Here is a 48,599-nt window from a genome sequence, read left to right as displayed (position 1 = left end):
CCCATCGATTCGCTCGACTTGCATGTATTAGGCACRCCGCCAGCGTTCGTCCTGAGCCAGGATCAAACTCTCCGAAGAAATGTTTGACTTGCTCATTTTGCTTTTTTGATAGTGTGTGCTCACTTAAAAATTAACGTTGGCGCTTTGTTTTGTTCAGTTTTCAAAGAGCAATTTGTTGTCGTTTCTCTCAGAAGCGACTCCTATAATGTAACACATTGTGTCACGTTTCGTCAACAACTTTTTTTAAAAAGTTTTCAACAGCTTGTTGAGCTGTTTAAGTTGTTGTCTTAGCGACAAGAAATAATATACCATGTACAAATAATGTTTGCAATATGTTTTTCAAAACTTTTTTTCGAAAAAGGTGTTTTTTTCATTCTCCTTCTATATATTCCTTTCTAGAATAACTCTTTTTCGAATGCGCCAAGCCCCCCTACCTCAAAAACACAGTCCGCCGCTTCAGCTGAATTAACTCGCATATTTCCCCTTAATCCCAAATAGACATATAAAGATATCTTCTTTCTTTGAGGTGAAGCAATGAATCTATCATTAATCGCACTACTCATTTCTTACAGCATGGCTCTTTACTTATTTAGCACTGCTTATTATGAAGCCATAAAGTTCAGTAGGGAAAAAGGGAAAGTGAATGGTACAACGTTTTTGTTTAGCTTTACATTTGCCTTGATCTTCACTCGGATTACCTATTTGTTTTATCCCTATTAAATAAAAGCAGTAAGTCGGATTCGACTTACTGCTTTTATATGGAGACTGCTTCTTTTTTCTGCACCTTACTATTCTGTTCATCCTTTAGGAATATCATCAAGCCGGCCAATATGATGGTACCTCCTAGGATTTGCGTCCAGAGTATGGGTTCACCAAGAATGAAGTAAGCTAGAATTGTCGCTCCAATCGGTTCCAGTAAGATTCCCATAGAGATTGTTGAAGTACTTAACCACTTCAATGACCAGTTGAATAATGAATGCCCTAATAGAGTCGGGAAAATAGCAAGCAAAACGAAATAAATCCAGTCGACAGTAGGATATGGTCCCAGCGGCTCTCCCTTAAGGACAACGTAGAAAAACAATGTAAATGCACTAATTGCATACACGACAAAAGTGTATGTTATAGAAGAGATACGCTTTCTAACATTTTGACCAAATAGTAAATAACCAGTTACTAACGCACATGCAACAAGGGAAAGAATGTCTCCCCAAAGCGCCATACCGCTGATTCTAAAATCTCCCCAGCTGATGACAAGACTGCCGGCTATCGCGATGATCCCGCTTAATATTGCCTTCATTGAAAATCGTTCTTTAAAAAACAAGTAAGCCCCGGCAAACGCAAATAACGGCTGAAGGGTGACAAGCACAGTTGAACTCGCAACCGACGTGTAATTGAGCGATTCAAACCATAATATAAAATGAAAAGCTAGGAACACACCTGCCGCAATCGAACACAACCAGTCCTTTTTCTCAATGAATTTAAGTTCATGGCGGTATTTTATTATGAAAACCGGCAACATAAGTAGAACAGTAAATAATAAACGATAAAAGGCTATAACACCTGATGGAGCAGATGCTAATTTAACAAGTATGGCCGAAAATGAAACGGATGCCACACCTATCGCCAATGCAAAATAGGGATTTATTTTAGGTATTTGCATTCTTGTTCCTCTTTTCATGTTGAATTACCTATCATTGTACTCTATTTTACTATGGTAAAATTATTAGAGTGAGTTATTTGAAAAAACGGGTATATTGCACCAATCATATAATTCTCGATACTCTTTCGGAAGTGGTGAACATTATGGAATGGACATTCGATCCTCAATCAGAACTGCAAATACTTATTAAGCTGGGGATCTCAGCTCTCCTTGGATTAATTATCGGGCTAGAGCGAGAAATGAAACGAAAACCCGTTGGATTAAAAACAAGCTTGGTTATTTCCATCGTCAGCTGTTTATTAACGATTGTTTCCATGGAGTCAGCTTATAAATTCCCCGGAAGTGACGATGTAAATATCACAATGGATCCCTTACGTCTTGCCGCACAGATTGTTTCTGGCGTCGGCTTTATCGGGGCCGGCGTTATTCTCCGCCGTGACAATAACAGCATCTCCGGTTTAACCACCGCTGCCATCATTTGGGGAGCAGCCGGAATTGGGATTGCTGTCGGAGCTGGATTCTTTCTCGAAGCAATTGCCGGAGTCATTCTATTAATCATCAGTGTCGAATTGGTACCCGTAGTCGTCACCTGGCTTGGCCCGATGAAATTACGGCAAAAAGAAATCTTTCTGCAGCTAGTGGTAAAAGATAAAGATGACATCGCTTTAGTTCTCAAAAAAATCAAAGACGAAAAGATTTTCATCAAAAACCTAAGAATCAAAGATGTTGCAGAAGACCATCACCTCTTAACACTTAAAGTTTTGGTCGATCATAAAGTTAGAACCTCAGAAGTTTATTACACCGTCTCCAACCTTAAAGAAATTGCACGGGTAGAAATCGAGAATGCTTAAGTGAAAAAAAACCGTTTGATACCCTCAAACGGTTTTTTCTTACTATTTTGCAAATTTCTCAATTTTATTATTGACTTTTCCTGAAATTTCGATAAAATAATTATTGTACCCTAACCCGGGGCATTAGCTCAGCTGGGAGAGCGCTACGCTGGCAGCGTAGAGGTCAGCGGTTCGATCCCGCTATGCTCCATACTTGGAAACCCTTGTGTATCAAGGGTTTTTTTCTTTTTATATACCACTGTTCCCCTAATATTTTCTTCGAAAATGTCCGTCTGGTCACAATCTGGTCACACACGCAATTATTTAATAATTTCATCTAATTTACGAGCCACTTCTTCTTGCATTGATGGAAGAACGTGTGAATAGGTATCAAGTGTAACTTTTTTGTTACTGTGTCCTAATCTTTCTGAGATGACTTTGACATGAACACCATTGGAAAGAAGCAAGGTAGCATGTGTATGTCTTAAATCATGGAAGCGGATTTCAGGAACATCAGCCATTTTGATCATCCTTTTAAAAGTCCTTCTAATATTTACAGGATTAAGCGGTGTACCATGCTGAGTACAAGCAACTAAATCAAAGTCTTGATAAATAGGGCCTAGGCTTAGCTTTTCTTTCGAAACAGTTAATTTACGAGTTATAAGGACCTTTATAGACGACAGGGATAAATTTATTGTCCGTAGACTAGACTTGGTTTTAGCTCCGCTTAAAAATGTCTTACCGTCATGACTAAGAGTCTGTTTAATATTTAACAATCCTTTTTCCAAATTAATATCCTTCCAAGGCAATCCAAGTATTTCACCTTGTCGCATACCAGTTGTTAATGCAAGGTAAAATACAATATAAACAGGATCCTCTTTTGCTACTTTTAGAAATCTATTTACTTCCTCTTCATCCCATACATTCATTTCTTTCTTATTTGCCTTGGCAATTTATTTTTCGAACAAGAAATGTATTGAATAAAATCGTCACCAAAGTCAATTTTTATAATCATAAGCGTTTAACTCCTTAAAATCGTTTTGAAATTAAGGCTATTATAGCATTCCTTATTAAACTAACCTGCCCCTTTAGTTCCATAAGAAAGTGTTGCGTAGCAACCCTATTGTTAAACTCAAGCACCCGTTAATTGAAGAAGAAAATGGCAAAAGAGAGCTCATTTTTATGGTACAAATAAAATAATGAATAACATAAATACTGCCAAACCAAGAAACATTGAAATGAGCTTAATCCACCATTTTTCTTTAGTTATCGTAAATAGCGTAAATATCATTATCATAAAAACCCATTTTGAAACCTTTTCATTTATGTTCAATGAATCAGGCAAGAAAATAATGGTTATGTAAAGCATTAAAAATTAATTGTGACACGCACTCCACATGTCCAGAGTGTATGTCGCAACACATGGGTGCTGATGGGTTTATGTAGAGAAGGGGAAACGGCTTCTTGCAATAACGGTTAGGATGGAGTTTCGATTGGTTACGGCCAACACCAGCAATTTATCTTTCATTAGAAAGAATCAGCCACTTTGATAAGTGGGGAAGTTCAAATAATAAATCCACATTTTAAGTGAAATGTTTTCTAACTCCATCCTTTAACCATTTCGCTGTCAATGTTTCTGCATTTAATATCTCTTCTGGTGTGCCTTCAAATATAATATGTCCGCCTTGTTTTCCTCCTCCTGGACCCAATTCTATTACCCAGTCACTCGCCGCTATAAATTCTAGATTGTGTTCGATGATTATAACAGAATTACCTCTGTTTACAAGTTTTTGAAACACATCTAAGAGTTTTCCATTATCTTTTGTGTGTAGTCCTAAGGATGGCTCGTCTAATAAGTATATTTGTCCTTCTTTTTGTAAGTGGCTTGCAAGTTTTAGACGTTGGATTTCTCCTCCGCTTAGAGAACTTGTTGTCTGTCCTAGAGTTAGATACCCTAACCCTACGTCTTTTAGTGTATTCACTCTTTTTATGATCTTTGGCATTTTAAAATAGATAATAGCCTCGTCTATAGTTAAATCTAAAATCTCTTCCATATTTTTATCTTGATATCGATATGACAGTGCTTCGTCTGAATATCTCGTACCACCACATGCTTCACACGGGATTGTCACTGGATCTGCAAATGCTACGTCTGGCGTTAGGACTCCTTTTCCTTTGCAGCTAGGACATGCTCCTAATGAGTTAAAGCTGAACAAACCTGCTGGTTGTCCTGTTTCTTTTGAAAATATTGAGCGAATATCATCCATTATTCCCATATATGTAGCTAGTGTCGAACGGTTCGAAATTCCTATACTACCTTGCCCTACCATTATGGTTTCGGGATAACTTTCTGTGAATGCTCCAAACATTAAAGAGCTTTTACCTGAACCAGATACTCCACATATAGAGACTAAGACATTTTTAGGAATATTTACGCTTATATTTTTTAAGTTATTGTTACTTGCTCTTTTTATTGTAAAATAACTTTCTATATCCCTTGGATTTTTGTTGATTTTTAGACTGTGGTTTAGGGTTGTTGCGGTTGGAGAGGTTTTTAGTCCTTCTAATTTTCCTTGATAGACAACTTCTCCTCCATTTACACCTGCTCCTGGTCCCATCTCTATTATTTCATCCGCTACTTTTATTACTGATAGATCGTGTTCGATTACAATTACGGTATTATGTTGGGCTTTTAGATTTTTCATCATTTGTATTAACATATCCACTTCTTCTGGATGGAGTCCTGCACTTGGTTCGTCGAAAATGTATGTGATATTGTTTAGGCTGCTCCCTAAATGACGAGCGATTTTTACCCTTTGAGCTTCGCCACCGGACAAGGTACCCATTTTTCTTGATAGACTCAAATATCCTAATCCCATTTCAACTAGTTGTATGATATGTGGGATTGCTTGTTGTGCGATAGATTCTCCCATAGGATCTTTTATGTTTGTTAGTTCTTCCAGTAGTTCTGTAAGCTCAAATTGATCGTATTCTGCGATATTTAAACCATTTATTCTACATTCCAATACCTTTGGGTTTAGGCCTGAACCTTGGCAGGTTGGGCATAATGAATGTGTTGATACTGCTAAGACGTCATCTTGGGTTACTTCTTTTAGCTTTGAGATATCTCTATTGATATAAAGGCGAGTAAATCTGGGCAATAACCCATCCCACTCATGTTTTTGAGGTCCGTGTTTTGTGTGAAACGGCGCATAGACTCTTTCACCTTCTCGAGGACCATATAATAGCAGGTGGAGCTCTTCTTCTGAGTAGTCCTTTATCGGTTTATCCGGATCGAATAATCCGCAGGTCATCATCCATCGGCCTTGCCAACCTGAAGGAGATAATGGCTTAAATTTCACTGCATAATCTCGAAGTGACTCATTGTAATCGATAATCTTATTTAGGTCTGGCGCAATTACCTCCCCAAATCCACCACATTCTGGACATCTGCCAAAAGAACTTTGGCTCGAAAATTCGTTGGCAGAACCAATTGATGGCTTTCCTATTCTTGAAAACAAAACTCTAATCAATGGATTTATATCCATATAGGTGCCTACTGTTGAGCGGGAATTGCTCCCTGTAGGTCTTTGTTCTACTACTACAACCGGGCTTAAGTTTTGCATAAGATCAGCATGGGGCCTTTCGTACCTTGGCATTTGATATCTGACATAGTGAGGATAATTCAAAGTCATTTGTCTTCTGCTTTCTGTTGCTAATGTATCAAAAACAACGGAGCTCTTTCCTGAGCCTGAAAGACCAGTAAATACGATAATTTTTTCTTTGGGTATGTTTAAATCTACATTTTTTAAATTATTTTCTTTAAGCCCTCTTAAAATGATTTCATCTTTTATTTCTGGCATTTTATCACCCTTTCTGATTTTATCTACTTTGCTTCTTTCAGTTCGCTACAAGTCTAGCCAACCCTCAGGAGGAATACCTTTCAAATTCTCTCGCCTTTCTGGCTAGATAAATAAGAAAATGAGATAATTGCACCAAATAAAATAATTTTTATTGCTTTCGAAACTCTTTTTGATTTTGTTCTTTCTGCAGCTACTCTATAATGATTTCTAGAATTTTTCTATCAATTCATCCATGTAGAACTCCTCGTGAGATATAAATAATCTTTGTTTCGCAATTATCTACAACTATGCATTAATACATTTTGCTAAATCGTTCAACTATACCGGCAAAACTCAACCTCATCACTCGATAATAAAAACATTCATTTCTTTTTCCTAAGACTTAAAACACAAGAAACTGCCTTGTTTATAATCCGCTGAAAAACTTGATTTAAAATGGTCATTTTCGCTTTAATTGATTTCATCCAATTAAAATTTAGCAACGGCTCCCGCACCAATTAAACCGATATTCATAGTTGGCCTCCTTTATTAAAGTAGTAAGTACTAGGAAACATGCAAATGGTCTTCAAAATGGTGATAAAGGACAATATAAAGCGTATACAAAAACAACCCAGTTTCCTATGTCTAGTTCCACCACTCTAACTTTCATACTGCCTTTATGGCATGATATTTRATTAATATTCTAGTTTACACTTTATCACATAAAATTGTTCTAAATTTCACCTGTATTTGTACTATTCTAAATCTTTTCTCCCCTATTCAATATTACTTTTGAAATATTACAAACTCAACTGGATTGCTTTTCTCTACTATGTTCAATTAAAATAAACTCTTCCGAAATCACCCCACTCCACCTCGCATTCAACCGTTTCAGTTAAAATAAAGTTTTTCTACGGAATCCCCATTTCGGACGATTTTTGATTCAAAAATGACCGTTTTTTCCCGCTTTTTCCGCTTTTCACTACATTTTTTTCACCTTTTTTCGAGTGTTAAAATAGAAATCTCTCAGAGTTGGATGAGGGCAAAAAACCAGAAATCCAGGATTATCAAAGGGTGAAAGAGGGAAAAACCCGGAATTCGGAAATTTTTTTCACGAAATCCGAGTCTGAATAGGAGGGGTTTATTTTAATATAAATTGTGTCACACACTCTACATGACTCGACTGTGGAAACATTCTGTCTTATACCGTCCCTTCAGCATTTTAATGTTTGTCGGAGGTAATAGGGAGTGTCCGTTCAACTATTACTCCTCCAGAAAAATACTCTCTTGCTGATAAATCTAAGGGATACAATTAATAATAACTTTTCTTACTATTTAGCATACCATCACACCTCACAATCCTATTGATGTTATCCCTACACCTGACGAACCATAATCCTCCGTTAACTTATTGATGCAACCATTTCTCAGCTTGCTCCTAATATAAATATCAGTTTATATCCCTTCGTATTTCGTGAGGGTTTCCCCCTCGTGATCCCCTTTCCGTTTCCATCCGCCCCGCTTCTTCAAAACACTTTCGTCCTTTATCGCTTCGCTTTCGATTTGGCAAAGACTACTCTAGTAAGGCTACTAGGGTAGTTAACTTATTAGACTTACCGTTTTTTCTTTATACCAATTATTTGCGAAACTATGCGTATATTTTTGTGAAAGATGGACGAGACTGCTAGTACAATAAATACTAGGTGGTACGCGAAATGTTTAGATTCGGGAAGGGAAAGCGTCGGAGTAAGGTCGGCAAATTAATAGATAAGCACGGGTATACACAAGAGGAGTTTGTAAGCGCGTCTGGAATCTCACGCAATACGATTAGCAGAGTTTGCAGTGATCCTAAGTATGTGCCTTCAGCTGGAGTATTAAAGAAAATTATGAAGGCGATTCGGAGTATAGATGCTGGCGCAAAGTCAGACGAATATTTTGATATTTAAGGTTGCCCTGATTATTCGATGTTTAAACGCAAAAAAAGCCCCGACTCAAACGAACGGTTCCACTTAAGGTCGTGGCTTTGATACGTTACATGAAAGCAGATATTTCTTTGTATTGTTTGCTAATTTTCCGTTTCATTGTGTCCTTCCAAAATCCCATTTAAACAACTTCATTTAGCTGCCTCAAAATTGAGTAGAACAAACCCTGCAGGTCAAATTATGTTGATCTTCAGGTTATAGCAGCAGTAGCAGGGGATTGCGAGCCCGTGCTTGGAAGTTAAAATACCCCTTAAGTCGGCACGAAACCGGCATAAGGGGTATTTTACTTTTTGCGAATTTGAAAGAATTGAAAGAATTGCTCTTAATACTGAAATAAGCGGGACTCTATTATTTCAGTATTTAAGGTTTGATAACTGTTCGAAATGATCCGAAGGCGGCTGTGCTTTCGTAGTCACTCTCGCTAACTTCATAAGGTTTTGGTAAAGCAATAACCTGAAAATTCGAGTTAACTTTTACCTGAGGAAGTTTATATTCAAAAACTTTTCTTTCACCAGGATTAACAACTACATTTCCTACTAATTGTTCATTCTCTAAAGGAATCTGTTGCCAATTATTTAAAGCAATGATATTGTAGTTTTCCTTTTTTTCAACAATGTTACCAACAGATATAAAAACATTTTCACCACTTCTTGCTGTGGGTAGAATATTTAGTTCCTCTTTTTGTTTACTAATAAAAATGGTATCGTTGGGTCCTTCTTTAATCGTTTCATCAGGAATAAAATCAGCTGTTTTTGGTTTGGCTCCGTTGCTCTTAACCTTAAAACGCAAAGGTAAAAATTCCTGCAAAGTATGCATCTTTGATATATCTAATTTATCTAGTAAATAATTTGGTTTTTTAAATATAAGATAATCTATCTCTCTTGTATTATTGTTAGTGGAAATACTCGTATTAAACTCAATTCTTTTATTTGGCTTAGCGTTAAAAGTATAAACACTGTATCGCTTTCCTTCAACTGTGAAGGGTGTTTGTTTAAAGTTTTCAAGGACTATTAATGCATACTCTCTTTCCACTTCGATAAAATTAGAGAGCGAGAGGGTATACTCGAGCTTATTCTCTTTTGGTTCTAGAATACTTCCATTATCTATTACTTTGTCATCCGCATTTAACAACCCGTAGGATATGGTATTGGAACCTTCCTCAAATCCTGGTTGTATTCCTTTTGTGTTTTCGCCTGACATTTTATTGTAAAAGATCCAACCTGAAATTCCAATGAATAAAATGACCGTGACTATCAATAGCTTTTTTTTCATATAATCATTGCTCCTAGAATAAAGTTAAGACTAACAATAGTTAGCCTTAACTTTTTCTTATATTTAAAATTTATCCTTAGTTTCATGTACGACAGTTTTATAACTCTTCTTTACATAAGTATGATTTCCAAAAGCAGTAGCTGGAATACTAGTAGATTTATCAGTATAGGTAGCTCCAGCATATGTTGACTTTGTCTGCGAATCTGTTTTTTGTCCTCGCAACCCGCCCTTACTATTATATACCCTAACTTTAGCAGAGATATGATCTTCTTTTACAGCTGCTGATGAAGTAGCTGTTGCGCTAGGAGAACCAAAAATTGGATTACTAGCCTTTACCTTGGAAGTACACTTGATTTTTTTTCCGGATGTTTCTGCTGTGATACCTGCAGTTAGACTGCTAACTTCAGAAAAACTTGATATGTTAGTAACAGTTGTTTCTGATCTACTTCAGCTGCAATAGCACTATTCCCAATTGATACTAGCAAAAATTGTACCTACAACACATAATTTCTTAAGCATGAATACTCTTTCATCTCCTCTAAATTAAATACCAAATTTTAACACAATTAAAACCATACCATATTTTTCTATTATATTCCATTGTTGTAAAATTTTCCTTAGATTGTTTTATTAGAATACTAGTACTATCACCTTTATGGTTTCGGAGAAAGTAAAATGCCCTTTATCCCGATAAGCCGGCATAAAGGGCATTCGTATTCTAATATGATTTTCTTAATTTGAAAGAATTGTTCTTGTTCCTAAGAATGACGAATTCATTTACTGAATTTTAAATACAGAATGACACCTTCCAGCCCCAAAACGTCATGCCTTCGAACAAAATAATCAGCATTATTCGGTGGAGACAAATGCGTGAGATGACATTTAGCACTTCAGAACCTTTATCTCTACTACATCATGATTACTTATTAATCTAATATGTAAAATCCCCCACTTCTATAGTAGAAGTGGGGATTTTTTTGCTATAGTTATCTATTGATTACATATGTGAAAGGAAAAGAGTCGTTTCAATCTTATTCTTCGCCGCATCTAATGCTTTGACAATTCATATATAGTGACTTCTTTTTGAGTTTATTCACATACTTCCTACTATTATAGACATACACGGTTGCACCTTCTTCAAGCGGGGCTTGATGGATTAGGGACAAGGGGGTATGTAATCCGCCACATCTATTTTCGACTAACCATTTTCTTTATCCTTCGAACAACAGGTGACACAATGACTTTATGTGCTTTTGTGAAGGCTAGTCCAATAAACCCTGTTATTACCAGAGCCATTATCAAGCCGATTATCAATCCAGATGTTTCTCTAAGTTCTTCAAATACCGCACCCATTCCTTATCCCTCCCCGCCTTACCGATGTCACTTATTTTTACAGCCCTCGCCATTAACTTCCGATCATGTAACAGAAGATGTACTCGGTTGGACCTATAGTAAGGTTCATTATATCGCATTGGATTATTATGGTCGAGCTACCACTTTTAAACGCATTCGCAAAGGTTTCATCTTTCACAGGGCTATTTTCTCCTAAGCACCTTTCTTCTAGCTTTTCTTTATAAGATAAATTATAAACCTTCCGTTCTATCCATTAAGATTAGGAGAAAATTGAGTACCTCCCCCTTCTTTGTCCCTAACCGACAAACAAAAGACAGAATTATTGTATTTTTAGAACATTGCGCAAATTGTCGAAAAACCATAAGATTATCTTGTGATTACAACTTCTTAGGGGGTGTGTTTTTTAAATGGAAGCGATTACAAGAGACTTTTTCTTATTTTTATCTAAAAATAACTTACTTAATAATATTGCAAAGAAAAGCGGCGGTAGTTTTGCAGCTGGAAAAATTATAGGGGGAACTGATTTCCAAAGTTCCATTAAATTCATTAAACAGCTTAATAATAGTGGCCTGTCGGTTACAGTCGACCATCTTGGGGAATTCGTTGATTCTAAGGAAGTGACCCAGGAAAGGACAGCAGAATGCATCGAAACCATTGAAATGATCAGCAGAGAAAAACTGGATTCACAGGTATCTCTCAAAATGACTTCTCTGGGTCTTGATATCGATCATAATCTGGTCATCGAGAACATGACAAGAATTCTTGATACAGCAGAAAAACACAATGTCATGGTCACGATTGACATGGAAGATGAGGTTCGCTGTCAGGCAACAATCGATATATTTAGGCAGTTCAAAGAAAAATACAACTGCATAAGTACTGTTTTACAAGCTTATTTATACCGCACAGAGAAAGATTTGGAAGACCTTGCCGAGTATAAGCCATTCTTGCGTCTCGTAAAGGGTGCCTACAAGGAATCTGCCGAGGTGGCTTTTCCCGAAAAGAATGATGTAGATGAAAACTATAAAAAGTTGATTAAGCAAAGTCTTCTTAACGGTAATTATACGGCCATTGCCTCACATGATGACCAAATCATCGAATATACAAAAGCGCTGGCTAAAAAGCATAACATTCCAAATACACAATTCGAATTTCAAATGCTTTATGGCATGAGAAACAAAACACAATACGAGTTGGTCAAGCAAGGTTACAAAATGCGCGTCTATGTACCATATGGTCTGGATTGGTATGGATACTTCATGAGAAGGCTTGCGGAAAGGCCGTCTAATATTGCCTTTGCCTTCAAAGGGATGGTCAGAAGCTAAATATACATTCAACATTCTAATTGCTACAAAAATTCTATAAAAAGGTGTGATTATTAATGATTTCATATAAACACGAACCATTTGTTGATTTTACAAACGAGGAAAACAAAAAAGCATATCAGGAAGCACTTCAAACTGTTGAGGGCTACTTAGGGCAAGACTACCCTCTTTATATCGGGGCAGAGAAAGTAACGACTGATGAGAAAATCGTTTCATATAACCCTGCAGACAAACAAGAGGTCATCGGCCAAGTATCGAAAGCTAACAGGGATCTTGCTGAAAAAGCTATGCAGGAAGCTGCAACAGCTTTTGAAAGCTGGAAAAAAGTGAAACCGGAAATCCGCGCTGACGTTTTGTTCAAAGCTGCTGCCATCATTCGCAGACGCAAGCATGAATTCTCTGCGTTATTGACAAAAGAAGCGGGAAAACCTTGGAATGAGGCTGATGCGGATACAGCGGAAGCGATCGATTTCCTTGAATTCTATGCCCGTCAAATGCTGACGCTTAAAGATGGTGTGCCTGTTCAAAGCCGTCCGGGAGAATTTAACCGCTATGATTACATTCCATTAGGAGTAGGCATCATCATTTCTCCTTGGAACTTCCCATTTGCAATCATGGCAGGTACAGCTGTTGCCGCTATCGTCACTGGTAACACAATCCTGTTAAAACCAGCTTCGACTACTCCTATTGTTGCTGCGAAATTCGTTGAAGTAATGCATGAAGCCGGCCTTCCGTCAGGTGTGTTGAATTTCGTTCCAGGAAGCGGAGCCGAAGTGGGCGACTACCTGGTTGATCATCCTAAAACACGTTTCATTTCCTTCACAGGTTCACGCGATGTAGGTCTGCGCATTTACAAACGTGCGTCAGAAGTGAACGAAGGCCAAATTTGGCTGAAGCGTGTCATCGCTGAAATGGGCGGAAAAGATACGATCGTCGTTGACAAAGAGGCAGATCTTGAATTGGCCGCTCAATCGATCGTGAAATCTGCATTTGGCTTCTCTGGACAAAAATGTTCTGCTTGCTCCCGTGCTGTCATCGTAGAAGATGTATACGATCAAGTTTTAGATCGCGCTGTTGAATTAACAAAACAACTTACTGTTGGTAATCCTGTAGAAAATCATTTCATGGGACCAGTTATCGATCAGGCGGCATTCGATAAAATCATGAGCTATATTGAAATCGGTAAAGAAGAAGGACGCGTTCTAACTGGCGGAGAAGGAGATAGCTCAAAAGGTTACTTCGTTCAACCGACCATCGTCGCTGATGTCGATCCGCAAGCCCGTTTGATGCAAGAAGAAATCTTCGGCCCAGTCGTCGCCTTTACAAAAGCGAAAGACTTTAACGAAGCTCTTGAAATTGCCAATAACACAGAATACGGTTTGACTGGGGCTGTCATTACGACAAATCGCCTGAACATGGAAAAAGCACGTGAAGAATTCCATGTGGGGAACTTGTATTTCAACCGCGGCTGTACTGGTGCAATCGTAGGTTATCAGCCATTCGGCGGGTTCAACATGTCAGGAACCGATTCCAAGGCAGGCGGACCGGACTACTTGCAACTTCATATGCAAGCCAAAACAACATCAGAAACGTTCTGATAATGATCCTTTAAAAGCAAATGAAGTAGAAATGAATAACCTCTTTAGTTAAGTATCTTCTATACTAAGATACACAATCAAAAAGAGGTTAAATGGAGGAAGTGACAAATAGGTTGCTTCCTCTTTTAAAACAAAAAATTATATATTTCATCCTGAAGGGAGTCTTCATATGATAGATTACTCATTAATAATTTCCATTAGCATTTATATGGCGGGCATGCTTTTCATTGGGTATTTCGCTTACAAAAGGACGTCCAATTTAAATGATTACATGCTTGGCGACCGGGGTCTTGGTCCGGCTGTTACTGCATTAAGCGCCGGTGCTGCAGATATGAGCGGTTGGCTTTTAATGGGGATGCCAGGTGCCATGTTTGCAACAGGACTCAGTTCCATCTGGATTGTAATCGGCCTGACACTAGGTGCCTATGCGAACTGGCTGTATGTTGCACCAAGATTGAGAACGTATACAGAAGTAGCCAATAACTCCATTACGATCCCTGCTTTCCTGGAAAATCGTTTTGGTGAGGGCTCACGGATCTTAAGGCTCATTTCCGCTTTGGTTATCCTGATATTCTTTACCTTTTACGTTTCCTCCGGAATGGTATCTGGCGGAGTCTTATTCCAAAGTACATTTGGCCTAGATTACCATACAGGTCTATGGATCTTAACAGGTGTTGTCGTGGCCTATACTTTATTCGGCGGATTCCTGGCAGTAAGCTGGACAGACTTTGTTCAGGGAATCATCATGGTCGTTGCCTTGGTTCTTGTACCGATCGTTACCCTTTTCCATGTTGGCGGTTTCGGTCCTTCCATAGATACGGCACGTTCCATTGATCCAGCCTTATTGAATATTTTTACAGGGACGAGCTTTTTAGGAATCATCTCATTATTTGCATGGGGACTGGGTTACTTCGGACAGCCGCATATCATTGTCCGCTTTATGGCGATCAGTTCTGTTAAGGAAATCAAGAAAGCCCGTAATATCGGGATGAGCTGGATGATTTTCTCCAGTGTCGGTGCCATGCTGACTGGATTCATCGGTATCACGTATTTTTCTCAGAACGGTCTCAAGTTAGATGATCCTGAAACGATTTTTATAGAGTTAGGGGAAATACTTTTCCACCCACTTATCACTGGTTTCTTGATTTCCGCAATACTGGCAGCCGTCATGAGCACGATTTCTTCGCAGTTGTTGGTTACAGCTAGCTCTTTAACCGAGGATATATACAAAACCTTCTTCCGTCGTTCCGCTTCAGATAAAGAGCTTGTCTTCCTAGGCAGACTTTCTGTACTGATCATATCGATCATCGCGCTTATTCTCTCTTGGGAGAAAAATGACACGATTCTTGGACTTGTAGGGTATGCTTGGGCTGGATTCGGTTCTTCATTCGGTCCATTGGTCTTACTAAGCCTATGCTGGAAACGCATGACAAGATGGGGCGCATTAGCAGGGATGGTCGTTGGTGCCGGGACTGTGATTTTCTGGTCGATGGCAGGATTATCCGATACGCTTTATGAAATGATCCCTGGTTTTGGCGCAAGCTTGATTGCCATTATCGTGGTAAGTCTTCTTACAGCCAAGCCATCAAAAGAAGTAGAAGAGCAATTCGAGGAATTCGAAAGAACTTTAAAACAATAATAAATCACCTAAAAGGAACGGTCTATGAAATTTTTTTCATAGACCGTTCCTTCTTTGTGCCCCTATACACATCATCCGTTTAAAAGTATTATTAAACTTAGTTGTCATATACTTCAAAAAATAACAGGGGGCCATATATGTCATTAGAAAAAATCCTGACTCTCACAAACATCAACGATATAACGGATATGGTCAGCACTTATTTAAAAAAACCAGTCGTCATCGAAAATGACCAATTTTTATTGCTGGCATATAGTTCATATTATATCGAACACTTCGACCAAGCCAATCAGCAAACCATCTTCACTAAGCATTGGCCGATTCCAATCTTGGAAAAATTCATGGATGAGGGCATTGTCGAACAGCTTAAAACGGTGGAGCATCCATTTAGAGTGAAACAAATCGAGGAAATCGGTTTAAATCAAAGAGTTGTTGTAAGCGCTGTCCACAAAGGGCAGGTCTTCGGATTCATTTGGGTCCAAGAGACGGAAGTGATGCCTGATTCCGATTTGGAATTTTTACATGAGGTTTCCCATCATATCGGCAAGCTCCTCTATCAGAAAAAACAGATAAACATGAAAAAAGATGAAGAAAAAAATGAGTTTTACCAAAAGGTCATCGACGAAGTCTATCAAACGGAAAACCAAATAAAATGGGAAGCAGCCAATATGAGTCTTCTTATTCCGGAAACATTCCTTGTAAATGTCTTTACCATCGCTCAATCCGATGCGGAACATTTCGATGAATTAACGGATACAGTCAGTCTATTCGCAAATGCATTGAATCATTTTTCCCATGTATTCACAAACCAATTGAAGATCATCGTCTTAATTGGTAGCAACGGAAAAGGGAAAGAGCTGCTTTCTGATAGCGCCACTGATTTAACGAACACGGTTCTTTCCCAATTCAATGGCCAAAAGGTGTTCTCAGGAATCGGAAATGAGTATTCTTCGATTCTTCAATTAAGAAAATCCTATCTAGAAGCCCTGGAAGTGATCAATGCAGCCAAGTTCATCGGTAAACCTGAACAGCTTCCTTTTCAATATAGCAAACTTGGGATTTTCCGTTACCTCGAAATGATCTCTAATCATCATGGTAAAACGAATTATATCAATATGGATTTACAGATTCTGCAAAAGAAGGACCAGGAAAGCCAAACAAAGCTCCTTCAAACAATGGAAATATTTCTGTTGAATAATTGCCGGATCAAACCGACAGCTGAACAGCTATACATTCATACCAACACGTTAAAATACAGAATGAACCAAATAGCCGATCTCACTTCAATCGATTTTGATGACTTTCATTCACGGATACAGCTATACGTCGACTTACAACTATTAAAGCAGAAAAAATAGGAAATGCTTCTTTTGCAGGCCAGACTTTTAAACTCTCTTATGAATCCTTTAAATCAGCTAAGAAATATGAAACTCGGCAACGGTTCGATCCAGCTATACTTCATACTTTAAAGCCCTTGTGTAGCAAGGGTTTTTTCTTTTTGTTCGCCACTCCATTTTGATGTCCTGCTGGTCAGGTTTAAACTACACCTTATTGGTCCAGAAGCATCATGAAAATTCTATTTATTATCACGGTAAATCCATAGAACCAAGCTAGTTTAACGTTTTTAAGGGACAAAAGTAATCCTACTGGAACCAAGAAAATAACTGCTTCCAGTAGCAAATGAATTTGTGCGGATAGTTGTATGCTGGCCTTAGGGGAACCAAATGCCCCCCAAAGGATCGCTATACCAATTGGGATAACAATGCTAAAAAAAACTTTCATGATTCTGGTATTTCCTACTTTGAAACCCCAATAACCGTATACAGCAAGTGCAAAAATTTCTAATAAAAATCGAACGGATAAGTTTACCATTTGCAAGACAGAAAGAAAACTCATTTTAACCTTACACCAGCTCATATTTATCTTTATTTATAACTATAGAATGGATTCCCTCAATATAAGTATTCAGCAGTATAGAAAAACTCTTATCGATATCAATCGGCATCCCAAACCCACCCATTTTTTCAATTGAAGTAAATCCATGTAAAATGCTCCTTAATCCTCTCACCAAGTGAATTGCCATTTCTTCCTTCAAATTATAGGCTTGTAGTACTTGGACAACAAGCTCTACAACTGATTGCTGTGCTTGTTGTAACTCCTTGTCTTCAGAATTTGGAAAACGGGTGGTAGCATCATAAAGTCCTGGATGAATTCTAGCAAATTCAACATATGCCTCACTAAGTGCCCTGATTGCATCATCACCGGAGCGTCCCACTGCTGCTTGAAGCATGTATTCATAAAGTTTTTTAACTCCATTTACTGCTAGTTTCTGTTTTAATCCATTTAGGCCGTCTAAATGGTTATATAACGAAGGGGGGCGTATTTGTAATTCTTCAGCCAACTTGCCTAACGAAAGATGATCAAGGCCGTTTTCATCAACTAGTTCTGTAGCTTTTTGTAAAATGATAGACAAATCTAACCTTATACGTTGAGACATCAATTTTTACCTCCTATTTTCATGATTGAAGTTTTAATTCTGCTTCAACTATTGCTTTGTCAATAGAATTCCCAGGGTGTTCTAGCATCTTCCCATGACCAACAGCAAGTAAACTCGGTTTATAACTTCTTAATTTCTTTGCACTTTCAAGAGCGATAAGTTTATTCCAAGTGGCAAAGGCCGGGAACGGAAATAAAGGTTTAATCATTCCAGACACCGCAGTTCCACCTCTAGTTTGTAAGGCATCCCCCACAATTAAACTATGATTCCGGGTGTCAAGAAGAGATATAGAACCAGGGGTATGTCCTGGTGAAAAAATAACTTCCAATGAACCAATACGGTCGCCCTCTTTGAGTAATAAGTCTGGTTGAGTTTGAATATTTTTAGGGACTCCTCCGCGGATTGGAGAGTTTGTTTCATTTTGTAGGAGGGTAGAATCACCAGCCAGTAATAACGCATCCCTAAAAGAAATACTCACTTGTAAATCAGGGATTAACGCTTTAAGCCCGTCTAGTGCACCAACATGATCATCATGTGCGTGGGTAACTATTAATCTTGTTATCGGTTTTCCAATAATCCGCGCCGCATTTATTATACTTTTTGTACTGTAGGGTAAGGCTGCATCTATTAGTGTAAGACTATTCTCTTCCTCTACAAAATAACAGTTCACAGGAAATACACGTGGCATAAAAGATAGTTGATATACTGTACCAACCTTAGTCATTTTCATCTTTAATCAAACTCCCCCCCAAAACTAATATAATTAATATTATAACTAATATGATTAGTTTTTCAATAATATTCCATGTTTAAAGTCTTTAAATTATATGAAAATAAGCAATCTTTATTAAGTTAAATACGAATCATCGTAAAAAAACCCTTCTAAGTAAACAATAACGCTCTTTCTTGAGCATGTTTACTTAAAAGGGGTGCGATTTCGTTCTGCTAAAAATGAGGGTTTTTCGATTTTTTTACTAGACTCACCTTAAACAGAAACTTTATGCGTTCCTGTACGAACGAATTCTATGATTTCATCTTTTGATAGTTTGCTAAGGCCTAAATTATCAATTGTCCTTCCAGTTTGCGGGATTCCTCCAACAAGAATTTCGCCTAACGTGATCATCGAATCCATCACTGGTGTTTCTAGTCCAATATGATCGGCTATTGAAGCGAATGTTCGTAAACCAAAAGGAATATCTTCAGATAAATAACGCGATTGCAAAGAAGTTGGCCCTTTAATCGGTGTCAAACTGCGGCTTCCGTTTAACACTTCCCAAGTTGTTCCTTTTGGACCATACCCTGATGTATGAAGAAGTTCAGCAATTGTCATCAATTCCAAATCAAACCACTTCCCAATTTCTAATCTTTCCTGATCCAATTGTTCCATCACACGAATAACAGATGGGGTCATCCCTTCTTCATAAATATAAAATTCGCCATTTGAGCGCTCAATGCGACCCGCATTTAAAATCGTTCCAGGCGGATGATCGATTGGGTTCATACTGCTCAATCCAGCCTCAAGTACATTGCTCACAGGGGTGATAGATAAAATATCATCAAGCAAAGCCGTTGCCCATTCAGTACGAACGGAAGGAAACACGCCGATTTGCACGTTAATTTTCACATTAACTCTTACTTTTCCAGGACCCTCTAGTCTTGTCGCATATGGAAGGGTATCTGATTCAGCTAGCACAACATCTTCATTTACACCTAAATCTCTCCATATCCTTGCAAATTCTAAAGAACCAATCGTTCCTGGCAGAAGAACAACTAATTGATCTGATTTCACTTTATCAGCTAATAGATTCGCATAGTCTTTATGTGCAAAAGCCGGGACAGCAACAAGGATAATCTCAGCACCGTTTAATGCTTGGTCTATGTCATTTGTGACCATAGCTATTTCAGCTGTTCCATTTAATATCTCGCCAATACATTCAATACGTTTCGTTTCAAAAACATCCTTCATTGCAAGACTGAATTTCTCCATTTCAAATAGTCGAACTTCATGTCCAGCCAAACTTAAATCAGCCGCTAATGTATGACCTCCATTACCTCCACCTAAAACAGCTACAGATCTTTTCATAACTTTTCCTCCTTCATATCTTTTCGTCTATTTTCCATATCTTCATATTCTATTGAATGAGTAAAAATGACACTGTTCTCTCCGCACAAAATGTCAGTGATTTCTACGGATACTTTCGTCAGATTTTTCCGTTGATATTTCATAAACTAATTTTTCAGTCTTTTTTATTTCTTAATGACATCATCTATATAATGTTTTGTACATACAATACCTGTCATAAGGGTAACTACGATTAATAATGATGGAATGAAATAAAGTAGAAAACTATACAACATCATTTTCAAGCATCTCCTTATCCACCTTAATTGCAGAACTTCCTGCATCATTGTTTTTCGTTAATGAATGGGCGATAAAAAAGGTAATGATATTCGCGATAAATCCCGGAACAACCCCAGATAAACCAAAAGGTTCATGTAAGGCAAATGTCCAAATTAAGGTGATAATCGCCCCCACAACGATTGAGGATAAACCCACTGTTGCATTACGAAAGTTCCACATGATTCCCATCACCAATGGGAATACAACGGTCGGAGCCCAAAGGTAATAAGAATATTCCAAGGCCGCGATTATACTTGGAACATTTAGAGCAAAAATTAAAGAGGCGATACCAACGATTACTGTCAGTATTCTTCCCAACAATAATTCTTGCTTGTCCGAAGTTTTTTTTCTATTAAGAAAAGGATAGATATCTCGCATAAAAGAAACGGTCGTTGAATTTAAAAAGGAGCTGGCTGTGGACATAATGACGGCTAATAATGCAGCAACTGCTAATCCTGTCACACCAACTGGCAAAAGTTCTTTTACAATGGTTGGTAAAGCATTGTCTGTTTGAATCCCAGGGAATAACACATAGGCGACTAAGCCTAATGAAGCTGTGATGAAGAAGAATCCAAAAGAAAAGAATCCGGCAATTATATACCCTTTTCTAGCTGTTTCAGGATCTTTAGACGAAAAAATCCGTTGTGTATAAGGCGGAATCAACGCTTCTCCTAAGAGAAATGTGACGAATAATCCAATAAACGTAGTTATTTCCCAATTACCCAACAAGGTGAAATGAAAATCCGGAACTTTTGCAATTAACGTATCCGTACCGCCCACAGCAAACAATCCAATGATAAGCGAAAGAGGCAATATGACACCGAGCAGTACAAATTGAAGAACATCTGTTTGAATAACGGCCATAACTCCTCCAAAGGACGTATAGAGAATGACCGCACCCATCCCGATTAGAATCCCTACAAGCGGAGGTATATCCAAGATTACTTTAAGCATAGTTCCTAACGCTAATGCTTGTCCCCCTATAATCCCCGTACATAATCCCACTGAGAGAATTCCAGTTACTAATTTCGCTTTTTTCCCGTAGTGTCTTTCCATAATATCTCCAACGGTTTGTGCTCCTTTATAAGCTTTTAACCGCGGGGCAATAAAATAACCAATCAATACACTAGCAATCCCATATGCACAAAATGCAAACATAAAGACATACCCATCTTTATAAACATTTCCCGCCATTCCAGTTGAGGCTCCTCCTCCTAATACGGAAGCCGCCAAACTAGCAAAAAGAATGGAAATTGTAACTTTCTCTCCTGCAACATTATAGTCTTTTACTGTTCGTATGCGTTTACTTGTTTGATATCCAATAACCGCGATGAACGCAAAATAACCTACAACAAAGATCCAATCTAAGTTCTCCATACCCCTTCACCCCTTTTCAAACTAATAACCTAAAACAGTTTCTCCCTCTCTAATTTGAATTATATTGGTTTAGGGTCATTCAAAGCATCGTAATCCCCGCCTAATTATTCATTTATATAAAAGAAGTAGTTTGTGCTAACAGCACAATGCTAATTTCCCTTGTTTTCTGGTTCGAGTATCTGCATTAGTTTCACCGCAATATAAAGTTCCAGGGACTCCCTAAAATTTCGTAAATTCTTTCCTGTAATTTGTTCTATTTTGTTTAATCGATAAAAAAGTGTATTGCGATGGATGTTCAATGCTTTAGACGAATTAATCGGACTCAAGCTAGATTCACACCAAGCTGTGATCGTACGAAATAATTCATCATAATCAGGGTACTGTGTTAATTTCGTAACGGTTTCTTCTACGAAATGATGCGCAGTATTTTTATGAATATAGGATAGTAATTCTTCTAAAACGAAATCTTTTATATAAAAGATTTCTGGGTGATCCGTCATTTTTTTTCCGATTCTCAGCGCCCGCCAAGCAGCATGGTAAGAGTTATTAAGATCAGTCAGACTTCCAATAGTTCCTATACCAATTGAAGCGTCAATTCCTAACTCCTTTAATGCTGAAATAAGCTGTTTACACTTCTTTTTAATCGTTTCACAGATTTCTTCTTCATGAATTTCACCATCCAACATATGAAACACAACATATTTATCAGACCCTAAGGACACCGTAATATCCTGATTATTCGAAAAGGTTTTTTTTATTTTCGATTCTATGTTTATCTTTAATGATTGAATATATATTTCTGGTGAATCTTTTTTTAACGCTTGATGATGAATTTCACTCGTAATATGATTGAATTGAAAGAGATCGATAACGATCGTAATGCGAGGTGGTTTTAAATCATAACCCAATTCCCTTCCTCGAGTTAGCAATAGCATTTCATCACTATGGTTGGGGTCAAAAGCGGCAATTTCCTGAACAAGGCTCTGTAAAGCCCTTTCACGTAGAAGGGAAGATTTATTGATGATTTCCTCACGCAATAAAATTTCAGCATACTTTTTAGCTAACATCCCAAACTTTGCTACTTCATTAGGATATCCTGTGATGCCTAATGTACCTACATATTCCCCTGATAGTTCAATAGGGATTGTTATTCCAGGTTTTACCCCCTTCAATGTACTTGATACTATTTCATTATGGGTCATTTCCTTACGACGAAAAATGGCTCCAAGAGAAGCTTGATGCAATGTGCCAATTCTTGATTGATCACTTGAACCAAGCACTATTCCATGTTTATCTGTAATCAGCACTTCATGGCCAATTACTTCACTGGTTATGTTCGCAATTTCTTGAGCTAGCTTTTCTAACATAATATCCCTACCTTAATTTTCCACTGAAATTTTTTTCTTTTTGGAGATTACACTCCCTTTACCAAGTTCCCCAATTTAACAGAAACTAAAAAAACCAGCTCTCATTAAACTTGAACTGGTTTGTGATGAACAATGATTTATTTTTTACATAATAAAATTAAATCCAGGAATATTCAAGACACATTTTCCTTGTCTCTAACATATTCATGCTCCCAAAAATCAGCATTTTTAATCCCCAACGATTTTGGATCGAAAACGGGATCCAAACCTTTTTTCTTCTGCTTTTCGTAATCTTTTAAAGTTATCAAGGCTGGCTTAGCAAGAATTAAAATGGCAATAACATTGAGCCAAACCATAATCCCTAATCCCGCATCACCTAACGCCCAAGCCAACTCTGCTGTTCGAACAGTTCCATAAAAACTAGCCGCAAGTATGACAAGTTTTAATGTAAACATAGCCCATTTACTATTACGATTACGCATTAAATAGGCGATATTTGTCTCTGCAATATAATAATACGCCATGATCGTTGTAAAGGCGAAGAAGAAAAGAGCAACAGCAACAAACCCAGCTCCAAAGCCTGGTATAACACTATCAATTGCCGCTTGTGTATACCCAGGACCAGGTGTTACTTTTCCTAAATTATTGACAATATATGAACCATTTTCTGCTTGTGTATTATACATGCCTGTGAATAAAATCATAAATGCTGTAGCAGAACAAACGAACAATGTGTCAATATAAACAGAAAATGCTTGGACAAGACCCTGCTTTGCTGGATGTGATACTTCAGCTGCAGCGGCCGGATGAGGGCCTGTACCTTGACCTGCTTCGTTTGAATAAACCCCACGTTTTACTCCCCAGGCTATCGCCATACCAATAAGCCCACCAAATGCAGAATCCATCCCGAAAGCACTTCTAAATATTAATGAGATAACATTGGGTAATTCAGTAACGTTGAAAAGAATGATTACAACTGATAATAAAATATAACCAAGAGCCATAAATGGAACAATTAATTGAGCAGCATTAGCTATCCGTTTTACTCCACCGAATATAATAAATCCTAGTAGAAGGACGACTATTATTCCGGTGATTGCCGGTTGAATGCCAAATGCGTTTTCTACTCCTGCAGCAATTGAATTAGACTGAACACCAGGCATAAGAACTGCCATAGCTATTAGTGCAGCGAATGCAAAAAGAACAGCAAACCACTTCCAACCTATTCCTTTTTCAATATAATACGCGGGACCACCTCGATATTGACCGTCTTGTTTGACTTTGTAAATCTGAGCTAAGGTAGATTCTACAAATGCACTAGATGCTCCAATAAAGGCTATGGCCCACATCCAAAAAACTGCACCTGGACCACCAAAAGCGATAGCTGTTGCTACTCCCGCAATATTACCTGTACCGACCCGACCCGAGAGCGCAATTGATAGAGCCTGGAATGAAGAAACCCCTGCTTCTGAACTTTTACCTTGGAACATTAAAATGATCATTTCTTTAATATGCCGTACCTGTAGAAACCGGGTTAAAATTGAAAATAATAGCCCTACTGCCAATAAACTATAAATGACTGGTGTACTCCATAAAACTCCATTTAAAGCAGTAATAAAATCCGACAAATAAACTCCCCCTTTATATAATTTGAAAATTCAAATAATATTACTTAAATAATTATATTTCATCTTAATCATATAAACAATATTAAATATGTAAGAAAACCTAACATTATTAAAGCAGAAATGGATTATCGTGATTGTTCTATTTGCAAGCATTCTATCATTGAATATGTAAAAGATGAGCCGCATTGCCACTCATCTTTTACTCACACATCTATAATTCGAATAAAATCATGGAAAATAAGATAAACGCCAGCAAAGCCGCTGGCGTTTAATCGTTTCAGGTATAAGTTAAGATACTTTAATAGCACCATGTATTTCTTGTTCCAATTGGTTTGTTCTTTCCGTTTTTGTTGATTCCGTCCAGCCAAAATATTCAGCCATATATTTAATTACTGCACTTTTATGTGTTTGGACTAAATCAATATCAAATAATAGGGTGCCGGTTCTGCGGAAGAAGAAATCAACCGGAGTTGCGGCCATTTCATGATCTAATGCGTATTGCAACTGTACGAACAACTTCTGTGGGAGGCCAGTGCGAGTTTCCACGTCCCCTTCACTTTTTGCGATATTGAACAAAACAGCCGCGTTTGATCCGTACATAGCCAATAATTCTTTGGAATCCTTAGCAGTGAGTCCTGAGTCAACCCCTATTTGAATATGTGTCTGGATATAATCAGAGAAATTGCTTGATCCTCCGACATCCCCTCCAGAAATCGGCATTTTTTTGGTACTGCTATTAGGGTAAGATCTATTTGGTTGCTGGGAAAGCTTCCCGGCTACAAGGTCAACTGTCGTTTTTGCCATTTTGCGATATCCCGTTAATTTTCCTCCGGCAATCGTGATAAGACCCGAATCGGACTCCCAAATTTCATCTTTTCTTGAAATTTCAGAAGGGTCTTTACCTTCTTCTAGAATTAACGGTCTCACTCCAGCCCAGCTTGATTCGATATCTTCATCCGAAACTTTCACTTCTGGAAACATATAATCAATCGCCTTTAATAAATAGGTACGGTCTTCTGATGTAACGGTAGGGACTGCAGGATCGCCATCATAAAAGGTGTCTGTAGTTCCGACGTATGCCTTACCGGCTCGCGGAATAGCAAAGATCATCCGGCCATCGGGCGTATCAAAGTAAAGCGCCTGCTTCAAAGGAAATTTCGATTGGTCGATTACGACATGAACACCCTTTGATAACTTCAGCGTTTTCCCTTTTTTCGATTGGTCTTTTTCACGGATCGAATCAACCCATGGACCTGCGGCATTGATAACTTTGTCTGCATATATTTCATACTGATTACCTGATAGTAAATCATTGACCAGGACGCCTATTACCTTGCCATTTTCATACAACAATTTTTCTACCTTTGTATAATTTATAGGTGTCGCGCCTTTATCCACAGCCGCCTTCATCACTTCAATCGTCAGGCGTGCATCATCTGTACGGTATTCAACATAATGGCCTCCGCCTTTAAGTCCTTCTTTCTTTACAAGGGGTTCCATTTTCAGTGTTTCACTAACCGATAGCATTTTCCTTCGTTCACTTTTTTTGACGCCTGCTAGAAAATCATAGACTCGGAGTCCGATGGATGTACTGAATTTTCCAAATGTGCCGCCTTTATGCATTGGGAGCAGCATTCTTTCCGGTGTAGTCACATGTGGCCCATTTTCATAAACGATCTCTCTCTCTTTTCCAACCTCAGCAACCATTTTTATTTCAAATTGCTTTAGATACCGCAAACCACCATGGACAAGCTTTGTTGAACGGCTTGATGTTCCTGCAGCAAAGTCCTGCATTTCCACCAATGCCACTTTCATTCCTCGAGTCGTTGCATCCAGGGAAATCCCTGCACCTGTAATTCCTCCGCCAATGACTAACACATCAAATTTTTCTTTTTTCAGAAGCTCAATTGTTTCTTCTCGATATATATTTGAAAACCTCATGCCTAACTCCTCCTTTGAGTGATACCTGCTTTTGTCGAGTAGTTGTTGGTTCTTGTATTTAAATAAGTTAATTTGTTCTCATAGTTTTCCATTCATATAGATATTAATTACCCTAATCTGCCAATAAAAACAAAAAAAGAGACCATAAATGCACATTATCGAATTCTCGATAACGCATTCATGGTCTCTCCTGTTCTCCGGCCGATTTATTAACTTGATTTTAGTATATCATACTCTAACTCATATTAGAAAGACTTCGCTTTGTTTTTATTTAACAGTTCAACTAAAGGGGCAGATTAGCTGAAGTAAAAACAAGGAAAGATGATTCCTATCTTATGCCGTATAAGACATATTATGTGCAACAATAAGAGTGAATTATTATCAAATTCACTCTTGAAAAATTATTTATCTTTTTATCGGGCGTTCTAGAGTTAATATTTCATCTTCAAGTGAAGAAAATTGCTGTTCCACTACATGTTTAACATCTAAGACAGCAGCGTTATAGAAATGAGGAGCAAGTGACTCCTTAACGAAATCTAATACTCTTTCTGCAGCAAATTCAGTTATTTCTTCATCTCTTTCTTGTGAAAAAAAGTATTGAATGTCAGAAATCATTAATTGCTGTTGGTCTTTTGTAAGTTTTATAAACAAGTAAAACACTCCCTAATAAAATATATTACAGCTAACTATACATGTGAAATTCAGTAAATCACAGGCTATATTTTCATAAAATATTATGTACAAGTAGGAGTGGTAAAAACCCTTTATTAAGGGTAGTTGAAACTTTATTTAATGCAGATGAACATACCTCGACATTGTTTGGTTTAGGTTTTCTCGAATTAATTCTTTTATCATACCGTATATTTTTATTGGATTATCAGTTTTATTAGGAAAAAAAGAAGAGCGAATTTAAACGTGATTTTAGTTAATAAAAACAAAATTTAAGGGGCGGGCGTTAGTTGAAGAAGATGAATACATATAATAAAGTCGTTTAATTTTATAGCCATCAATCAAGAAAACCGATACTACTGATGTAGAATCGGTTTTCTTAATTTCTGCAATTTAGTTGGAAAGTGGGTACTACAGAGTAAAAACTTTAACAATAAAGTTGTTTAATCATTCTTCACTAACGCCCCAAACTGTTAAATAATCTTCTAAATTACTGAAATTTAATACAAACGTCATATAGCTGTACATGTAATAAATCACCTAAATTAAAAATCATGCACGGTTACACAAAGTTGGATAATTACTCCAAACGGATCTCGTACAATGGCATATCCTGGACTAAAAGCATTGGGTTCATATGGTACTAAAATGGCCACCTTTTCATGTTGAATAAGCGAGTCATAGAGATCTTTAATTACAATCTTATCTTGAGACTGAATACATAAAGATGAACTATTACCTAATTGCCAAGGTTGTGTATTGTCCATTTCTTTCTCCGCAAGCATAAGCTTATTCGCACCGATTTGTAAAACAGAATGTGTAATATACTCATCTTGACCTTCTCCATAAATAAAATTAGGATTCATTTCCTTCATCTCTTTATAATTTTTCTTAAAAAGAACGGTCGCCCCTAAATATTCCTCATAAAACTCAATAGCAGCTGCACCTTTACCATTCAACGATAGAAAGGGAATTACTTCAAAATTCATTTTATTGCCTCCTCAACAATTATTTATTACACTTACAAGTATATAAAATAAAGGTGACAAAAAACGGCACCATTAAGAGGTCATTTTATGAAAAAATCAGAACGCTTAAATCAAATGCTGCGTTTTATCAATCAAAAACAACAGTTTACGCTCCAAGATTTAATGCAAGAATTTCATATTTCTAAAAGAACTGCATTACGAGACATTTCTTCACTAGAGGAAATTGGCGCACCAATTTATGCAGAATATGGTCGGTATGGAGGTTATCATTTACTTAATCAAATGACACTACCGCCCATTTCTTTTAACAGTCAAGAAATTTATGCGCTTTATTTTGCAATGCAGGCACTACGCAGCTTTTCAAATCTACCTTTTCAAGTATCGCTTCATTCTATTCATGAGAAATTTATAAACGCGTTAGCAGAAAAGCAACGTCAGCATATAGAGAGAATTCAAGATCGGATAACCTTTCGACACACGGAACAAATCAAAGAAAGCGCACATTTAGAAACTTTATTACTTGCTGCCATTAAAAATGAAGTATTAAAAATCAGTTATCAATCAATGCATCAAGAAAGCACTCGTAGCATTCAGCCAATCGCTATTTATGCAATGAAAGGCTATTGGTATTGTCAGGCTTATGATGTAACGAAAAAAGCTTATCGAGTATTCCGGTGTGATCGTATTACAACAGTGGAAATAACGAACATCGAACCATTAATTGACTTAAAGGAGATTAATGTTCACAATGCACATTCACTCTGGAAACCATCTGAAAAGGCAATTCAATTCAAATGTCTAATAAATCAAGAAGGGGTTGAGCATTTTCAACAGCAACATTTCCCATCTATGAAGTTAATCAACGAGAGTGAAAGTACCTATATTGTTGGTTCGTATGAGCCAAATGAGCTTGAGTTTATAGTTAACTATATTGCTAGCTTTGGTAAGTCCATAAAAATAGTAGAACCTAATATATTAAGAGAACTTTTAAGAAAGTATTATATAGATTTACTAGATAATTTATAGAAGGCTAGTTTGTAAATTATTTCTCTTATTTAAAGACTTTATTATGGTAATCTGCCCGATAATTGAACAACATATTTAAAGCATTTTATTAAGTTTCAAATGACTTTATTGTAAATTTAACAACAAAAAGACCACTATATAAGTGGCCTTCTTTATTTGTTAAATTTAGTGTTTATCAGAACCTTTATTTAAAAGCCATTGCTGCTTGAACAGCTTTTTTCCATCCGTCATATAATTTTTCACTCTCCTGCTCATCCATGGATGGATTAAAGGTTTTGTCTATTGCCCACTGCTGAGCGATTTCCTCTTGGTCCTTCCAATAGCCAACAGCTAGTCCAGCCAAATACGCTGCACCGAGTGCTGTCGTTTCGTTTATAGTCGGCCTTTCAACAGGGACACGTAGTAGATCGCTTTGGAATTGCATTAAGAAGTCGTTCTTAACTGCACCGCCGTCCACTCTCAATGTCTTCAGCTCAATACCTGAATCCGCCTCCATGGCATCGAGTACATCCTTCGTTTGATATGCAAGCGATTCAAGGGTAGCACGGACAAAATGCTCTTTAGATGTTCCACGAGTTAAGCCAAAAACTGCACCTCGGACATCGCTGTCCCAATATGGAGTCCCAAGCCCTACAAACGCAGGAACAACATAAACTCCATCAGTACTTTCTACACGTTTTGCATAGGCTTCACTGTCCTCGGCATTTTTTAGCATCCGTAAGCCATCACGCAGCCATTGAATCGCTGATCCTGCTACAAATATGCTGCCTTCTAGTGCATATTCAACCTTGCCATTCAATCCCCAAGCAAGAGTTGTCAATAACCCGTGCTCGGAACTGACAGCTTTTTCACCCGTATTCATAAGCATGAAACAACCTGTTCCATACGTATTTTTAGCCATTCCTTCATTAAAACAAGCTTGGCCAAATAATGCCGCCTGTTGGTCACCCGCTGCTCCTGCAATTGGAATCGACTGGCCGAAGAAGTGATATTCGATCGTATGGGCATACACTTCGGAAGAAGGTCTAACCTCTGGTAGCATCGATTTTGGAACAGTCAATATCTCTAGAAGCTCCTCATCCCATTTCAGATCATGAATATTATACATTAATGTCCGCGAAGCATTAGAATAGTCTGTTACATGGGCCTTGCCTCCTGATAGCTTCCAAATCAGCCAGGTATCAATGGTTCCGAATAACAACTTGCCTTCATCTGCTTTTTGTCGAGCTCCTTCCACATTATCGAGGATCCACTTCACTTTTGTACCGGAAAAATAGGCGTCTATTAACAATCCTGTTTTTTCTCGGAACAGATCATTAAGACCTCTTCCTTTCAATTCATCACAAATTTCGCTAGTTTGTCTGGACTGCCATACTATCGCATTATACACAGGGGCTCCTGTTTCTTTATCCCAAACGACTGTCGTTTCACGCTGATTAGTGATTCCAATACCAGCAATTTGCTCAGGCTTTACACTAGATTCCGATAGTACACCAGCAATCACTGCTAAAATTGATCCCCAAATCTCATTGGCGTTATGCTCTACCCAGCCTGGCTTAGGGAAATGCTGTGTGAATTCCTTTTGGGCCGAGTGGACGATCTCGCCCTTTTCGTTAAACAAAATCGCCCGTGAACTAGTTGTTCCTTGATCCAATGATAAGATATATTTTTCCATAATGTGTTTCCCCCCTTTTTAATTTAACTAGCAATGTTGCTAGTTTCTAACTCACGCGACTGCTTTTTTCCAAAAGTATATGCTAATACCAATATTATTAGGCTTGCTCCTAAAACAGTCCAAAAGGCTGTCGTCAATTCACCTAAAAAGACCGCTTTATAGAAGACAGCTCCAAGTGCTCCACCGACAATCGGGCCAACAACCGGAATCCAAGCATAGCCCCAATTCGAATTTCCCTTACCTGGTATTGGCAGCAGGAAGTGAGCAATACGAGGTCCAAGATCACGTGCAGGGTTTATGGCGTAGCCTGTTGTTCCTCCGAGCGACATCCCGATAACAACAATCAATAAACCGACAGCAAATGGGTTCAGACCTTCTGTAAACTTGCCGGCTCCAATAAATAATAAGCCAAGAACAAGGATGAATGTACCAATCATTTCACTTAATAGATTTGAAAAAGTATGTGGGATAGCTGGTGAGGTTGCAAACACACCAAGCTTTGTACCTGGATCCTCCGTAGCTTTCCAGTGAGGCAAATAATGCAGGAATACAAGAGTCGCACCTATAATTGCCCCTATCATTTGCGCCACAATGTACCCTGGCACATCAGCCCAAGGAAAATCTCCATTGATAGCTAATGCTACTGTAACAGCCGGGTTTAAATGTGCTCCGCTTATGGAACCCACTGCAAAGACACCCATTGTAACAGCCAGTCCCCATGCAATCGTGATGACAATCCAGCCTGCATCTTTGGCATAAGATCCCTTTAAGGAAGATCCTGCCCCAATACCTGCACCAAATAAAATTAAAATCATTGTGCCTACTACTTCTCCCCAAAATGGAKTCATACATAACTCCTCCTCTTATAGAATGATGCCTTACCAACAAATAAAAGGAGATTCACAGCAGAACTTTCCTCAAAAAATGAGTATGTCTGGTGTGAATCTCCTAATCTCCGTCACATGTATTAACTTGTAATGTAAATATACTAGGTAGTGAAAACGCTGTCAATTAATTTATATAAAAATAAATGATTTTTTCTGTATTTTTTTTCCTCTATCTCACATCAACTCCTATCTAAATTAAAACATCTCCCATAATTCAGTTTTTGAAGTCGTGATTGACGAAGCTCCTGCCTCAAGGGCATTCAAGACTTCATCTGAAGAACGTATGAGCCCACCAGCAAAGATAGGAGTTTGTAAGCGTTCCTTTACCTCTTTAATCATCCAAGGCATTGCGCCAGGCAAAACTTCGATATAATCAGGCTTTGTTTTCTGTACCAGCTTATAACTTTTCTCTAACGCATGTGAGTCAATTAAAAAGATTCGTTGAATGGCAATAACACCCTTTTGCTTCGCTTTCAAAATCACGCTGGATTTTGTTGAAATCAGGCCATATGGGCAATACTCCTGACAAATAAATTCTGTAGCGTATTCATCACTTTTAATACCATGAATTAAATCGACATGATAAATCATTTTCTTATTATGCTGCTTTGCCATTAAGCTTACATTTTTCAATTGTGATATATGCAAATCAAGAAACACACCTATTTCATAGGAACTTTCTAGAAATCTTTCGAAATCCTTCATGCTTGCCGAAGCAGGCAAAATTTTCTGGTCCATTCATTTTCCCCCTTATCTACCGGAAAAACTCAAAACTTTTAGTTATTTAGTATATTTTAAAGAGCTTGGTTTATCAAACACAATTTTTCTTATTGAAGAATCGTCCTTTACCATATCCTTACACTAACATACCTGGTATCCCCTTTAAAATAGTACAGGTAAGAATGCTATGTAAATATTTCCTTCATTGCTTACCCTTTCTTCGATTCATCATAATGAAAGTTTAATTTTTAATGCACCTTCCGCCAACTCATACGATTTAATAGTGCCCACGGGTATTCTTTTCACGATGTTCCAAGCATTAAAATTCATTTTGATCATTCTATTTTCAAATTCAAAAAATGGCGGTCTGTTAAATATCTTTTGGTTAATAAAATTCCTATCAATAGGCCTCATTTCTACTAATTCAAATGAAATCGTTCTTTTTTCCACGTGAACCGGTTTTAATGTAATACGGAAAGGCACGTTTTTCTTAAACATCATTTTTTTCACTTCCGTCGTTCCGAAAAGCACTATATGTTTTGGCGTAATCTCGACTTTAACATCCTGCTCACCTGATTTCATCTTTATAAATCGCTCTAGCATAGACGCAGTTAACGTTATCGGTAAACCATTCCCGAAAATATTAGATGGATTGAACGTATTCATCGTGGTTTCCCCCTCCAACTTAACTTACAGGTAACTTCATTCCATATGGAACGTCAGTTATAGCATATGCCGTCTTCACGAATGTAGTTAACCCTTCATAACATGCAAGGTCTACTACTTATTTCGTCCTTCCTCCCACTTAATTCGTCCTTTCTCCGCTTTATTCGACCTTCCTCCGAATAAATCGACCTTTCTCCACTTATTTCGACCTTCCTACGATTAATTCGTCCTTCCTCCTACTTAATTCGTCCTTTCTTCTACTTATTTCGTCCTTCATCCCACTTAATTCGACCTTTCTTCTACTTATTTCGTCCTTCCTCCACTTAATTCGACCTTTCTTCTACTTATTTCGTCCTTCCTCCACTTAGTTCGGCCTCATAAATGTTGCAGCACTATGAGTACAGGAGTATTTACGTCGTTGCAGCGAAGATTGGATTCAAAAAAATTAGGCTATCTCTCTCCAAAAAGATTTTGGAAAAGTGACAGCCTTTAAATATATATATCATTTTAGCTAGGTCCGTTTCTTTATTTAGCGATTAAAGGTGCGGAGAACTTCTTCATTGCTTTGTCCTGGCTTCAGCCCTGCATGTTTATAATCAGGGGTAAAAACCGATGTTTTGATTGGACAGGCAATTTGCTTCTGGATGCTTCCTTTTCCGTCAGGTATTTCAACAATCATGCCCCGCTCCTTAAGCTGGGGATGATTGGTCGCTTCGGTAAAGGTCAGTACTGGTTCTACACAAGCCTCAGAATCAGCAAATATTTCTTTCCATTCATCAAAGTTCTTTTCAAGAAAAGCACGTTGGACAGCTGTTTTAAATCTACTTCCACTCTCAGCATCTCTACTCAAGCTTAGTTCATACAATTCGGGCTTGAGGATTGCTACACACAGAGCTTTACGGAATGGAGGCTCCAGGCTTCCTACCGAAAAATAACGACCATCTTTCGTTTCGTAAAAGTCATAAAATGACCCTCCGTTTAATATCAATTTCTCTGGCTCAAGCTCCATGCCCCCTTGTAAATTCAGAGGTGCGGATATGGCATTTAAAGCGAAACTGCAGTCGGTCATGCTGATGTCGATGTATTGGCCTTCCCCCGTTCTGTCTCTATAAATGACTGCGGACAAAATACCGATAATAGCATGCAATGACCCTCCTGCAAGATCAGCTATTTGCGTTCCGTTCTTTGCTGGGCCGTCTTTTTGCGTACCGGAATAGCCTGATAATCCTGCAATCGAAATATAATTGATATCATGACCCGGGCGGTCTTTGTAGGGACCGGTTTGGCCAAATCCTGTGATTGAACAATAAATTAACTTCGGATTGATTTGTTTTAATACCTCGTACCCCAGCCCTAAGCGCTCCATGACACCTGGCCGGAATTGTTCAAGGACGATATCGTATTCTTTCACTAAATTTTTTACGGCTTCGATGGACTCCGACTGTTTTAAATCAAGGGTAATCGATTGCTTTGATCTGTTAAGATATTGATTCACACCCCATGAATCCCCTGCTGCCGGCCTTTCTACCTTCAAAACATCTGCTCCTAAATCAGCTAGCATCAAAGTGGCAAATGGTCCGGGCAGTAGCGTTGAAAAGTCTAATACTTTCAAATTAGTTAATAGAGTCATAAGCGCGCACCTTCCTTTTCTAGCGATTAGATACTTCAAACGGTTAAAGTCTGGCTTTCTCTTCTCAAAGATGGTAGTTACCCCGTCGTACTAGCATGCATTCCTTTACTTTTTTAAAAAAATTTGAAAGAGATTAGAATGATACATAGAGTCCCCTTTAGCTAATTTTATAGAAAAACACACATAGAGATTACGTTTATCATATAACATCCACCTTTAAATTTGTATTAATTTCCATTTATCATAAATTAAAAAGCCAGGAATCCGGCTCCTGGCTTTGAATAAGAGTTTTGAATGGGGAAGGTAAAAAAGCTTACATGCACATTACTGTTTATATAGACAAGTAAAAGCCGGACAACTTAAAACAACGTTGTCCGGCTGATTTTACTTAAAGCATTATCATTCGTATTTTTTGTCAAAGTCAAACTCCACTTCTTCAAGTTTAACGAATTTAGTTTTCCTTACCAGTTTATATCCAAACCATAGACCAAGGAAAAGTGGGATTCCTAGGTATGCAGCTACTACACTGCCCCAATCAATGTGGTCTGAAAAAAACGCTTGAAAATTTTGAGATAGAATGACAATTAAGCCAATCACAATAGCAAAAATCGGTCCAATCGGAAACCATAATGCCTTATATGGCAGCTTCTCCAATGAATGGCCTTGAGCTATATAAGCTTTCCGGAAACGATAATGGCTGATAGAAATACCTAGCCAGAAGATAAATCCTGTAATACCAATAGCATTCATTAACCATATATACACTTTACCATCACCAAATACAGAAGCTAAAAATGCAAGCATACCAATGGCACATGTCAAAATCATTCCCGCAACCGGCACTCCGCGTTTGTTAAGTTTTGCAAAAATGCGTGGTGCTTGCCCATCTTTAGCCATTGAATATAACATACGTGTCGATGCATATAAACTAGAGTTACCTGCTGACAATACCGCTGTTAAAATGACTGCATTCATGAGCGAAGCTGCAAAAGCAATTCCAGCCTTTTCAAATATAAGCGTGAATGGGCTGACCATAACATTATCCCCTTGTAAACTTTCGCTTGTATAAGGGATAAGTAGCCCTATCACAAAGATTGCCAATACGTAAAAGAGTAGGATTCTCCAAAAAACGCTTTTAATAGCCTTCGGTATATTTTTGGCTGGGTCTTCACTTTCACCTGCAGCCACACCAACGATTTCTGTACCTTGAAAAGAAAAGCCAGCTGCAATAAACACAATGAAGACACCCATAAAACCACCCGGGAAAGGCGCGTCATCGACTGTGAAGTTCTTAAAACCTACTGCTTCGCCACCCATGATGCCAACAATCATTAGTATGCCAACGATTATAAAAATAACGATGGCCGTTACTTTTATGAAGGAAAACCAGTATTCCCCTTCACCATATCCTTTAACGGATAAATAGTTTAATAGGAAAATGAGTACCAAGAATGATGCACTCCACAACAATGATGGACTATTTGGAAACCAAAATTTCATAATCATTGTTGAGGCTGACAACTCCGCCGCTATGGTCATCGACCAATTGAACCAGTACGTCCATCCCAAGGCAAATCCAAATGCCGGATCGACGAATTTCGTTCCATAGGTACTGAATGAACCGCTTGTCGGCATAAAGGCTGCCAGTTCCCCTAAGCTGGTCATCACAAAGTACACCATTGCCCCAACTAAGGCATAAGCAAGTAATGCGCCGCCTGGACCAGCTGTATGGATAGCTGCCCCGCTGCTAAGAAACAGCCCGGTGCCAATAGCCCCTCCAATAGAAATCATCGTTAAATGTCGGGATTTTAAACCGCGCTTTAATTCTTGTTCTTCTCGCTTTGGAGGATGCTGAAAGATGTCGTTTTCTTGTTTTGGTATCATAAATTTTCATCCCTTTCTATATAAGCGCTTTCATTTATAGGGAAATCCATTTAATAAATTTTCCTATTTCATCGACTTTCAAATAGACCTAATTTACAATTCGAATATTCCTATTCTGAATATATGCAATTTTCATGCCAAATTTTCAAACCGCAAAATTCAACAAATTATTTTAAAAAACGCTTTTAATAGACAAAATATTTTGCACTTTATGCCATGTTTTTTTGCACTTTATGCCATGTTTTTTTGCAGCATTAAAAAAGCGGGACTAATAAAATACTAAGCTCATTTCATACGCCCTTAAATATATTCCAAATATTACTAGAAGAATATTTAGAAAGAACATTTCTATTAAAAACCATTTTTCTCCATTTTATCCCTTTAAATGTCATATTTTTGCGTGTTTTCTCCATTTGATAATAATATGAAACGATGTAAAAATGAGGTATTCTCATGAAGGAGTTGAAAGGTTATGAAAGGTAAGGTATTTTTAGGAACCGCACTATCTATCGGTCTATTATTTTCTGCTATTCCCCAACAAGAAGCTCTAGCGGCAAAAAACGTGTTAAGCGTTGAAAAGTATAATAAGCATAGAGATTCGCTAGAATTCAAGTCTGGGAAACTCACAGAACCTTCAAAGCAGACGGCAGAGGATATCATTCTTACCTTTTTTGATAAAAACACAAAGTCTTACAAGTTAGAGAAGCAAAAAGCGAAAGACTCCTTCATTATCCAAAAAAAAAGTAAGGATGAACTTGGAAATACCGCTCTAAGATTGCAACAAACCTATCAGGGCGTACCTGTATGGAATTCTACACAGGCAGTATTAATTGACCCTCAAGGTGTTTTAACAGTCGTGTCCGGAACAGTTGAAGCCAATTTAAACACTAAATTAGGGAAAAAGGCTAAAAAAGGCATCAGTAAATCAGAAGCAATCCAAATAGCCGAAACAGATATTGGATTCACTCCTTCCTACGAACAATCTCCTGAATCAGAGCTATATGTATACGCCAATGAAGGAAAGGCCGACTATGTATATAAGGTCAATTTAAATTTCTTAGATCCGGAACCAGGAAACTATAATTATTTCATTTCAGTCAAAACAGGTGAAATATTGAATAAATATAACACCCTTGATGAAGTGACGGGGACCAATTCCGTCGGTACGGGCATCGGAGTCCTAAACAATACTGTATCGTTAAACACTACCTTATCGAGCAGTAAATATTATCTACAAGACAATACACGTGGCAAAGGTATTTTCACCTATAATGCTAATAACCGGTCAAAATTGCCTGGTACACTCTTATCCAATTCAACCAACGCTTTTACTTCTTCTACCGATAAAGCTGCAGTGGATGCTCATTTTTATGCTGGTAAAACCTATGATTATTACAAATCCACGTTTGGACGGAACTCTTACGATGGAAATGGAGCCATCCTGAAGTCAACCGTTCATTATGGTTCGAAATACAATAATGCTTTTTGGGATGGTACACAAATGGTTTACGGTGATGGGGACGGCACGACGTTCATCCCATTGTCAGGCGGTTTAGACGTTGTTTCACATGAATTGACACATGCAGTAACTTCTACGGAATCGAATTTGACCTATCAGAATGAATCCGGTGCTTTGAATGAAGCTATTTCTGATATTTTTGGCACCGTTGTTGAATTTAAGAATCAAAGTGCAAAAGCGGACTATCTGATAGGAGAAGATATTTACACACCTAATATTTCCGGCGATGCCCTCCGTTCAATGGCCAACCCAACATTGAATGGCGACCCTGACCATTATACGAACCGTTATACAGGATCGGGCGACAATGGCGGCGTCCATACGAACAGCGGAATCATTAATAAGGCAGCTTATCTTATCTCCGCGGGTGGCACTCACCATGGCGTGACCGTAACTGGAATTGGCATTGATAAACTAGGAACCATCTTTTACCGGGCCAACACGACTTATTTAACTTCCTCGTCTACTTTTTCACAAGCCAGAGCAGCAGTCGTCCAATCTGCCGCTGATTTATATGGTTCAAGCAGTGCAGAAGCCACTGCAGTCAAAAACGCTTTTACAGCTGTCGGTGTGAATTAAGAGATCCACCCTATGAATTATTAAATGTCTAGGCTAATCTAATAAGTAAGACAACCTTAACACCTCCCTAAATGTACAGAAAAAAGTACATGTTAGCTGAGGTGTTTTTTTATAAGTATAAATGTAAGCAACAACCAGCACCCAAACCTAGGTACATCGGAGCTCCCACTGTGTATGACGCATGAGTTACCATTTCCGCGCAGGGAAACGCGTCCTACTATAAATCCATCATTTATCATTTCAGGACGTCCTTACTAAAAATAATAAGCACAATATTAAAAAGTCGCGCACCTTATAGGAAGTTCGTTCCGGACATTCGTATAGTATTTTCGTGCTTTAACGAACGTTAATAACGGCTGTTTTGAGAAGAAACTCCACCGTTCGAGAAAGTCTGCTTTTACGAACAGTAGCTAACCGCCCACTTCGGAAATTTTATACGCTAAGAGAATTCCAACCTAAAAAGTCGATCTCTTCTAAGTTATAGAACTAACGCACCCGTTAGTTTAAGTACAAACCTTCACAATCTTGCTAACCTGCCCCTTTAGCTCCATAAGAAAAAGAGCTGCCATAGCAACTCCCTTATTGAAGTAAAGAACCTGAGCTTAAAAAGAAGTAGCCATTATGTTTACCTTTTCAGTAAAAATCTTGGAGGTGAACCAACCTCTTGTTCTGCTTCAAAGTAAGCAAGTGAACCTTCAATACACGAAACAATAGAAGGCATTCCATAACCAACTACTTTCTTTAAGGCTTCATTTAAGGTTAATTTTTTACCATCAATTTCTTCGTTCCATGAAATTACATAACACTCATTGGGTGCACCTTGTTTTTTAAGTAAAGTAGCAATTTCTTGATAATCGGAATTAGGAGTTGGTATTTCAATCATATATTCCGGAAGAAGTGTTTTGCCATAATCGTGGCAAAGTCTGTTCAATGCTTCTACTCTTTTCTTTTCTGATGATAGTTCAAATATAACTCTATCTTGTATTCTTTTAGCAAAGAACCTTTTTACAATTCTTTTTTCTTGTTCTTTATCCATTATGACCTCCCGTATACTGCTTGTTTTTACTAATCATAACAAAATCCTTATAGAACTATCCTGCCCCGATAGTTGCATAAAGAAAGAGCTGCCTTAAAGACAGCTCTGATCTTCAGCTAACGCATGCGTTAGTTGCATAAGGAAGTTGAAAAAATAGCCTGTATATATTTGAACGATGAATAACTTACCTATTTTCTTGTGTTTGTTTGCACCATATACAGAAAATTGGGAAAAACGTAACCAAAAACGTAACCATTTTTATAAAAAACTCGTCAAGCGTAAAATTGAAAGTATGAATTAAAGCAGCCGTTTCTATATTGGAATGCGTTGCTTTATTTTTTATTGGAGCATATCAGAATCCAAAATAACGGCTGGTCTATTGATTCTGCTACTGAAATTTTTAGTGAGGAATGGATATCTGATGACGAGTTTTTTGTCACCGAATCTGAAATTTATGGGAATAATAAACTCTATCATCAATTGAAAAAAGAACTTCGAATAAGAAAAACATAGGGAGATTTTAGTCTTCCTATGTTTTCATTCATATTATTTATCTGTTTGTTTTTGCTTCTTTTTCAAATACTCCGCACGTATTTTTTCAAGTTGCTGCTTTTTATCAAATTTGGCAGGCTTCTGTTTTTCACGAAACTTTGTCACAGCTACCTGACCTTTGTAATCCAATTGATATTTTCCCACTTTGTTCACCTACTTTTCTTGTCTTTAAAGAAAATCTATTCAACAAATATAATATACCTTTTTTTACTGAAGTAAACCTTATTACTTTATTAGTGTACTGCTAACTTTGCATATATCAGTAAAAACATTAAAAACTTAGTAAAATAATTCATCGCCAAATGGTATTCATTTCATTGCTATAATCAAAATAAAATGCCTTGACACTCTGCATAAGCCTCAATCATTCTATTTCTTGTTTGTTCAACTCTCTTCTAAAGGTCCAATTGTTCGGTAAATAAGGTTTAAAATATTAAAACAATCTAAGTCTACTCCATCTTTTAAATGGTTCTTAATGCTAATAACCATTACGTTCTCGATGATTTCAAATTTAGGTTTCTGAGGGGAAATATTGTTTTTTTTGCAAAGTCTTTTTACTACTTGTTTAAAAAAATCTACATCCCCAATATTTTTCTCCAAAAAATCAGCCCTTGTTATTAACTTTTCTACTTATATCTATCTTAATCCAAATATTACCTTATTCAACTAAACTGCCCCGATAGTTGCATAAGACAAAGAGCTGCCAAAGCAACTCCCTAATAGAAGTAAAGCACCCGTTAATCCATTTTCTCTTTATTAACTTTCAGTATCTCCTTTAATGTAGAATGAATATTTTGAAGGCTAATTAAAATAAAGCCCAGCATAATAAATGTTACTAATTCCCCTGTAAATATAGAGATTATTGCTATTATTAGAGCATATAAACCATAAAGCCAACCTTGCATTTTTATATCACCACGCTGCTATTTTTGATTTTTAAATTTCCAAACCTCTTCTTCGAGATTATCTATTCTTTGTTGTAGTGCTTTCTTCGGTTCTAAAATCCTTCTCCCCAATATTACGGAGAAGCCGGTAATAGCAATAATTCCCCCAGCAAAAGCCATAAACAATATCAAGGTAATATCAAACATAAAAACAACTCCTAATTAATTCAAGGTTTGTTATTATTATCTACGTAAATTGAACAACAAGAGTTTCATTTTCCATCAACAAACTTGCCCCGATAGTTGAAGAAGAAAAATCAAAAGCATTGTTTAACAGATTCTATTTTAAAGAAGTAACAATCAAAAAAAAGTTCGTAAAAATGTACTTAAACGAACGGATAGCTAATAAACAGATTAAGGTTTATTTGTGCACATGGTCTGTACATACCTATTCACGCATACAGCCATAAGGATTCTATGTATGGTAAAATGTTGGTTAGGAGATTTTATTAGATACTTTATTACTTCGGCTTATTATTGCCGGCCCTTATTCTTCTACGAGGTCTAGGGAAGCAGCAATAGTTTTTACATCCCACTTTCATTCTTTAATTTGAATGGAAGTGTTATTACACATATAACAATCCCTTCTTTTTCATTTGAAAAAGATTAATTCCCTAAAATAGTTGCTTTTCTTCTTATTAACTGTCAAGCTTAGATGATCTAGACTATAAAGAATAGAACAAGTAGGTGACGAACATGATTGAAGTTAAAACTTCCACACTTAGTGATGGTGAGTTCAATAGAGGCGTATTTGCTACACAAGACATTAAAAAAGGTGAGCTTTTACATGAGGCACCTGTTATTGCTTATCCAAACGAAGAGCATGTTTTCATAGAGAAAACATTGCTTGCAGATTACGCGTTTGAGTATGGAATTAACCATACTGCCATGCTTTTAGGATATGGCATGCTGTTTAATCACTCTTATACTCCCAATGCTACTTATGACATAAACTTTAAGAACCACACGTTTGATTTCTTCGCTTACACCGACATAAAAGCAGGAGAAGAAATTCTTATTAATTATAATGGTGAAGTCGATAATGAAGATCCTTTATGGTTCAATAAAGAAGATAATGGTGAAGATGACGCTGAGTAACAACACCGTTACTTTTGAATGACCTGAAGGTAATACTTTATTAATGAGAGCCATTTACACAGACAACAAGGTTCAATAAAAAATCCCCTTTAAAAGGATTGTGGCAATTACACAATCACTTAAGGGGATTTTTTTTACTTAATGAGCGGAAGGCTTATTCGATTTTGATTTTGTTAAGGATTGGAGTTGGCTCTTAACCTTATCAATGTTTTCTGGAGTGGCTAGGGATTTTATTTGACTCATGGTTTTTTCACGAGTTTTTTTATTGCGCATTAAATATGCTGCTGCTCCTATCACGACAGTTCCAATCATTTTATTTGATGGCATATGAGTTTCCTCCTTGAAGTTGGTTATATTATAGTATTCCCTCTATCGGTTGATTTAAACAACAGGCCGTAGCCTCAGCCTGCATTGAATAGACTGGTAAAAACTCTTAAACTTGACCCGCGAAACCCAGCCTTCGCTGTTTTATTTGAACGAGGGCTAAGCTTTGATAGTTGATTTTCCTTTTATTTCTCCAAGTTCAGACTGTTAATATACTCTACGCTTTCAGGACTTTTCACCACTTTTGCAGCTTGATCTGGATCTACCTTTGTTTGCTTCATATTGTAGAGTTTATAAGTTAGAACTCTTTTCGTTGACTCGTTAATTCGCTCCATAGGAACTTCTCCTGCTTTCACCGCTTCAAGTAAACCGTTATATACCTCAAGCTCATGCGAATATTCATGACAGACCAATAATAAATCCGCTCCTGCAAGGATTGCTTCTTTCCCCATATCTTTATAGGAAAAATACTTATTCACAGCGCCCATTTCCAAATCATCCGTGACCACAAGCCCTTCAAATCCAAGTTTCCCCCGAAGCAAGTCTTCAATGATAACCTTGGACAGGCTTGCCGGTTTTTCTTTATCATAAGCTGGATATTTAATGTGGGTGACCATCACGAAAAACTTTTGGTTATCCATTTCACTAATAATTTTCTTGAAAGGATAAATATCCGAGTTTTCTAGATCGAGCTGGTTTGCTTCCACAGAAGATGTTTCGACATGCGGGTCAATCTCGCTGCGTCCGTTTCCTGGAAAATGCTTCAATGCTCCTGTGACGGAAGCATCGTTCAAGCCTTGAATCGCTTTCGTTCCGTATTGATAGACCTTTTCTGGATCTTTTCCCAGTGAACGGTTGTCCTTCTTTGATAAATCAAGAACTGGAGCAAAATTTATATTAATCCCCATAGAGTTCAGTTCTGTCCCGTTCAATTTTGCCACCTTGTACATGTCTTCAACAGAAGCATTTTCCCCAAGTTCCTGTTGCGAAGGGATTGGCGATACTCGTTCCCTCATTCGGATTATGTCTCCGCCTTCCTGATCGACGGCTACCATAAGCGGAAGGGAATTCTTACTGCGATCTGCCGATTGCTGAAGCGAATTGGATAACTTCGCCACTTGTTTTGGCGATTTCATATTGCGGTCAAAATAAATGACGCCCCCTATATGTTTTTGTTCGATAAGCTCCGTAATTTCACTGCTCTTCTCAGTTCCCTTGAAACCGACCATCATTAGCTGTCCAATTTTTTCTTCAAGCGTCATGTTTTCAAGCAATTCTTCTATTTTTTCATCAGTATCTGTGATGACATTGATGTCGGTTTCTTCCTTACCGCCTTGCTCTTTTTCTTTATCTGCTGTGTTTTCTACCTTCTCGGTTTCTTTGGATTTCGTATCCATATTTATTTGAACGAGCACCACCGTTAATAACGAAATGATAGCAATGAAGAGCAGTACGATATACTTATTTTTTTTCTTCATTGTACTTTTTTATCCTTTCGTTCCATATCAGAATCCGCAAGCTTCCTACCGGAGATTCCCTTCATTAGATACCCCTTGCTTCCCCATATATGGACTAACGTTTCGCCCTCCTTACAGTCCTCGTTGAAAATATCAAAAGAGACTGTCGTTTTACTATTCTTCATTAATTCTCCTTTTACTAATGACACTTCATCACTCATATTGTCCGTCATTCCTTTTCTGCAAAATTTATTTTTCTTTTTCGGCTGTACTGCTTAAATCGTAATTTCTATTTGTTCTCTCTTAATAATGTTCATAAGTGACCTATTCTATTTCTTCCTTAGGAATTTATTGCATAAAGCATAAGCCACGTACCCCATACTATACATACCCCAATACAAAGGAGATACAAACCCTTATGGACGGAATCTTAAAGAATCTTGCCGATACTATTAGTCATGCAGTTGATTATGCAAAAGAAAAAGTAACAGACATCACAAGATCAACATCTGTTACGATTTTGCAGTTGAGTGAGCATATTATGAATCAGCCTGAAACCAAGCAAATGGATAAAGACCTTTTAGGTATAGTTTATTCTTTTTATCATTTACAAAAAGAAGATGTTTCGTATTATTTGGAAATGAAAAGCTCACATATTCTACAGTTGGACGTGTATTCACACGACCACACGATTGTTTCTTACCGGTCTTATCGCGATCATTCTAGCTTACCTACTCCAATAAAATTTCCAAAAAACCTTTTATCCGAATGACTATCCTGAATCGTTTAAATATATATATCCACAAATCAACAACACAGAATCAGAAGCTAAGGTAGATAATAAAAAAAGCTGATATCCCACCACATTGGGGATATCAGCTTTTTTGAACTTCATTTGAGAAACAAAGGTAAAACAGGATCTAACTAGAGTGAGAAAAACTGATCTCTTTCTCTCGATATCCAATTCTCAGCATCTTCATTATCCTTTTTAACTAGTCGGTTAACGAGGATATCATGCCAAATATAGTTTTCTAGAAAATTGATATGAACCGGATCATCTGTGTAAAACGCTGTTTCTCTTTCTTCAGAAGAGGGGCCGTAAATTGTCTCCTTGCCATCAATGGATAAGATAAACCATTTGTTCTCTCCAATATTGTCTACATAACTGGTTTTACGATGAATATCTATCCCTGGTAATGGGTTGTCAACTTGAAAAACTATACCTTTGAGATTACAATACGCTGCTGTATCTGTTAGCTCTTGTTCAAGTTTCTCATACATCTTATCCCATATGGAAACAATCACTCTTTTCTCAGCTTTTTGTAATAAAGTACGACAAAAGGATAGAATATGCCGTTCTCCTTTAAGAGTCATTACACGGTTATCGGAAATGGGCTCTGTTTTTTCAAATTGCTTTAATGTATCACTTATGGATTGATAGGTATTGTTCCATTTTGTTTGAACAGATTCTAAAAATACATCGACAGGTAAAGGTGAATATTGAACCGAATCATTAATTTCTTCTTTTAACACGATTCCCTCTTCTTGAAGCCCATTTAATATTTCATAGATACGTGCTCTAGGAATTCCTGATTCCTTGCTCACTTGATAGGCACTTGTTGGTCCTTGACGTACCAAAGAAACATAAGCCTTTGCTTCATATTGACTAAATCCTAGAGACTGAATTTTTTGAATGATATCTTGCATAGTACCTCCTAGTGCAATTAGTAAGTTATATCTATCATACCAAATCTCTATTTGAAAAGTTAAGAAGTTATAAAATCGTAAAAGTCTTATTTACATGGATGATTTTTTTAGTTACTATCTAAGTAGTAACTAAAAATGTCTTACTCTAATTTTTTTAGTAAAGTAGATAACTTTGGATTAAGGAGTCCCAATCAGCGAGTGGTTCGTCTTTAATTCTATTGATACGGAGGTTTCTTGGATGGAAGATATTAATATTTCTACACTTTTGTTGTTAGTATGTTTCGGATTTCTAGCAGCATTCATTGATTCTGTAGTCGGAGGCGGAGGTCTCATTTCTATACCTGCTTTATTATTTTCAGGTCTCTCCCCTACAGCGGCAATTGCTACGAATAAATTGGCCAGTTCAATGGGATCTTTAACAAGTACCATTGCCTTTATCCGTTCAGGAAAAGTCGATTTTCAATTAGTAGCAAAGTTGTTTCCTCTTATTTTCACAGGGTCCTTACTAGGTGCCTGGGTAGTCAATTTTGTCTCACCCGAATTATTAAAGCCAATGGTATTAGTTCTCTTAATAGCCGTTGCTATTTATACGATTCTAAAGAAAAACTGGGGACATGAATCGACTTACCAAAAACTCTCTTTGCAAAAAGCCCTACTATTTTCATTTACTATATTTGCAATTGGTTTTTATGATGGATTTTTAGGTGCTGGAACAGGATCCTTTATATTATTTGCCTTTTTGATTATTGGTTTCGATTTTTTACACTCAGCGGGAAACGCAAAATTTCTAAACTTCGGAAGTAATATTGCGGCGCTCATCATGTTCATTTTTCTTGATGCGGTCAACTTTTCCTATGGGATACCGATGGGGATTTCTATGATTGCAGGAGCTTTAGTAGGTTCTAAATTCGCCATTAAGAAAGGAGTAGCATATGTAAGAGTGTTATTTATCTTTGTTACTGTTTTCTTAATCATAAAAAATATTATTGATTACATAAAAATTTTGTAATCGTTTAAAAGCCGGCTTACCCTTAAGTTAAATTAGACTTAACATGTTTTTCGATTTGATTACACTCTTTCACACCTCTAAATGTGACATATAGGAATTATTTGGGTATATGATAGATAGATATAGAATGTGTGGAAAGGTGTGGTTGGTGATGAGTGAAAAGTGGAATGGTGAAGAAATGGTAGATGTAACTGGGAAAACGATTGTGATTACCGGAGCTAATAGCGGTATTGGCTTTGAAACAGCCTTTGTGCTCGCTAGTAAAGGGGCCGAGATAATTCTTGCTGTTCGGAATGCTTCTAAGGGCGAAAAGGCTGTCGAAAGAATTACCTCCGTCTACCCTAAGGCGGACGTACGAGTGATGCAGCTCGATTTAAGTGATTTAAGCAGCATTCGTCATTTTGCTGATTCCTATTTGGAAAACTATGACTCACTTTCTGTTCTTATCAATAATGCAGGTGTCATGATCCCACCTTACAGTAAGACGAAGGACGGCTTCGAGCTACAATTAGGAAGCAATCATCTCGGTCATTTTGCTTTGACAGGTCTGCTTCTTCCGTGTATTCTGTCTACACCAAAATCGAGGGTAGTCACATTAAGCAGCTTAGCCGCCATCAATGGATTTATTGACTTCGATAACTTAAATGGTGAAACTAATTATAAGCCCATGAAATACTATGGGCAAAGTAAGCTCGCCAATCTTCTCTTCGCCCGCGAATTACAGAACAAGTTCAATCAGCACCAAGCCGACTCGATTAGTGTTGCCTGTCACCCTGGCCTTGCTCATACGAATCTTATGTCACGCGGATCAGGAAGACCGGTAAATAAGTTCGTCCACTTTCTTTCCAAAACTATCACCCAGCCTGCAAGCATGGGGGCGCTTCCGACTCTGTACGCCGCGACTGAACCTGCCTTAACAGGCGGAGAATACATCGGACCCGATGGAAAGAAAGGCAGAAAAGGCTTTCCTAAAAAAGACGATATTATTAATACTTTATATAATGAGGAAACCTCGAAGAAATTGTGGGATATTTCGGAAACTATGACAGGTGTCAAATATAGTTTTACTGCAGACATATTCAATAAATAATCATCGAGTCAATCACTTATAAAACATTCGTTAAAAGAGCAATTTTCAATGCTCTTTTTTATTTTCCCCTTTTTAAAAGAATGGGTGAGCCTTTGAACTACCCACCACTTATCGACCTTACGGTCTGATTGTAGTGGGGGATTCCTAAGAACATTAGCCTATCGGCCAATTTTTAATTAGGCTACTCCCGTAGTTCCTACGGTTAGAAGCCTTATGGCTTCATTCATTAGATTGAGTCCTGTGTTAATATCTCGATCGTGGTGAGTAGAACAAAAAGGACAATCCCATTCACGAAGATTCAGATGTTTAACGTCTTTATTTTGGTAACCGCAGCTAGAACACAATTGGCTAGAAGCAAACGTTTTAGATACGGTCACGATTTGTTTACCATACCATTTTGCTTTGTATTCCAACATTTTTTTGAAT

At 37.6% G+C, this 48,599-nt stretch carries 45 protein-coding genes, 1 tRNA gene, 1 rRNA gene and 1 pseudogene; 14 read left to right on the top strand and 34 right to left on the bottom strand.

The genetic code is table 11. The features are described from left to right. The 3 genes from AC1DUW_RS04485 to AC1DUW_RS04475 form a co-directional block, all read right to left on the bottom strand. Positions 1-78 (bottom strand): 16S ribosomal RNA (locus AC1DUW_RS04485); the annotation flags it as partial. Between the two features lie 317 nt (positions 79-395). Continuing rightward, positions 396-563 carry a hypothetical protein gene (locus AC1DUW_RS04480; RefSeq protein WP_477642053.1) on the bottom strand — a complete coding sequence of 56 codons (168 nt, stop codon included), beginning with the start codon at positions 561-563 and terminating at the stop codon, positions 396-398. Between the two features lie 191 nt (positions 564-754). Then, on the bottom strand, positions 755-1,660 hold the full coding sequence (locus tag AC1DUW_RS04475) for a DMT family transporter (RefSeq protein WP_053348842.1): 906 nt from the start codon (positions 1,658-1,660) through the stop codon (positions 755-757). A 143-nt stretch (positions 1,661-1,803) separates the two neighbouring features. Between AC1DUW_RS04475 and AC1DUW_RS04470 the strand changes: the two genes are divergently transcribed. Further along, entirely contained in the window at positions 1,804-2,511 is a 708-nt protein-coding gene (locus AC1DUW_RS04470) for an MgtC/SapB family protein (RefSeq protein WP_053348841.1), read from the top strand. Positions 2,512-2,628: 117 nt separating this feature from the next. Next, positions 2,629-2,701: transfer RNA gene (locus AC1DUW_RS04465), tRNA-Ala, on the top strand. Between the two features lie 109 nt (positions 2,702-2,810). Here the strand turns inward: AC1DUW_RS04465 and AC1DUW_RS04460 are convergent. Beyond that, positions 2,811-3,443 (bottom strand): annotated as a pseudogene (locus tag AC1DUW_RS04460) (site-specific integrase); the annotation flags it as partial. A 630-nt stretch (positions 3,444-4,073) separates the two neighbouring features. Further along, on the bottom strand, positions 4,074-6,353 hold the full coding sequence (locus tag AC1DUW_RS04455; protein ID WP_477642052.1) for an ATP-binding cassette domain-containing protein: 2,280 nt from the start codon (positions 6,351-6,353) through the stop codon (positions 4,074-4,076). 1,694 nt (positions 6,354-8,047) lie between these two features. Here AC1DUW_RS04455 and AC1DUW_RS04450 point away from each other — a divergent pair. Beyond that, positions 8,048-8,278: a helix-turn-helix domain-containing protein gene (locus tag AC1DUW_RS04450; protein ID WP_053348838.1), complete on the top strand. Its 231-nt coding sequence runs from the start codon at positions 8,048-8,050 to the stop codon at positions 8,276-8,278. A 396-nt stretch (positions 8,279-8,674) separates the two neighbouring features. Here the strand turns inward: AC1DUW_RS04450 and AC1DUW_RS04445 are convergent, their stop codons facing one another. Continuing rightward, on the bottom strand, positions 8,675-9,586 hold the full coding sequence (locus AC1DUW_RS04445) for a hypothetical protein (protein WP_477642051.1): 912 nt from the start codon (positions 9,584-9,586) through the stop codon (positions 8,675-8,677). Between the two features lie 1,188 nt (positions 9,587-10,774). Then, entirely contained in the window at positions 10,775-10,939 is a 165-nt protein-coding gene (locus AC1DUW_RS04440) for a hypothetical protein (protein WP_161804983.1), read from the bottom strand. A 407-nt stretch (positions 10,940-11,346) separates the two neighbouring features. Between AC1DUW_RS04440 and AC1DUW_RS04435 the strand changes: the two genes are divergently transcribed. From AC1DUW_RS04435 to AC1DUW_RS04420, 4 genes are all read left to right on the top strand, one after another. Further along, positions 11,347-12,264, top strand: coding sequence for a proline dehydrogenase family protein (locus AC1DUW_RS04435; RefSeq protein WP_053348836.1), 918 nt, complete (start codon positions 11,347-11,349; stop codon positions 12,262-12,264). 56 nt (positions 12,265-12,320) lie between these two features. Beyond that, on the top strand, positions 12,321-13,862 hold the full coding sequence (gene pruA, locus AC1DUW_RS04430; RefSeq protein ID WP_053348835.1) for an L-glutamate gamma-semialdehyde dehydrogenase: 1,542 nt from the start codon (positions 12,321-12,323) through the stop codon (positions 13,860-13,862). A gap of 169 nt (positions 13,863-14,031) precedes the next feature. Further along, positions 14,032-15,501: a sodium/proline symporter PutP gene (gene putP / locus AC1DUW_RS04425; RefSeq protein WP_161804982.1), complete on the top strand. Its 1,470-nt coding sequence runs from the start codon at positions 14,032-14,034 to the stop codon at positions 15,499-15,501. Between the two features lie 137 nt (positions 15,502-15,638). Continuing rightward, positions 15,639-16,859 (top strand): PucR family transcriptional regulator, encoded by a 1,221-nt coding sequence (locus AC1DUW_RS04420; protein ID WP_053348834.1) that lies wholly within the window; start codon positions 15,639-15,641, stop codon positions 16,857-16,859. Positions 16,860-17,049: 190 nt separating this feature from the next. Here the strand turns inward: AC1DUW_RS04420 and AC1DUW_RS04415 are convergent, their stop codons facing one another. From AC1DUW_RS04415 to AC1DUW_RS04365, 11 genes are all read right to left on the bottom strand, one after another. Continuing rightward, positions 17,050-17,397 (bottom strand): YrdB family protein, encoded by a 348-nt coding sequence (locus AC1DUW_RS04415; RefSeq protein ID WP_053348833.1) that lies wholly within the window; start codon positions 17,395-17,397, stop codon positions 17,050-17,052. A gap of 7 nt (positions 17,398-17,404) precedes the next feature. Then, the gene (locus AC1DUW_RS04410) at positions 17,405-17,998 is read right to left on the bottom strand and encodes a TetR/AcrR family transcriptional regulator (RefSeq protein ID WP_053348832.1); all 594 of its coding nucleotides are present in this window, start codon (positions 17,996-17,998) and stop codon (positions 17,405-17,407) included. Positions 17,999-18,017: 19 nt separating this feature from the next. Further along, entirely contained in the window at positions 18,018-18,728 is a 711-nt protein-coding gene (locus AC1DUW_RS04405) for an MBL fold metallo-hydrolase (protein WP_053348831.1), read from the bottom strand. 255 nt (positions 18,729-18,983) lie between these two features. Then, positions 18,984-20,081, bottom strand: coding sequence for an NAD/NADP octopine/nopaline dehydrogenase family protein (locus tag AC1DUW_RS04400; RefSeq protein ID WP_477642050.1), 1,098 nt, complete (start codon positions 20,079-20,081; stop codon positions 18,984-18,986). Continuing rightward, positions 20,078-20,224: a hypothetical protein gene (locus AC1DUW_RS04395; RefSeq protein ID WP_477642049.1), complete on the bottom strand. Its 147-nt coding sequence runs from the start codon at positions 20,222-20,224 to the stop codon at positions 20,078-20,080. Before AC1DUW_RS04395 ends, AC1DUW_RS04400 begins: the two co-directional genes overlap by 4 nt. Positions 20,225-20,345: 121 nt before the next feature. Next, complete coding sequence (locus AC1DUW_RS04390; RefSeq protein ID WP_053348829.1) at positions 20,346-21,776, bottom strand: sodium:solute symporter family protein; 1,431 nt, start codon at positions 21,774-21,776, stop codon at positions 20,346-20,348. Between the two features lie 149 nt (positions 21,777-21,925). Further along, a complete protein-coding gene (locus tag AC1DUW_RS04385; protein ID WP_053348828.1) occupies positions 21,926-23,143 on the bottom strand; it encodes a CdaR family transcriptional regulator in 1,218 nt (405 codons plus the stop codon). A 173-nt stretch (positions 23,144-23,316) separates the two neighbouring features. Beyond that, positions 23,317-24,771: an alanine/glycine:cation symporter family protein gene (locus AC1DUW_RS04380; RefSeq protein ID WP_053348827.1), complete on the bottom strand. Its 1,455-nt coding sequence runs from the start codon at positions 24,769-24,771 to the stop codon at positions 23,317-23,319. 288 nt (positions 24,772-25,059) lie between these two features. Further along, entirely contained in the window at positions 25,060-26,712 is a 1,653-nt protein-coding gene (locus AC1DUW_RS04375; RefSeq protein WP_477642048.1) for a glycerol-3-phosphate dehydrogenase/oxidase, read from the bottom strand. A 405-nt stretch (positions 26,713-27,117) separates the two neighbouring features. Further along, positions 27,118-27,363: a DUF2164 domain-containing protein gene (locus AC1DUW_RS04370; protein WP_053348825.1), complete on the bottom strand. Its 246-nt coding sequence runs from the start codon at positions 27,361-27,363 to the stop codon at positions 27,118-27,120. Between the two features lie 563 nt (positions 27,364-27,926). Further along, positions 27,927-28,370, bottom strand: coding sequence for a VOC family protein (locus AC1DUW_RS04365; RefSeq protein ID WP_116821113.1), 444 nt, complete (start codon positions 28,368-28,370; stop codon positions 27,927-27,929). An 87-nt stretch (positions 28,371-28,457) separates the two neighbouring features. Here AC1DUW_RS04365 and AC1DUW_RS04360 point away from each other — a divergent pair, with 87 nt between their 5' ends. Continuing rightward, positions 28,458-29,396, top strand: a complete 939-nt coding sequence (locus AC1DUW_RS04360) for a helix-turn-helix transcriptional regulator (RefSeq protein WP_477642047.1) — start codon at positions 28,458-28,460, stop codon at positions 29,394-29,396. A gap of 184 nt (positions 29,397-29,580) precedes the next feature. Here AC1DUW_RS04360 and glpK read toward each other — a convergent pair whose 3' ends face one another. The 6 genes from glpK to AC1DUW_RS04330 form a co-directional block, all read right to left on the bottom strand. Continuing rightward, complete coding sequence (gene glpK / locus AC1DUW_RS04355) at positions 29,581-31,071, bottom strand: glycerol kinase GlpK (RefSeq protein WP_379172925.1); 1,491 nt, start codon at positions 31,069-31,071, stop codon at positions 29,581-29,583. A gap of 23 nt (positions 31,072-31,094) precedes the next feature. Further along, the gene (locus AC1DUW_RS04350) at positions 31,095-31,919 is read right to left on the bottom strand and encodes an MIP/aquaporin family protein (RefSeq protein ID WP_477642046.1); all 825 of its coding nucleotides are present in this window, start codon (positions 31,917-31,919) and stop codon (positions 31,095-31,097) included. A 234-nt stretch (positions 31,920-32,153) separates the two neighbouring features. Then, a complete protein-coding gene (locus AC1DUW_RS04345; protein ID WP_053348820.1) occupies positions 32,154-32,696 on the bottom strand; it encodes a glycerol-3-phosphate responsive antiterminator in 543 nt (180 codons plus the stop codon). A 210-nt stretch (positions 32,697-32,906) separates the two neighbouring features. Then, positions 32,907-33,344, bottom strand: coding sequence for a hypothetical protein (locus AC1DUW_RS04340; RefSeq protein ID WP_387592030.1), 438 nt, complete (start codon positions 33,342-33,344; stop codon positions 32,907-32,909). A 529-nt stretch (positions 33,345-33,873) separates the two neighbouring features. Then, positions 33,874-34,974, bottom strand: coding sequence for a CaiB/BaiF CoA transferase family protein (locus tag AC1DUW_RS04335; RefSeq protein ID WP_053348818.1), 1,101 nt, complete (start codon positions 34,972-34,974; stop codon positions 33,874-33,876). A 399-nt stretch (positions 34,975-35,373) separates the two neighbouring features. After that, positions 35,374-36,858, bottom strand: a complete 1,485-nt coding sequence (locus tag AC1DUW_RS04330) for an amino acid permease (RefSeq protein WP_053348817.1) — start codon at positions 36,856-36,858, stop codon at positions 35,374-35,376. A gap of 472 nt (positions 36,859-37,330) precedes the next feature. Between AC1DUW_RS04330 and AC1DUW_RS04325 the strand changes: the two genes are divergently transcribed. Continuing rightward, positions 37,331-38,956 carry a M4 family metallopeptidase gene (locus AC1DUW_RS04325; protein ID WP_053348816.1) on the top strand — a complete coding sequence of 542 codons (1,626 nt, stop codon included), beginning with the start codon at positions 37,331-37,333 and terminating at the stop codon, positions 38,954-38,956. Between the two features lie 625 nt (positions 38,957-39,581). On the opposite strand, the gene AC1DUW_RS04320 is transcribed toward AC1DUW_RS04325, so the two are convergent. Beyond that, a complete protein-coding gene (locus AC1DUW_RS04320; protein WP_477642045.1) occupies positions 39,582-39,992 on the bottom strand; it encodes a hypothetical protein in 411 nt (136 codons plus the stop codon). 342 nt (positions 39,993-40,334) lie between these two features. On the opposite strand from AC1DUW_RS04320, the gene AC1DUW_RS04315 reads away from it, so the two are divergent. Beyond that, positions 40,335-40,505 carry a hypothetical protein gene (locus tag AC1DUW_RS04315; protein WP_477642044.1) on the top strand — a complete coding sequence of 57 codons (171 nt, stop codon included), beginning with the start codon at positions 40,335-40,337 and terminating at the stop codon, positions 40,503-40,505. Positions 40,506-40,538: 33 nt separating this feature from the next. Here the strand turns inward: AC1DUW_RS04315 and AC1DUW_RS04310 are convergent, their stop codons facing one another. From AC1DUW_RS04310 to AC1DUW_RS04295, 4 genes are all read right to left on the bottom strand, one after another. Next, positions 40,539-40,688 carry a hypothetical protein gene (locus AC1DUW_RS04310; protein ID WP_053348813.1) on the bottom strand — a complete coding sequence of 50 codons (150 nt, stop codon included), beginning with the start codon at positions 40,686-40,688 and terminating at the stop codon, positions 40,539-40,541. Between the two features lie 240 nt (positions 40,689-40,928). After that, positions 40,929-41,144, bottom strand: a complete 216-nt coding sequence (locus AC1DUW_RS04305) for a hypothetical protein (protein WP_053348812.1) — start codon at positions 41,142-41,144, stop codon at positions 40,929-40,931. A gap of 137 nt (positions 41,145-41,281) precedes the next feature. Beyond that, on the bottom strand, positions 41,282-41,449 hold the full coding sequence (locus AC1DUW_RS04300) for a hypothetical protein (RefSeq protein WP_169787527.1): 168 nt from the start codon (positions 41,447-41,449) through the stop codon (positions 41,282-41,284). A gap of 18 nt (positions 41,450-41,467) precedes the next feature. Then, a complete protein-coding gene (locus AC1DUW_RS04295; protein WP_477642043.1) occupies positions 41,468-41,635 on the bottom strand; it encodes a hypothetical protein in 168 nt (55 codons plus the stop codon). 549 nt (positions 41,636-42,184) lie between these two features. On the opposite strand from AC1DUW_RS04295, the gene AC1DUW_RS04290 reads away from it, so the two are divergent. Beyond that, complete coding sequence (locus AC1DUW_RS04290; RefSeq protein ID WP_053348811.1) at positions 42,185-42,586, top strand: SET domain-containing protein; 402 nt, start codon at positions 42,185-42,187, stop codon at positions 42,584-42,586. Between the two features lie 138 nt (positions 42,587-42,724). On the opposite strand, the gene AC1DUW_RS04285 is transcribed toward AC1DUW_RS04290, so the two are convergent. The 3 genes from AC1DUW_RS04285 to AC1DUW_RS04275 form a co-directional block, all read right to left on the bottom strand. Beyond that, positions 42,725-42,913, bottom strand: coding sequence for a hypothetical protein (locus tag AC1DUW_RS04285; protein WP_053348810.1), 189 nt, complete (start codon positions 42,911-42,913; stop codon positions 42,725-42,727). A gap of 182 nt (positions 42,914-43,095) precedes the next feature. Then, positions 43,096-44,388 carry a beta-N-acetylhexosaminidase gene (nagZ, locus tag AC1DUW_RS04280; protein ID WP_083450964.1) on the bottom strand — a complete coding sequence of 431 codons (1,293 nt, stop codon included), beginning with the start codon at positions 44,386-44,388 and terminating at the stop codon, positions 43,096-43,098. After that, positions 44,385-44,552 (bottom strand): hypothetical protein, encoded by a 168-nt coding sequence (locus AC1DUW_RS04275; RefSeq protein WP_477642042.1) that lies wholly within the window; start codon positions 44,550-44,552, stop codon positions 44,385-44,387. Before AC1DUW_RS04275 ends, nagZ begins: the two co-directional genes overlap by 4 nt. A 233-nt stretch (positions 44,553-44,785) precedes the next feature. Between AC1DUW_RS04275 and AC1DUW_RS04270 the strand changes: the two genes are divergently transcribed. Continuing rightward, the gene (locus tag AC1DUW_RS04270) at positions 44,786-45,139 is read left to right on the top strand and encodes a hypothetical protein (RefSeq protein ID WP_053348808.1); all 354 of its coding nucleotides are present in this window, start codon (positions 44,786-44,788) and stop codon (positions 45,137-45,139) included. Positions 45,140-45,291: 152 nt separating this feature from the next. Here AC1DUW_RS04270 and AC1DUW_RS04265 read toward each other — a convergent pair whose 3' ends face one another. Beyond that, positions 45,292-46,074, bottom strand: coding sequence for a TrmB family transcriptional regulator (locus AC1DUW_RS04265; protein ID WP_053348807.1), 783 nt, complete (start codon positions 46,072-46,074; stop codon positions 45,292-45,294). A 238-nt stretch (positions 46,075-46,312) separates the two neighbouring features. On the opposite strand from AC1DUW_RS04265, the gene AC1DUW_RS04260 reads away from it, so the two are divergent. Together AC1DUW_RS04260 and AC1DUW_RS04255 are read left to right on the top strand one after the other, a co-directional pair. Next, positions 46,313-47,083 (top strand): TSUP family transporter, encoded by a 771-nt coding sequence (locus AC1DUW_RS04260; protein ID WP_053348806.1) that lies wholly within the window; start codon positions 46,313-46,315, stop codon positions 47,081-47,083. A gap of 151 nt (positions 47,084-47,234) precedes the next feature. Then, on the top strand, positions 47,235-48,173 hold the full coding sequence (locus tag AC1DUW_RS04255) for an oxidoreductase (protein WP_053348805.1): 939 nt from the start codon (positions 47,235-47,237) through the stop codon (positions 48,171-48,173). Between the two features lie 176 nt (positions 48,174-48,349). Here AC1DUW_RS04255 and AC1DUW_RS04250 read toward each other — a convergent pair. Further along, the coding region (locus tag AC1DUW_RS04250) for a zinc ribbon domain-containing protein (protein WP_477642041.1) at positions 48,350-48,599 on the bottom strand (250 nt) is incomplete at its 5' end.

Source organism: Peribacillus sp. P4_C12 (assembly GCF_056402095.1).
This window is presented reverse-complemented; position numbering and strand designations above follow the sequence as displayed.

What these genes read in the sequence shown, in the direction of transcription:
- AC1DUW_RS04405 (WP_053348831.1), bottom strand. Translation starts at nt 18,728, where the DNA reads ATGAAAATGACTAAGGTTGGTACAGTATATCAACTATCTTTTATGCCA.
- AC1DUW_RS04275 (WP_477642042.1), bottom strand. Translation starts at nt 44,552, where the DNA reads ATGAAGAATAGTAAAACGACAGTCTCTTTTGATATTTTCAACGAGGAC.
- AC1DUW_RS04415 (WP_053348833.1), bottom strand. Translation starts at nt 17,397, where the DNA reads ATGAGTTTTCTTTCTGTCTTGCAAATGGTAAACTTATCCGTTCGATTT.
- AC1DUW_RS04290 (WP_053348811.1), top strand. Translation starts at nt 42,185, where the DNA reads ATGATTGAAGTTAAAACTTCCACACTTAGTGATGGTGAGTTCAATAGA.
- AC1DUW_RS04360 (WP_477642047.1), top strand. Translation starts at nt 28,458, where the DNA reads ATGAAAAAATCAGAACGCTTAAATCAAATGCTGCGTTTTATCAATCAA.
- AC1DUW_RS04420 (WP_053348834.1), top strand. Translation starts at nt 15,639, where the DNA reads ATGTCATTAGAAAAAATCCTGACTCTCACAAACATCAACGATATAACG.
- AC1DUW_RS04255 (WP_053348805.1), top strand. Translation starts at nt 47,235, where the DNA reads ATGAGTGAAAAGTGGAATGGTGAAGAAATGGTAGATGTAACTGGGAAA.
- AC1DUW_RS04335 (WP_053348818.1), bottom strand. Translation starts at nt 34,974, where the DNA reads ATGACTCTATTAACTAATTTGAAAGTATTAGACTTTTCAACGCTACTG.
- AC1DUW_RS04365 (WP_116821113.1), bottom strand. Translation starts at nt 28,370, where the DNA reads ATGAATTTTGAAGTAATTCCCTTTCTATCGTTGAATGGTAAAGGTGCA.
- pruA (WP_053348835.1), top strand. Translation starts at nt 12,321, where the DNA reads ATGATTTCATATAAACACGAACCATTTGTTGATTTTACAAACGAGGAA.
- nagZ (WP_083450964.1), bottom strand. Translation starts at nt 44,388, where the DNA reads ATGAAGAAAAAAAATAAGTATATCGTACTGCTCTTCATTGCTATCATT.
- AC1DUW_RS04395 (WP_477642049.1), bottom strand. Translation starts at nt 20,224, where the DNA reads ATGAAATATCAACGGAAAAATCTGACGAAAGTATCCGTAGAAATCACT.
- AC1DUW_RS04330 (WP_053348817.1), bottom strand. Translation starts at nt 36,858, where the DNA reads ATGATACCAAAACAAGAAAACGACATCTTTCAGCATCCTCCAAAGCGA.
- putP (WP_161804982.1), top strand. Translation starts at nt 14,032, where the DNA reads ATGATAGATTACTCATTAATAATTTCCATTAGCATTTATATGGCGGGC.
- AC1DUW_RS04325 (WP_053348816.1), top strand. Translation starts at nt 37,331, where the DNA reads ATGAAAGGTAAGGTATTTTTAGGAACCGCACTATCTATCGGTCTATTA.
- AC1DUW_RS04445 (WP_477642051.1), bottom strand. Translation starts at nt 9,586, where the DNA reads ATGAAAAAAAAGCTATTGATAGTCACGGTCATTTTATTCATTGGAATT.
- AC1DUW_RS04410 (WP_053348832.1), bottom strand. Translation starts at nt 17,998, where the DNA reads ATGTCTCAACGTATAAGGTTAGATTTGTCTATCATTTTACAAAAAGCT.
- AC1DUW_RS04265 (WP_053348807.1), bottom strand. Translation starts at nt 46,074, where the DNA reads ATGCAAGATATCATTCAAAAAATTCAGTCTCTAGGATTTAGTCAATAT.
- AC1DUW_RS04345 (WP_053348820.1), bottom strand. Translation starts at nt 32,696, where the DNA reads ATGGACCAGAAAATTTTGCCTGCTTCGGCAAGCATGAAGGATTTCGAA.
- AC1DUW_RS04440 (WP_161804983.1), bottom strand. Translation starts at nt 10,939, where the DNA reads ATGGGTGCGGTATTTGAAGAACTTAGAGAAACATCTGGATTGATAATC.
- AC1DUW_RS04270 (WP_053348808.1), top strand. Translation starts at nt 44,786, where the DNA reads ATGGACGGAATCTTAAAGAATCTTGCCGATACTATTAGTCATGCAGTT.
- AC1DUW_RS04475 (WP_053348842.1), bottom strand. Translation starts at nt 1,660, where the DNA reads ATGCAAATACCTAAAATAAATCCCTATTTTGCATTGGCGATAGGTGTG.
- AC1DUW_RS04375 (WP_477642048.1), bottom strand. Translation starts at nt 26,712, where the DNA reads ATGAGGTTTTCAAATATATATCGAGAAGAAACAATTGAGCTTCTGAAA.
- AC1DUW_RS04400 (WP_477642050.1), bottom strand. Translation starts at nt 20,081, where the DNA reads ATGAAAAGATCTGTAGCTGTTTTAGGTGGAGGTAATGGAGGTCATACA.
- AC1DUW_RS04385 (WP_053348828.1), bottom strand. Translation starts at nt 23,143, where the DNA reads ATGTTAGAAAAGCTAGCTCAAGAAATTGCGAACATAACCAGTGAAGTA.
- AC1DUW_RS04480 (WP_477642053.1), bottom strand. Translation starts at nt 563, where the DNA reads ATGAGTAGTGCGATTAATGATAGATTCATTGCTTCACCTCAAAGAAAG.
- glpK (WP_379172925.1), bottom strand. Translation starts at nt 31,071, where the DNA reads ATGGAAAAATATATCTTATCATTGGATCAAGGAACAACTAGTTCACGG.
- AC1DUW_RS04435 (WP_053348836.1), top strand. Translation starts at nt 11,347, where the DNA reads ATGGAAGCGATTACAAGAGACTTTTTCTTATTTTTATCTAAAAATAAC.
- AC1DUW_RS04390 (WP_053348829.1), bottom strand. Translation starts at nt 21,776, where the DNA reads ATGGAGAACTTAGATTGGATCTTTGTTGTAGGTTATTTTGCGTTCATC.
- AC1DUW_RS04295 (WP_477642043.1), bottom strand. Translation starts at nt 41,635, where the DNA reads ATGTTTGATATTACCTTGATATTGTTTATGGCTTTTGCTGGGGGAATT.
- AC1DUW_RS04320 (WP_477642045.1), bottom strand. Translation starts at nt 39,992, where the DNA reads ATGGATAAAGAACAAGAAAAAAGAATTGTAAAAAGGTTCTTTGCTAAA.
- AC1DUW_RS04285 (WP_053348810.1), bottom strand. Translation starts at nt 42,913, where the DNA reads ATGCCATCAAATAAAATGATTGGAACTGTCGTGATAGGAGCAGCAGCA.
- AC1DUW_RS04300 (WP_169787527.1), bottom strand. Translation starts at nt 41,449, where the DNA reads ATGCAAGGTTGGCTTTATGGTTTATATGCTCTAATAATAGCAATAATC.
- AC1DUW_RS04470 (WP_053348841.1), top strand. Translation starts at nt 1,804, where the DNA reads ATGGAATGGACATTCGATCCTCAATCAGAACTGCAAATACTTATTAAG.
- AC1DUW_RS04455 (WP_477642052.1), bottom strand. Translation starts at nt 6,353, where the DNA reads ATGCCAGAAATAAAAGATGAAATCATTTTAAGAGGGCTTAAAGAAAAT.
- AC1DUW_RS04450 (WP_053348838.1), top strand. Translation starts at nt 8,048, where the DNA reads ATGTTTAGATTCGGGAAGGGAAAGCGTCGGAGTAAGGTCGGCAAATTA.
- AC1DUW_RS04340 (WP_387592030.1), bottom strand. Translation starts at nt 33,344, where the DNA reads ATGAATACGTTCAATCCATCTAATATTTTCGGGAATGGTTTACCGATA.
- AC1DUW_RS04260 (WP_053348806.1), top strand. Translation starts at nt 46,313, where the DNA reads ATGGAAGATATTAATATTTCTACACTTTTGTTGTTAGTATGTTTCGGA.